At 62.5% G+C, this 54,905-nt stretch carries 56 protein-coding genes (1 of these 56 running past the window's edge); 27 read left to right on the forward strand and 29 right to left on the reverse strand.

Features of this window, described 5'->3' with window-relative positions; genetic code table 11:
* Positions 1-169 precede the first annotated feature (169 nt).
* Positions 170-2,011, reverse strand: a complete 1,842-nt coding sequence (ilvD, locus tag AC07W0_RS09195; protein WP_046381743.1) for a dihydroxy-acid dehydratase — start codon at positions 2,009-2,011, stop codon at positions 170-172.
* 450 nt (positions 2,012-2,461) lie between these two features.
* Here ilvD and AC07W0_RS09200 point away from each other — a divergent pair, with 450 nt between their 5' ends.
* Complete coding sequence (locus tag AC07W0_RS09200; protein ID WP_017845036.1) at positions 2,462-2,920, forward strand: REP-associated tyrosine transposase; 459 nt, start codon at positions 2,462-2,464, stop codon at positions 2,918-2,920.
* Positions 2,921-3,050: 130 nt separating this feature from the next.
* Here the strand turns inward: AC07W0_RS09200 and AC07W0_RS09205 are convergent, their stop codons facing one another.
* Complete coding sequence (locus AC07W0_RS09205; RefSeq protein WP_046381745.1) at positions 3,051-4,247, reverse strand: class I SAM-dependent rRNA methyltransferase; 1,197 nt, start codon at positions 4,245-4,247, stop codon at positions 3,051-3,053.
* 241 nt (positions 4,248-4,488) lie between these two features.
* Here AC07W0_RS09205 and AC07W0_RS09210 point away from each other — a divergent pair, with 241 nt between their 5' ends.
* Positions 4,489-5,301 (forward strand): HDOD domain-containing protein, encoded by an 813-nt coding sequence (locus tag AC07W0_RS09210; RefSeq protein ID WP_173677813.1) that lies wholly within the window; start codon positions 4,489-4,491, stop codon positions 5,299-5,301.
* A gap of 21 nt (positions 5,302-5,322) precedes the next feature.
* Complete coding sequence (gene mutM / locus AC07W0_RS09215; protein WP_017845033.1) at positions 5,323-6,135, forward strand: bifunctional DNA-formamidopyrimidine glycosylase/DNA-(apurinic or apyrimidinic site) lyase; 813 nt, start codon at positions 5,323-5,325, stop codon at positions 6,133-6,135.
* Between the two features lie 70 nt (positions 6,136-6,205).
* Here the strand turns inward: mutM and AC07W0_RS09220 are convergent, their stop codons facing one another.
* The 5 genes from AC07W0_RS09220 to AC07W0_RS09240 all read right to left on the reverse strand — a co-directional run bounded on the left by AC07W0_RS09220 (position 6,206) and on the right by AC07W0_RS09240 (position 10,777).
* Complete coding sequence (locus tag AC07W0_RS09220) at positions 6,206-6,457, reverse strand: YfhL family 4Fe-4S dicluster ferredoxin (RefSeq protein ID WP_010564414.1); 252 nt, start codon at positions 6,455-6,457, stop codon at positions 6,206-6,208.
* A 103-nt stretch (positions 6,458-6,560) separates the two neighbouring features.
* Positions 6,561-7,040, reverse strand: coding sequence for a pantetheine-phosphate adenylyltransferase (coaD, locus tag AC07W0_RS09225; RefSeq protein WP_003176711.1), 480 nt, complete (start codon positions 7,038-7,040; stop codon positions 6,561-6,563).
* A gap of 103 nt (positions 7,041-7,143) precedes the next feature.
* Complete coding sequence (locus tag AC07W0_RS09230; protein ID WP_102617748.1) at positions 7,144-8,739, reverse strand: GMC family oxidoreductase; 1,596 nt, start codon at positions 8,737-8,739, stop codon at positions 7,144-7,146.
* A gap of 36 nt (positions 8,740-8,775) precedes the next feature.
* A complete protein-coding gene (locus AC07W0_RS09235) occupies positions 8,776-9,321 on the reverse strand; it encodes a hypothetical protein (protein WP_017845031.1) in 546 nt (181 codons plus the stop codon).
* 28 nt (positions 9,322-9,349) lie between these two features.
* Positions 9,350-10,777, reverse strand: coding sequence for a coniferyl aldehyde dehydrogenase (locus AC07W0_RS09240; RefSeq protein ID WP_102617747.1), 1,428 nt, complete (start codon positions 10,775-10,777; stop codon positions 9,350-9,352).
* 146 nt (positions 10,778-10,923) lie between these two features.
* Between AC07W0_RS09240 and AC07W0_RS09245 the strand changes: the two genes are divergently transcribed.
* Positions 10,924-11,595, forward strand: coding sequence for a TetR/AcrR family transcriptional regulator (locus AC07W0_RS09245; protein WP_017845029.1), 672 nt, complete (start codon positions 10,924-10,926; stop codon positions 11,593-11,595).
* A 33-nt stretch (positions 11,596-11,628) separates the two neighbouring features.
* Positions 11,629-12,483 (forward strand): sulfurtransferase, encoded by an 855-nt coding sequence (locus AC07W0_RS09250; RefSeq protein WP_102617746.1) that lies wholly within the window; start codon positions 11,629-11,631, stop codon positions 12,481-12,483.
* A 27-nt stretch (positions 12,484-12,510) separates the two neighbouring features.
* On the opposite strand, the gene AC07W0_RS09255 is transcribed toward AC07W0_RS09250, so the two are convergent.
* The 4 genes from AC07W0_RS09255 to AC07W0_RS09270 all read right to left on the reverse strand — a co-directional run bounded on the left by AC07W0_RS09255 (position 12,511) and on the right by AC07W0_RS09270 (position 17,024).
* Entirely contained in the window at positions 12,511-13,506 is a 996-nt protein-coding gene (locus tag AC07W0_RS09255) for a hydrolase (RefSeq protein WP_017845027.1), read from the reverse strand.
* Positions 13,507-13,568: 62 nt separating this feature from the next.
* On the reverse strand, positions 13,569-14,186 hold the full coding sequence (rsmD, locus tag AC07W0_RS09260) for a 16S rRNA (guanine(966)-N(2))-methyltransferase RsmD (protein WP_017845026.1): 618 nt from the start codon (positions 14,184-14,186) through the stop codon (positions 13,569-13,571).
* A complete protein-coding gene (locus AC07W0_RS09265; RefSeq protein WP_017845025.1) occupies positions 14,186-15,676 on the reverse strand; it encodes a M16 family metallopeptidase in 1,491 nt (496 codons plus the stop codon). Before AC07W0_RS09265 ends, rsmD begins: the two co-directional genes overlap by 1 nt.
* On the reverse strand, positions 15,669-17,024 hold the full coding sequence (locus AC07W0_RS09270; RefSeq protein ID WP_102617745.1) for a M16 family metallopeptidase: 1,356 nt from the start codon (positions 17,022-17,024) through the stop codon (positions 15,669-15,671). The genes AC07W0_RS09265 and AC07W0_RS09270 overlap by 8 nt, the downstream gene beginning before the upstream one ends.
* Positions 17,025-17,365: 341 nt before the next feature.
* On the opposite strand from AC07W0_RS09270, the gene ftsY reads away from it, so the two are divergent.
* The 4 genes from ftsY to rpoH all read left to right on the forward strand — a co-directional run bounded on the left by ftsY (position 17,366) and on the right by rpoH (position 21,341).
* Positions 17,366-18,670: a signal recognition particle-docking protein FtsY gene (gene ftsY, locus AC07W0_RS09275; RefSeq protein WP_102617744.1), complete on the forward strand. Its 1,305-nt coding sequence runs from the start codon at positions 17,366-17,368 to the stop codon at positions 18,668-18,670.
* Positions 18,667-19,338 carry a cell division ATP-binding protein FtsE gene (ftsE, locus tag AC07W0_RS09280; RefSeq protein ID WP_017476533.1) on the forward strand — a complete coding sequence of 224 codons (672 nt, stop codon included), beginning with the start codon at positions 18,667-18,669 and terminating at the stop codon, positions 19,336-19,338. The genes ftsY and ftsE overlap by 4 nt, the downstream gene beginning before the upstream one ends.
* Entirely contained in the window at positions 19,335-20,357 is a 1,023-nt protein-coding gene (gene ftsX / locus AC07W0_RS09285; protein ID WP_017845021.1) for a permease-like cell division protein FtsX, read from the forward strand. Before ftsE ends, ftsX begins: the two co-directional genes overlap by 4 nt.
* A gap of 129 nt (positions 20,358-20,486) precedes the next feature.
* Entirely contained in the window at positions 20,487-21,341 is an 855-nt protein-coding gene (gene rpoH / locus AC07W0_RS09290; protein ID WP_017845020.1) for an RNA polymerase sigma factor RpoH, read from the forward strand.
* Positions 21,342-21,464: 123 nt separating this feature from the next.
* Here rpoH and mtgA read toward each other — a convergent pair whose 3' ends face one another.
* The gene (mtgA, locus tag AC07W0_RS09295; RefSeq protein WP_102617743.1) at positions 21,465-22,187 is read right to left on the reverse strand and encodes a monofunctional biosynthetic peptidoglycan transglycosylase; all 723 of its coding nucleotides are present in this window, start codon (positions 22,185-22,187) and stop codon (positions 21,465-21,467) included.
* A 74-nt stretch (positions 22,188-22,261) separates the two neighbouring features.
* Between mtgA and AC07W0_RS09300 the strand changes: the two genes are divergently transcribed.
* From AC07W0_RS09300 to trmB, 4 genes are all read left to right on the forward strand, one after another.
* The gene (locus AC07W0_RS09300; RefSeq protein WP_017845018.1) at positions 22,262-22,642 is read left to right on the forward strand and encodes a DUF423 domain-containing protein; all 381 of its coding nucleotides are present in this window, start codon (positions 22,262-22,264) and stop codon (positions 22,640-22,642) included.
* An 85-nt stretch (positions 22,643-22,727) separates the two neighbouring features.
* Positions 22,728-22,928, forward strand: a complete 201-nt coding sequence (gene thiS / locus AC07W0_RS09305) for a sulfur carrier protein ThiS (RefSeq protein WP_008434168.1) — start codon at positions 22,728-22,730, stop codon at positions 22,926-22,928.
* A gap of 65 nt (positions 22,929-22,993) precedes the next feature.
* Positions 22,994-23,788: a thiazole synthase gene (locus tag AC07W0_RS09310; RefSeq protein ID WP_017845016.1), complete on the forward strand. Its 795-nt coding sequence runs from the start codon at positions 22,994-22,996 to the stop codon at positions 23,786-23,788.
* Between the two features lie 9 nt (positions 23,789-23,797).
* Positions 23,798-24,523: a tRNA (guanosine(46)-N7)-methyltransferase TrmB gene (gene trmB, locus AC07W0_RS09315; protein ID WP_017845015.1), complete on the forward strand. Its 726-nt coding sequence runs from the start codon at positions 23,798-23,800 to the stop codon at positions 24,521-24,523.
* 143 nt (positions 24,524-24,666) lie between these two features.
* On the opposite strand, the gene AC07W0_RS09320 is transcribed toward trmB, so the two are convergent.
* From AC07W0_RS09320 to AC07W0_RS09360, 9 genes are all read right to left on the reverse strand, one after another.
* Positions 24,667-24,990, reverse strand: a complete 324-nt coding sequence (locus AC07W0_RS09320; RefSeq protein WP_003176691.1) for a DUF3392 domain-containing protein — start codon at positions 24,988-24,990, stop codon at positions 24,667-24,669.
* A gap of 19 nt (positions 24,991-25,009) precedes the next feature.
* The gene (gene hemW, locus AC07W0_RS09325) at positions 25,010-26,212 is read right to left on the reverse strand and encodes a radical SAM family heme chaperone HemW (protein ID WP_102617742.1); all 1,203 of its coding nucleotides are present in this window, start codon (positions 26,210-26,212) and stop codon (positions 25,010-25,012) included.
* Positions 26,209-26,805, reverse strand: a complete 597-nt coding sequence (rdgB, locus tag AC07W0_RS09330; protein WP_102617741.1) for an RdgB/HAM1 family non-canonical purine NTP pyrophosphatase — start codon at positions 26,803-26,805, stop codon at positions 26,209-26,211. The genes hemW and rdgB overlap by 4 nt, the downstream gene beginning before the upstream one ends.
* The gene (locus tag AC07W0_RS09335; RefSeq protein WP_046381756.1) at positions 26,802-27,236 is read right to left on the reverse strand and encodes a DUF4426 domain-containing protein; all 435 of its coding nucleotides are present in this window, start codon (positions 27,234-27,236) and stop codon (positions 26,802-26,804) included. The genes rdgB and AC07W0_RS09335 overlap by 4 nt, the downstream gene beginning before the upstream one ends.
* Before the next feature lie 21 nt (positions 27,237-27,257).
* The gene (metW, locus tag AC07W0_RS09340; protein WP_017845011.1) at positions 27,258-27,878 is read right to left on the reverse strand and encodes a methionine biosynthesis protein MetW; all 621 of its coding nucleotides are present in this window, start codon (positions 27,876-27,878) and stop codon (positions 27,258-27,260) included.
* 7 nt (positions 27,879-27,885) lie between these two features.
* Positions 27,886-29,025 carry a homoserine O-succinyltransferase MetX gene (metX, locus tag AC07W0_RS09345; RefSeq protein WP_046381757.1) on the reverse strand — a complete coding sequence of 380 codons (1,140 nt, stop codon included), beginning with the start codon at positions 29,023-29,025 and terminating at the stop codon, positions 27,886-27,888.
* Between the two features lie 104 nt (positions 29,026-29,129).
* Positions 29,130-29,717 carry a YggT family protein gene (locus tag AC07W0_RS09350; RefSeq protein WP_017845009.1) on the reverse strand — a complete coding sequence of 196 codons (588 nt, stop codon included), beginning with the start codon at positions 29,715-29,717 and terminating at the stop codon, positions 29,130-29,132.
* A gap of 39 nt (positions 29,718-29,756) precedes the next feature.
* On the reverse strand, positions 29,757-30,575 hold the full coding sequence (gene proC / locus AC07W0_RS09355; RefSeq protein WP_102617740.1) for a pyrroline-5-carboxylate reductase: 819 nt from the start codon (positions 30,573-30,575) through the stop codon (positions 29,757-29,759).
* A gap of 33 nt (positions 30,576-30,608) precedes the next feature.
* A complete protein-coding gene (locus AC07W0_RS09360) occupies positions 30,609-31,295 on the reverse strand; it encodes a YggS family pyridoxal phosphate-dependent enzyme (protein ID WP_017845007.1) in 687 nt (228 codons plus the stop codon).
* A 57-nt stretch (positions 31,296-31,352) separates the two neighbouring features.
* Between AC07W0_RS09360 and AC07W0_RS09365 the strand changes: the two genes are divergently transcribed.
* Positions 31,353-32,387 carry a type IV pilus twitching motility protein PilT gene (locus tag AC07W0_RS09365; protein WP_102617739.1) on the forward strand — a complete coding sequence of 345 codons (1,035 nt, stop codon included), beginning with the start codon at positions 31,353-31,355 and terminating at the stop codon, positions 32,385-32,387.
* A gap of 74 nt (positions 32,388-32,461) precedes the next feature.
* On the opposite strand, the gene AC07W0_RS09370 is transcribed toward AC07W0_RS09365, so the two are convergent.
* Positions 32,462-33,097, reverse strand: coding sequence for a C40 family peptidase (locus AC07W0_RS09370; protein WP_046487813.1), 636 nt, complete (start codon positions 33,095-33,097; stop codon positions 32,462-32,464).
* A 250-nt stretch (positions 33,098-33,347) separates the two neighbouring features.
* Between AC07W0_RS09370 and AC07W0_RS09375 the strand changes: the two genes are divergently transcribed.
* Positions 33,348-33,776, forward strand: coding sequence for a TM2 domain-containing protein (locus AC07W0_RS09375; protein ID WP_102617738.1), 429 nt, complete (start codon positions 33,348-33,350; stop codon positions 33,774-33,776).
* A gap of 133 nt (positions 33,777-33,909) precedes the next feature.
* Here AC07W0_RS09375 and AC07W0_RS09380 read toward each other — a convergent pair whose 3' ends face one another.
* From AC07W0_RS09380 to gshB, 7 genes are all read right to left on the reverse strand, one after another.
* A complete protein-coding gene (locus tag AC07W0_RS09380) occupies positions 33,910-35,181 on the reverse strand; it encodes a dihydroorotase (protein WP_102617737.1) in 1,272 nt (423 codons plus the stop codon).
* A complete protein-coding gene (locus tag AC07W0_RS09385; RefSeq protein ID WP_017845002.1) occupies positions 35,178-36,182 on the reverse strand; it encodes an aspartate carbamoyltransferase catalytic subunit in 1,005 nt (334 codons plus the stop codon). The genes AC07W0_RS09380 and AC07W0_RS09385 overlap by 4 nt, the downstream gene beginning before the upstream one ends.
* A 24-nt stretch (positions 36,183-36,206) precedes the next feature.
* Positions 36,207-36,713: a bifunctional pyr operon transcriptional regulator/uracil phosphoribosyltransferase PyrR gene (gene pyrR / locus AC07W0_RS09390; RefSeq protein ID WP_017845001.1), complete on the reverse strand. Its 507-nt coding sequence runs from the start codon at positions 36,711-36,713 to the stop codon at positions 36,207-36,209.
* An 84-nt stretch (positions 36,714-36,797) separates the two neighbouring features.
* Complete coding sequence (gene ruvX / locus AC07W0_RS09395; protein ID WP_005792259.1) at positions 36,798-37,235, reverse strand: Holliday junction resolvase RuvX; 438 nt, start codon at positions 37,233-37,235, stop codon at positions 36,798-36,800.
* Entirely contained in the window at positions 37,235-37,804 is a 570-nt protein-coding gene (locus AC07W0_RS09400; RefSeq protein ID WP_017845000.1) for a YqgE/AlgH family protein, read from the reverse strand. Before AC07W0_RS09400 ends, ruvX begins: the two co-directional genes overlap by 1 nt.
* Positions 37,805-38,001: 197 nt before the next feature.
* Positions 38,002-38,907: an energy transducer TonB gene (locus AC07W0_RS09405; protein WP_017844999.1), complete on the reverse strand. Its 906-nt coding sequence runs from the start codon at positions 38,905-38,907 to the stop codon at positions 38,002-38,004.
* A 77-nt stretch (positions 38,908-38,984) separates the two neighbouring features.
* Entirely contained in the window at positions 38,985-39,938 is a 954-nt protein-coding gene (gene gshB, locus AC07W0_RS09410) for a glutathione synthase (protein WP_017844998.1), read from the reverse strand.
* 239 nt (positions 39,939-40,177) lie between these two features.
* Here gshB and pilG point away from each other — a divergent pair, with 239 nt between their 5' ends.
* The 12 genes from pilG to AC07W0_RS09470 form a co-directional block, all read left to right on the forward strand.
* Entirely contained in the window at positions 40,178-40,585 is a 408-nt protein-coding gene (gene pilG / locus AC07W0_RS09415; protein WP_010564379.1) for a twitching motility response regulator PilG, read from the forward strand.
* Positions 40,586-40,631: 46 nt separating this feature from the next.
* Complete coding sequence (gene pilH / locus AC07W0_RS09420; protein ID WP_017844997.1) at positions 40,632-40,997, forward strand: twitching motility response regulator PilH; 366 nt, start codon at positions 40,632-40,634, stop codon at positions 40,995-40,997.
* A gap of 12 nt (positions 40,998-41,009) precedes the next feature.
* Positions 41,010-41,534 carry a chemotaxis protein CheW gene (locus AC07W0_RS09425; protein ID WP_046381763.1) on the forward strand — a complete coding sequence of 175 codons (525 nt, stop codon included), beginning with the start codon at positions 41,010-41,012 and terminating at the stop codon, positions 41,532-41,534.
* Positions 41,531-43,582: a methyl-accepting chemotaxis protein gene (locus AC07W0_RS09430; RefSeq protein WP_017844995.1), complete on the forward strand. Its 2,052-nt coding sequence runs from the start codon at positions 41,531-41,533 to the stop codon at positions 43,580-43,582. The genes AC07W0_RS09425 and AC07W0_RS09430 overlap by 4 nt, the downstream gene beginning before the upstream one ends.
* A gap of 79 nt (positions 43,583-43,661) precedes the next feature.
* The gene (locus tag AC07W0_RS09435) at positions 43,662-49,481 is read left to right on the forward strand and encodes an Hpt domain-containing protein (protein ID WP_102617736.1); all 5,820 of its coding nucleotides are present in this window, start codon (positions 43,662-43,664) and stop codon (positions 49,479-49,481) included.
* Entirely contained in the window at positions 49,474-49,929 is a 456-nt protein-coding gene (locus AC07W0_RS09440) for a chemotaxis protein CheW (protein ID WP_017844993.1), read from the forward strand. Before AC07W0_RS09435 ends, AC07W0_RS09440 begins: the two co-directional genes overlap by 8 nt.
* Positions 49,930-50,311: 382 nt before the next feature.
* Positions 50,312-50,695, forward strand: a complete 384-nt coding sequence (locus AC07W0_RS09445; protein ID WP_079444867.1) for a polymorphic toxin type 44 domain-containing protein — start codon at positions 50,312-50,314, stop codon at positions 50,693-50,695.
* The gene (locus AC07W0_RS09450) at positions 50,673-51,095 is read left to right on the forward strand and encodes a hypothetical protein (RefSeq protein ID WP_102617735.1); all 423 of its coding nucleotides are present in this window, start codon (positions 50,673-50,675) and stop codon (positions 51,093-51,095) included. The genes AC07W0_RS09445 and AC07W0_RS09450 overlap by 23 nt, the downstream gene beginning before the upstream one ends.
* Before the next feature lie 654 nt (positions 51,096-51,749).
* Positions 51,750-52,190: a group II truncated hemoglobin gene (locus AC07W0_RS09455; protein ID WP_046487987.1), complete on the forward strand. Its 441-nt coding sequence runs from the start codon at positions 51,750-51,752 to the stop codon at positions 52,188-52,190.
* Positions 52,191-52,233: 43 nt separating this feature from the next.
* Positions 52,234-52,614 carry a rhodanese-like domain-containing protein gene (locus tag AC07W0_RS09460; RefSeq protein WP_046385155.1) on the forward strand — a complete coding sequence of 127 codons (381 nt, stop codon included), beginning with the start codon at positions 52,234-52,236 and terminating at the stop codon, positions 52,612-52,614.
* A gap of 164 nt (positions 52,615-52,778) precedes the next feature.
* Complete coding sequence (gene mdcA, locus AC07W0_RS09465) at positions 52,779-54,449, forward strand: malonate decarboxylase subunit alpha (RefSeq protein ID WP_102617734.1); 1,671 nt, start codon at positions 52,779-52,781, stop codon at positions 54,447-54,449.
* Positions 54,450-54,905, forward strand: partial view of a triphosphoribosyl-dephospho-CoA synthase gene (locus tag AC07W0_RS09470; RefSeq protein ID WP_102617733.1) — the 5' portion only. Its footprint extends 393 nt past the window's final position; 456 of the gene's 849 nt are visible here — the first part of the coding sequence; the start codon lies at positions 54,450-54,452; the stop codon falls past the right edge of the window.

Below are 54,905 nucleotides of genomic sequence, written 5' to 3' on the forward strand. Positions count from 1 at the left end.
GGGGGGGGGGCCCCCCCCCCGATAGCGGTGGGTCAGCTGTGGATGTATCGACTGACACTCTGCCATCGGGGGGCAAGCCCCCTCCCACATTTGATCCTCATGGTTATTGAGGTTTTCTCCCAGCAAAAAAAATGCCCCGCACCTGGCGGGGCATTTTCATGGGCGGGCCTTACAGACCGTCGAGCATCGCCTTGTTACGCACCGCACCCTTGTCGGCACTGGTCGCCAGCAACGCATAAGCCTTCAACGCAGTAGTCACCTTGCGCGGACGCTTCTCCACCGGCTTCCAGCCCTTCTTGTCCTGCTCGACCCGGCGCGCGGCCAGTTCTTCGTCGCTGATCAACAGGTTGATCGAGCGGTTCGGAATGTCGATCAGTACCTTGTCGCCGTCCTGTACCAGGCCAATCGCGCCGCCGGCAGCGGCTTCAGGCGAAGCATGGCCGATGGACAGGCCCGAGGTGCCGCCGGAGAAACGGCCGTCGGTCAACAGGGCGCAGGCTTTGCCCAGGCCTTTGGATTTCAGGTACGACGTTGGGTAGAGCATCTCCTGCATACCCGGGCCGCCTTTCGGGCCTTCGTAGCGGATGATCACGATGTCGCCTTCCTTGACTTCGTCGGCGAGGATGCCGCGTACCGAGCTGTCCTGGCTTTCGTAGATCTTGGCGCGACCTTCGAAGACATGGATCGACTCGTCCACACCGGCGGTTTTCACCACGCAGCCGTCGAGGGCGATGTTGCCGTACAGCACGGCCAGGCCGCCTTCTTTCGAATAGGCGTGCTCGACACTGCGGATGCAGCCGTTTTCACGGTCGACGTCGAGGGTGTCCCAACGGGTCGACTGGCTGAACGCGGTCTGGGTCGGGATGCCCGCCGGGCCGGCCTTGAAGAAGGTGTGTACGGCTTCGTCGTCAGTCTGGGTGATGTCCCACTTGGCGATGCCTTCGGCGAGGGACTTGCTGTGTACCGTCGGCAGGTCGGTGTGCAGCAGGCCGCCGCGCGCCAGGGAACCTAAGATCGAGAAGATCCCGCCGGCGCGGTGGACGTCTTCCATGTGGTACTTCTGGATGTTCGGCGCGACTTTGCACAGTTGCGGCACGTGGCGGGACAGACGGTCGATGTCGCGCAGGTCGAAATCGATCTCGGCTTCCTGGGCTGCGGCCAGCAAGTGCAGGATGGTGTTGGTGGAACCGCCCATGGCGATGTCCAGGGTCATGGCGTTTTCGAACGCCTTGAAGTTGGCGATGTTGCGCGGCAACACCGACTCATCGTTCTCGCCGTAGTAGCGTTTGCACAGCTCGACGATGGTGCGGCCGGCCTGCAGGAACAGTTGCTCGCGGTCGCTGTGGGTGGCCAGTGTCGAACCGTTGCCCGGCAAGGCCAGGCCCAGGGCTTCGACCAGGCAGTTCATCGAGTTGGCGGTGAACATGCCGGAGCACGAACCGCAGGTCGGGCAGGCGCTGCGCTCGTATTCCGCGACCTTCTCGTCAGAAGCGCTGGAATCGGCGGCGATGACCATGGCATCGACCAGGTCGAGACCGTGGGAGGCAAGTTTGGTCTTGCCGGCTTCCATCGGACCGCCGGAGACGAAGATCACCGGGACGTTCAGGCGCAGGGCGGCCATCAGCATGCCAGGGGTGATCTTGTCGCAGTTCGAGATGCACACGATGGCGTCGGCGCAGTGGGCGTTGACCATGTACTCCACGGAGTCGGCGATGATCTCGCGGCTCGGCAGGGAATACAGCATGCCGTCATGGCCCATGGCGATGCCGTCGTCCACGGCAATGGTGTTGAATTCTTTGGCGACACCGCCGGCGCGTTCGATCTCGCGGGCGACCAGTTGGCCCAGGTCCTTGAGGTGGACGTGGCCGGGGACGAACTGGGTGAACGAGTTGGCAATCGCGATGATCGGCTTCTTGAAGTCGTCATCTTTCATCCCCGTGGCACGCCACAGTGCGCGGGCGCCGGCCATGTTGCGGCCATGGGTGGATGTTTTCGAGCGGTAATCTGGCATTTGAGCCCTCCGGGCGGCTAATCAAAACTAATCAGGTGCTAAGGGGAGTGAGCTTCTATGGACGTCTGGAACACCCGAAAAATGGCCGTGGTGTCCGGACGTTGCCGCAAACGTTACGGGATCGCCGTGCGTTTTGGCCTCGAGCTCATAAACCCGCCGGGGGATGACTGGCGATGAATAGGCCGATTCTACACCGCTGGCGGCTGGAGGGAATGGCGAAAAGCGCCGTGGCGACGCACGCCCGGATCAACCAATCTGATGTAGGAGCGAGCTTGCTCGCGAAAAACGAACAGGCGACACGGGCCTCCTGATAGTACGGCGTTATCGTTGACGCTTTTCGCGAGCAAGCTCGCTCCTACAGGGGGGGACATATTCAGAACCACTGTTTAGAGGCCGGTTGACGTCGCTGCGCCTACCGTTTCTCTTCCACTCACAGAAGAGGACGAAGGAATGTCCACCCAGCAACGTGCACATCGGCTGCGCATCGGGCGCTGTTCGGAGTCGGGCCGGATTTACCTGATCACTGCGGTTACCCATCAACGGCAATCGGTCTTTCAGGACTGGCGCATCGGCCGCCTGCTTGTCAGTGAGTTCAGGCAGGCTCAGGACGAGGGTGAAGCGACTTCGCTGGCCTGGGTGGTCATGCCTGACCATTTCCATTGGCTGGTCGAGTTGCATAACGGCGACTTGCCAAGGCTGATGCGAATCACCAAGTCGCGAAGTGCCCGTGCCATCAACCAGGCCAGGTGTTCGTTCGGGACCCTATGGCAAAAAGGTTACTTCGACCGCGCACTGCGTCGGGAGGAAGATTTGAAAGCAATGGCCCGCTATATCGTGGCCAATCCCTTGCGTGCAGGGCTGGTCGAGCATATCGGCCAGTACCCGCTATGGGACGCCATCTGGTTGTGACCTCTTCCCCTTGTAGGAGCGAGCTTGCTCGCGAAGAACGTCAACGATGACGCAGCGCTATCAGGTAGCCCGCGTCGTCTATGCGTTTTTCGCGAGCAAGCCCGCTCCTACAGGGGGACGGTTTTGGTCTTTAGCTATTTGGCAGCAACCGGCAGGTGATGCTCTTGATGTAGCGCGTCTCAACAATCGCCGGGTGTACCGGATGATCCGGGCCCTGGCCGCCGCGTTCGAGCATCTGGATGTTACGGTCCAGGTGGCGGGCGCTGGTCAGCAGGATGTTCTGCAGGTCGTCTTCCGGCAGGTGCATCGAACACGAGGCGCTGACCAGGATGCCGTCCTTGCTGAGCAGGCGCATGGCTTGCTCGTTGAGGCGGCGGTAGGCGCCTTCGCCGTTTTTCATGTCTTTTTTGCGTTTGATGAAGGCCGGTGGGTCGGCGACGATCACGTCGAAGCGTTCTTCGCTGGCTTTCAGCTCTTTGAGGGCTTCGAAGACGTCGCCTTCGATGCAGGTCATTTTCTCGGCGACGCCGTTCAGCGCGGCGTTGCGCTCGACGCCGTCGAGGGCGAAGGCCGAGGCGTCGACGCAGAACACTTCAGTGGCGCCGAAGGCCGCGGCTTGCACGCCCCAGCCGCCGATGTAGCTGTACAGATCGAGGACGCGCTTGCCTTTGGCATACGGGGCCAGGCGTGCGCGGTTCATGCGGTGGTCATAGAACCAGCCGGTTTTCTGGCCCTGGATCACCGGGGCTTCGAATTTCACGCCGTTTTCTTCCAGCGCGACCCACTCCGGCACCAGGCCGAACACGGTTTCGACGTAGCGGTTGAGGCCTTCGGCGTCGCGCGCGGCGGAGTCATTCTTGAACAGAATGCCGCTCGGCTTGAGCACTTGGGTCAGGGCGGCGATCACGTCTTCTTTATGCGCTTCCATGGTCGCCGAGGCGATCTGCACCACCAGGATGTCGCCGAAACGGTCGACCACCAGGCCCGGCAGCAGGTCGGAATCGCCGTAGACCAGGCGGTAGAACGGCTTGTCGAACAGGCGGTCGCGCAGGGACAGGGCGACGTTCAGGCGGTGTACCAGCAGCGACTTGTCCAAAGGCAACTTGATGTCACGCGACAGCAGGCGCGCGCAGATCAGGTTGTTCGGGCTCATGGCCACGATGCCCAGGGTCTTGCCGCCGGCCGCTTCGAGGATGGCCTGGTCGCCCGCCTGGAAGCCGTGAAGTGGGGTGGCGGCCACGTCGATTTCGTTGCTGTAGACCCACAGGTGGCCGTTGCGCAAACGACGATCGGCGTTGGCTTTGAGACGCAGGCTTGGCAGGGACATGACGTCGCTCCGGAAAAAAGAGCGGGAGTATACCGTGTTGCATTACATTTCGTGGCTTGGCCTGATGGGTTGCAGGGGGGGGCGCGTGCTGTGGCGTCCATTTGATAGGAGCGCCATTTGGTTTTTTGAGGTGTCGGTCAGCTTCCCATCGGGGTTAGAATCCCCCTCTCGCCCAGAGTGTGTACTTATGTCCCAAGAGCTTTCCGCCGAACAGATCCAGCAGGCCCTGCAAGGCATCAGTGTGCCGCCTCAGCCGCAAATCATGGTGGATTTGCAGATGGAACAGTACATGCCCGACCCGGACCTGGAAGTGATCGCGCGGTTGATTTCCCAGGACCCGGGCCTGTCCGGCGCGCTGCTGAAGATCGTCAACTCGTCGTATTACGGCCTGAGCAACAAGATCGCCTCGATCCAGCGCGCCGTTAACCTGCTGGGCAGCCGTTCGATCATCAACCTGATCAACGCCCTGTCGATCAAGGGCGAGATGAGCGACGACACCATCGTCACCCTCAACCGTTTCTGGGACACCGCCCAGGACGTGGCCATGACCTGCCTCACCCTGGCCAAGCGCACCGGCGCCCAGGCGGTGGACGAAGCCTATGCCCTGGGGCTGTTCCACGATTGCGGCGTACCGCTGATGCTCAAGCGCTTCCCCAATTACATGGCGGTGCTCGAAGAGTCCTACGCCAATGCCGGTGCCGACTGCCGAGTGGTCGACACCGAAAACAATGCGTTCAACACCAACCATGCGGTGGTCGGCTATTACACCGCCAAGTCCTGGCGCCTGCCGGAGCATGTGACCGACGCCATTGCCAACCATCACAACGCCCTGGCGATCTTCAGCGATGAGTCGCCGCGCAATCCGCAGCTCAAGAACCTGCTGGCGATCCTGAAAATGGCCGAGCACATCTGCTCGTCGTACCGGGTGTTGGGCAACCAGCCGGTCGACTATGAGTGGGACGCGATTGGCCATCTGGTGCTGGACTACGTGGGCCTGTCGGACTACGACTTCGAAAGCATGAAGTTGTCGATCCGCGAACTGGGCGCGCACTGACCCTTACCTCACGAGGCACACATGCCCGAGTTACCAGAAGTCGAAACCACTCGGCGCGGGATTGCGCCGCACCTGGAAGGCCAGCGGGTCAGCCGCGTCGTGGTGCGCGAGCGACGCCTGCGCTGGCCGATCCCGGAAGACCTCGATGTACGCCTGTCCGGGCAGCGCATCGTGCTGGTGGAGCGGCGGGCCAAGTACCTGTTGATCAACGCCGAAGTGGGCACCCTGATCAGTCACCTGGGCATGTCGGGCAACCTGCGCCTGGTGGAAGTCGGCCTGCCGGCGGCCAAGCATGAGCATGTGGACATCGAGCTGGAGTCGGGCCTGGCCCTGCGCTACACCGACCCTCGGCGTTTTGGTGCGATGCTCTGGAGCCAGGACCCGCATAACCACGAACTGCTGATCCGCCTGGGGCCGGAGCCGTTGACCGACCTGTTCGATGGCGAGCGCCTGTTCAAACTGTCCCGTGGGCGTTCGATGGCGGTCAAACCGTTCATCATGGACAACGCGGTGGTGGTGGGCGTGGGCAATATCTACGCGACCGAAGCGCTGTTCGCGGCGGGGATCGATCCGCGCCGCGAGGCCGGTGGCATTTCACGCGGGCGCTATTTGAAGCTGGCGATCGAGATCAAACGCATTCTGGCGGCCGCCATCGAGCGTGGCGGCACCACCTTGCGCGACTTTATCGGCGGCGATGGGCAGCCGGGGTATTTCCAGCAGGAGTTGTTTGTCTACGGCCGGGGTGGCGAGGCGTGCAAGGTCTGCGGGAGCGAGTTGCGCAATGTGGTGCTGGGGCAGCGGGCGAGTGTGTTTTGCCCTAAGTGCCAGAGCTGACTGTTGTGTGAAGGCTGATATCGCCATCGGGGGCTTGCCCCCGATGAGGCCTTCACAGACGCCACCAGGCTCAAGCCTTACCGGTAATCTTCCGGTACTTCTCCATCAACTGCGCTTCAGTCTCCGGGTGGGCTTCATCCAGTGGAATGCAATCCACCGGGCACACCTGCTGGCACTGCGGTTCGTCGTAGTGGCCGACGCACTGGGTGCAGAGGTTGGGGTCGATCACGTAGATCTCTTCGCCTTGGGAAATCGCGGCGTTCGGGCACTCGGGTTCGCAGACGTCGCAGTTGATGCAATCGTCGGTGATGATCAAGGACATGGAAACTCCTGCCAGGGCAGTCAGCCAAGGCATCTGGAAAACTAATGCGCGCAATTGTGCCGCATTGGCGCCCGCAGTGCGAGCGGGCGCCGAGTGAGCGGTCTTACTTCTTGAAGCGCAGGGTCAGCGCATCAGCCACGGCCGGATGCACGAACTTGGTGATATCCCCGCCCAGGGCCGCGATTTCACGGACCAACGTCGAGGAAATGAACGAATAACGCTCCGACGGCGTGAGGAACAGGCTTTCCACGTCCGGCGCCAGTTGGCGGTTCATGTTGGCCAACTGGAATTCGTATTCGAAGTCCGATACCGCGCGCAGGCCGCGCAGGAACACATTGGCGTTCTGCTCTTTGGCGAAATGTGCCAGCAGCGTCGAGAAACCCACCACTTCGACGTTGGGCAGGTGCTTGGTGACCTCGCGCGCCAGCTCCACGCGCTGTTCCAGGGGAAACAGCGGGTTTTTCTTGGGGCTGGCAGCGACCGCGATGATCACATGGTCGAACAAGCGCGAGGCGCGTTCGACCAGATCGCCATGGCCTTTGGTAATCGGGTCGAAGGTACCTGGGTACAACACTCGGTTCATCGCGTCGTCCTGGCGGAGTCCGTTGGGGAACCGGATGGTATCGCAGCCGTCCCGGTCGGCCAAGTCGACTTATGCAGATAGACCCGCGAAATACCCTGTTTTTTCATGCCGTTTTCAGACGTTCGGCCAATGCGCTCGCCAGTTGCGCGGTCAATCCGTACACCGACAACTGCGGGTTGGCGCCAATGCTGGTGGGGAACAGCGAACCATCGTGGATCGACAGGTTGCGCAACTGGTGATGGCGACCGAGGCTGTCGGCCACCGCATTTTTCGGCTCTTCGCCCATGGCGCAGCCGCCCATCACGTGGGCGCTGCCCAGGCAGGTGCGGTGCAATTCCAGGTTGAGGCCGTCGATCAGGCTGCGTGCTTCGGTCAGGGTCTTCACGTAGCGCGCGTCGTGATGCAGCGGCTTGACCGACTTGGCGCCCGCCGCGAACTGGATCTCGGCCATGCTGTGGAACGCGCGGCGCAGGCCGTCCCAGGCGTAAGGCGACACCTGGTAATCGAGCACCGGTGTGCCGTCGCCGCGCAGTTCCACGCTGCCGCCGGGGCTGTCGGGGTGGAAGCCATCGCGCAGCAGGGCGAGCATTGCGTGGGTATGTGGCAATTGGCTCATGTCCAGAGCGTTCTGGGTGCCGTAGCCGCCGAGCAGCGTACTGGCCAGCGCCGGGTGCAGCGGCGGCGCTTCGAGCTTGTACGACATTCTGCCGGTGGTGCCGTCCAGCCATTGGAAGTGATCGGAATAGATCGACTGCGGCGCGCCATAGAACGGGTTGATCACCTCGTCGAACAGCGCCGCGGAGAAGTTCACCAAATGCAAAAAGGTGCGCTTGCCCAGCCGCGAATGCGGGTCGGGGGCGGCTGAGCGCATCAGCAGCGCCGGGCTGTTGATGCCGCCGCCGGCCAGCACGTAATGCCTGGCCTTGACCGTGATCTTGCGTCCAGTCGGCGCCACGCAGCGTTCGTCCATGGCCACGCATTCCAGGCTATTGATGCGGTCGCCGCTGTAGACCAGGCGTTCGGCGCGGGCCAGGTACAGCAGCTCGCCGCCCTTCTCCAGGGTGGAGGGGATGGTGGTCACCAGCATCGACTGCTTGGCGTTGACCGGGCAACCCATGCCGCAATAACCCAGGTTGAAGCAGCCGCGCACGTTGCGCGGGATCACATGCCAGCTGTAGCCCAGCTGTTCGCAGCCTTTGCGGATCACGTCGTTGTTGGCGTTGGGCGGCATGGCCCAGGGAGCGATGCCCAGGCGCTGTTCCATTTTTTCGAACCATGGCGCCATGTCCGCGCTGCTGTGGCCCTTGACCGCATATTCGCTGGCCCAGTGGCTGAGGGTGGCGTCCGGGGTGCGGAAGCTGGAGGTCCAGTTGATCAGCGTGGTGCCGCCCACGGCCCGGCCTTGCAGGATGGTGATGGCGCCGTCCTTGCTCATGCGGCCGATGCCTTCTTGATACAGGCTGGCGTAGGCCTCGTCTTCGAGCAGCTTGAAATCGCTGCTGGTCTTGAGCGGGCCTTCTTCGATCAGCAGCACTTTGTAGCCGGCGGCGCTGAGGATTTCGGCAGAGGTGCCGCCGCCGGCACCGCTGCCGATGATCGCTACGTCGGCTTCCAGCGTCAGGTCGCGGTCGAGGGCGGCGCCATTGTGGGTTTTCCAGCCGCGGGCCAGGCCGTCGCGGAACAGATCGGGTACAGGCATCGGGGTCGTCTCTTGTTTTTATTGGGGGGATGCGAATCAGATCTTCGGCGGCCCGGGGTAGCCGCAATGGGCCCAGGACGCCGGCCGGAAGTACCAGGCCATGATCACCAGCTTGAGCAACGAACCCTGGCCCATGCGCAGCAGGTTCAGGTAGCTGTTTTCCCAGCGGTGCAGGAAGTTGCGGATCTGTTCGCCACTGGCGTTTTCCCAACTGCCCCAGATCCCGGTCAGTGGGCCGCGGGTGATGCCCATGCCCAGCACGTCGAACAGTTGCTGGGTCAGCTTGAACATCTCCGGCGACAGGTGCTGCAGGCTGTAGTCGAGTTTTTTCAGGGTGTCTTCAATCCCGCTGGCGACTTCCTGGGCGCTGGCCACGCCTTCCAGCAGCACCGGGATCACCGCGCGCAGAAACGGCAAGTCGCTGCTGCGCAACAGGGCAAAGCCGCTGGCCGGAGTGCTGCTGGAGCAACCGCTGAGGCTCGCGCCCAGCCCGGCGGTAGCCAGGAAGGCGCTGGCGCACAGGCCGATTTTCAGGACGCCGCGCCGCGACAGCGCGGGTGAATCAGTCAGGCTTGGGTTCATTGTTATGGTTATCCCGAGGGTGGCGGTATCAGCGGATAAACAGCTTCTGGATCAGCTTCTGGACCGATTTGCCGTAGGGCGGGTAGATCAACTTCGCGGCGTTCAGGCGCTGCTTGACCAGCACGCTCTTGGCCTTGCTGAACGTGAGGAACCCTTCATGGCCGTGGTAGTGGCCCATGCCCGACGGGCCGATGCCGCCGAAAGGCATGTCGTCCTGAGCCACATGCAGCAGCGTGTCGTTCAGGCATACGCCGCCGGAGTGGGTTTCGTGGAGTACGCGGTTCTGTTCGCGCTTGTTGTAGCCGAAGTAGTACAGGGCCAGTGGGCGAGGCCGCTGATTGATGTAGGCAAAGGCTTGGTCGATGCCGCGATAAGGCACGATCGGCAGCACCGGGCCGAAGATTTCGTCCTGCATCACCGTCATTTCATCGCTGACATTCAACAGCAGGCTGTGGGCCATGCGCCGTGCCTGGCCCTGGTCGTACAGAGGGATCAGGGTGGCGCCTTTGTCGGTGGCGTCCTTCACGTAGGCGTTGAGCCGGGCCAGTTGCCGTTCGTTGATGATGGCGGTGTAGTCCGGGTTGTTGGCCAGTGTCGGGTAAAAACCACGAAGCGCCTTGCTGTAGGCCTCGACGAAACCCTCGACGCGATCTTCCGGCACCAGCACGTAGTCCGGCGCCACGCAGGTTTGCCCGGCGTTCAGGGCCTTGCCGAAGGCGATGCGTTCGGCGGCGTCCTTGAGGGGCACATCGGCGGAAACGATCGCCGGCGATTTGCCGCCCAGTTCCAGCGTGACCGGAGTCAGATGCTCGGCCGCCGCGCGCATCACATGTTTACCGATGCTGGTGGCGCCGGTGAACAGCAGATGATCGAAGCGCAGCCTGGAAAACGCCATGCCGACGTCGGCCTCGCCCAGCACCACGCACACCAGATCTTCGGGGAAGACCTTCGCCAGCAGGGTCTTGAGCAGTTCGCCGGTGGCCGGGGTCGATTCGCTGAGTTTGAGCATCACCCGATTGCCCGCGGCCAACGCACCGACCAATGGCCCGATGGCCAGGTACAGCGGGTAGTTCCAGGGCACGATCACCCCGACCACGCCCAGCGGTTGGTAGATGACTTTGGCCGAGGCGGGCTGGAAGGCAATGCCTACAGCACGGCGGGAAGGTTTCATCCAGCCACTGAGGTGTTTGCTCGCATAGTGAATGCCATGCAGGCTGGGCATCAGTTCGGCGAACAGGGTTTCGTCGGCGCTGCGATGGCTGAAGTCCTGGCTGATCGCGTCGATCAGCGCCTGGCGTTCGTCGCTGAGCACCTCGCGCAAGGCCTTGAGCCATTGCTGGCGTTGCGCGGCCGGCGGCATCGGGTTGGCGGCATAGGCGCGGCGTTGGGCGTCGAACAGGCCCTGGAGTTGATCCAGTGTCTGGGAATCTTGCGGGTAGGCAACGTTGGCAGACATGGTGCAGTCCCGGATTGTTATTGGTCTGCCTGGATTTTTAGAGTTATTGCTCTAAATTGTCAAATGGCATTGCAGCCACAACTGGATTTATCCCGGCAAGGTTAGGCCGTAAGATGGTCGATCACGTGTACAGAAGCTGATCCCCTATGGCACCACGAGTAAAGACCAGCGAGCGCATTGTGCAAACCAGCCTGGAGCTTTTTAACCAGCAGGGCGAGCGCAGTGTCAGCACCAACCATATCGCCGCCCATATGGAAATTTCGCCGGGCAACCTGTACTACCACTTCCCCAACAAGCAGGCGATCATCGCCGTGCTGTTTCGCGAATACGAAGCCTTGGTCGACAGTTTCCTGCGCCCGCCCCAGGGTCGCACCATGGTGGTGGAGGACAAGCGCTTCTACCTGCAGGCGGTCCTGGCCGGCATGTGGCGCTACCGTTTCCTGCACCGTGACCTCGAACACCTGCTGGAGAGCGACCCGGAACTGGCCACCGGCTACCGGCGCTTTTCCCAGCGTTGCCTGATTCAGGGTGGCGCCATTTACCGGGGGTTTGTCGATGCCGGCATTCTCAATATGGACCCGGTGCAAACCGAGGCGCTGACCCTCAACGCCTGGATCATCCTTACCTCCTGGGTGCGGTTTTTGTGTACCACCAATGAAAAATCCACACATTTGAGCGCCGAAGCGATCAAGCGTGGGGTGTATCAGGTGCTAGTGCTGGAAGCGGGGTTTGTCACGCCGCAGGCCAAAGCGGCGGTGGATGCACTGTTCAAAGAGTTTTACGTGCCGTTGAACCAGGCACTGGAAGAAGTGAAGTAGGATCTTTCCCGAATTTGTTCACAGGAGTCTGTCATGCCACTTGCCCAACTGATCAGCCCCCAGCAACTGGCCGAGCGCCAACAGCGCGGCGCTCTGGTGATACTTGACTGCCGCTTTGCCCTGGAAGACCCGGACTACGGAATGTGCAGCTACGCCGAAGGGCATATCGAAGGCGCGCAATATGCTGACCTGGAGCGCCATCTCAGTGGGCCGGTGACCAAGGGCGTGACCGGGCGTCACCCGTTGCCGCAGGCGCAGACGCTCGCCGAGCAACTGCGTGCCTGGGGCATCAATGCCGATACCGATGTGGTGCTCTACGACGACGGCCCGGGTGTTTATGCCGCTCGCACCTGGTGGTCGCTGGCGTGGCTGGGCAAGCGTGATGGCGTGTTTATCCTGGACGGTGGCTTGAAGGCTTGGCACGCGGCCGGCTTCCCGTTAAGCCTGGATGCGCCGGTGATCGAGCGCGGCACCTTTGTCGGCACGCCGGACAATCGCCTGCTACTGGATGCCAAGCAGCTGCAAAAACGCCTGGGCCAACCGGGCCTGACCCTGCTCGACGCCCGCGCCCAGCCGCGCTTTCGCGGCGATGTCGAGCCTATCGACCCGATTGCCGGGCACATTCCCGGCGCGCAATGTGCGGTGTTCACCGAAAACCTGGACAGCGATGGGCGTTTCCTGCCGGCCGAGCAGCTCAAGCAGCGCTTCGCCGCCCAGTTGCAAGGCCGTTCGCCGGATGAACTGGTGGCGTATTGCGGTTCGGGCGTGACGGCGTGCCATAACCTGTTCGCCCTGAGCCTGGCGGGTTACCCGTTGGGCAAGTTGTATGCGGGATCGTGGAGCGAGTGGATTACCGATCCGACGCGGGAAATCGCGACGGGCGACTGAGTTGTCCTGCGTGTAAACCCACCTTGTTTAACGGGGTTGTGTCAGCAGCCATTGCGGAATCCGCCGCTCCAGGTAGTAACCGGGGCGCTTCAGCGAACCGTCGACAAACCCCACATGCCCACCCTTGGCCAGCAATTCGAACTCGGTGCAATCCGACAACTCGCTGGCTTCGGGCAGGCTATGGGCGAAGACAAACGGGTCATCGGCCGCCTGGATGATCAGGGTTGGCGTGCGGATATCGCCCAGGTAGTAACGGCTCGACGCGCGGCGGTAATAGTCTTCGGCACTGAGAAAACCATGCAGCGGCGCGGTGACCCGGCCGTCGAAGTCCCAGAACGTGTGCATCTTCTCCAGAGACCCGAGTGCCTCCAGGGCCTTGAGCCCTTCAGCACGACCATCCTGTAAAAAGCGGCTTTGCTTGACGCGGATATACGCCACCATCTCGCGCATGAAGTGCTTTTGGTACACCCGCGAAAAGCCCAGGCCGATGCGATCGGCGCACTGATCCAGACGAAACGGCACCGACACCGCCGCCGCGCCTTGCAGCCCCGAATTCGCGCCGGTTTCGCCCAAATGCTTGAGCAGCACGTTGCCCCCCAGGGAATAACCCACCGCATACAACGGCGCCAACGGCCGCTTGGCGCGCAGATGGGCAATCGCTGCCGCCAGGTCTTCGCTGGCGCCCGAGTGGTAGCTGCGCGCCAACAGGTTCGGCTCGCCCGAGCATCCGCGCCAGTTCAAGGCCGCACTGGCCCAGCCCAGGGCGGCGAGGGCTTTTTGCAGGCCGGCCACGTAAGGCGAGTTGGACGAGCCGGTCAGCCCATGCAGTACCAGCACCAACGGCGCTTGCGCGTCATGGGGGCCATGCCAGTCGAGGTCAAGAAAGTCGCCGTCGTCCAGCCACAGGCGTTCGCGTGGGCGTTCGAGGTGCGTGGTCGGGCGCCACAGCGGCCCCCACAACGTTTGCAGATGAGGGTTGCCGAGGCCGAAGGCGGGTTTGAACAGGTCTGAAGAGGGGGTCATGACACTCTCTGTGGCACGCGGACTCACTGTGGCGAGCGAGCTTGCTCGCCACAAAAGCCCGTTCAGGCCGAGGGCTGTACCGAACGTTGCCACAATGCGTAATACACCCGCCCGGATTTCTGTTCCCGGTGCAGGCGCCAGCTGCCGGGCAGGCCCAGGCTGGATGGCGCGCTTTCGCTTTCAGTGTAGATCCACGAGTCCGGCGCCAGCCATTGGCGCTCTTCCAGCAACGCGCACACGGTCGGCAGCAGGTTCTGGTTGAACGGCGGGTCGAGGAACACCACGTCGTATTCGCTGGCGGCCTGGGTTTCCAGGTAGCGCAACGCGTCGGCGGTCTGCACCTGGCCGTTGGTGCAACGCAGGGTGCCCAGGTGTTCCTTGAGGCTGGACACCGCCACATTGCTGGCATCCAGCGCCTGTGCCTGGGCCGCGCCACGGGACAGCGCCTCGAGGAACAGCGCGCCGCTGCCGGCAAACGGGTCGAGTACCTTGGCCCCGGCGATGTAGGGTGCCAGCCAGTTGAACAGGGTTTCACGCACGCGATCCGGCGTTGGGCGCAGGCCCACGACGTCGGGGAAGCTGAGCTTGCGGCTGCCCCATTCACCACCAATGATGCGCAGTTGGCCCACACCGTTATGCACGTTGTGGACAGGTTTTTTCGGGCGAGATGAACTGGCCATTAATGCTCCGGAACCCCGAGCGGCTGCTCGGCAGGTTTATCAGTGGGGGGCGGTAGTGGCTTTTGCGCAGTCGTCGGGCCGGCGGTCACGATGACCATCTTGTCGGCGCTCAGGTGTTTGTTCAAAGCCGCTTTGACCTGTTCTACGGTCAGGGCCTGGGATTGTTTCATGAAATCTTCCAGATAGCTCAGCGGCAGGTTGTAGAAACCCATGGCGCCCAGCTGCCCGACGATATCGGCGTTGCTCGCGGTGGACAGCGGGAAGCTGCCGCTCAGCTCGCGCTTGGCGTCATCCAGCTCCTTTTGCGTCGGACCGGTCTTGAGGTAGTCGGCCAGCACGTCTTCCACCAGGCGCAGGGTGCCGCCGCTCATTTCCGCGCGGGTCTGCAGGTTGATCATGAACGGGCCGCGCACTTGCATCGGCGAGAAACCGGAGTAGACGCCGTAGGTCAGGCCGCGCTTCTCGCGCACTTCACTCATCAAGCGGGTGCCGAAGCCCCCGCCGCCGAGGATCTGGTTGCCCAGGGACAGGGCGGCGTAGTCCGGGTCGGCGCGATCGATGCCCAGTTGCGCGAACAACAGGTGCGTCTGTTTGGACGGGAACTCGATATGGCTCAAACCGGCCTTGGGCTCGGTCGGCTGGGCGATCTTCGCCAGGGCCGGGCCTTTGGGCAGCGAGGCCGAGACCTTGGCGGTCATGGCTTCGGCCTCGGCGCGGGTCAGGTCGCCCACCACGGCAATCACAGCGTTACCCGCGGCATACGCCTTGGCGTGGAATGCCTGCAACTGTGCCTGGGTGATTTTCGGAACGCTCTCGGCCGTGCCTTCGCTCGGGTGAGCATACGGGTGGTCGCCGTACAGGCGCTTGAACAGCTCCAGGCTCGCCAGTTTGCCGGGGTTCTGCTTCTGATACTCAAAGCCGGCGAGGATCTGGTTCTTGATGCGCGCCAGGGAGTCGGCGGGGAAGGTCGGTTTGCCGATCACCTGGTCAAACAGCGCCAGGGCGGCGTCGCGCTTGTCGCTGTCGCTCAGGCCGCGCAGGGACACCAGCGCCATGTCGCGGTAAGCGCCATTGCCGAAGTCCGCGCCGAGGCCTTCAAAGCCGCTGGCGATCTGGCTCACATTCTTGCCCGGCACGCCTTCGTTGAGCATGGCGTTGGTCATCAGCGCCACGCCGGGGACGTTGCCGTCCTGGCTGCTGCCGGCGGCGAACAGGATACGCATGTCGAACATCGGCAGTTCGTGGGCTTCGACGAACAGCACCTTGGCGCCTTCGGCGGTGTTCCAGGTCTGCACGTCGAGCTTGCGGTTGGTCGGCGCCTTGCCGTCCAGTTCCGCCAGGGATTGCAGTGTGTGGGTCGACTGGGCTTTTTCCAGCGCCGGGCTGGCGACGGATTCGCTTGGGCGCAGGAAATACACCGCGCTCGCCGCGATCAGGGTGACGGCGATCAGGCCGGGCAGGATCAGGCGGCTGCTTTTGCGATCACTCATGAGCGGTCTCCTCAGGCAGGACATGGGCGACGCTGAGACGTTCGCGGGTGAAATAGGTACGTGCGGCCTTCTGGATATCGTCCGGGGTCACGCTTTGCAGGTCGGCCAGTTCGGTGTCCATCAGTTTCCAGGACAGGCCGACGGTTTCCAGGGAACCGATGGCGGTCGCCTGGCTGGTGATCGAGTCGCGCTGGTAGACCAGGCCGGCAATGACCTGGGCGCGGATACGCTCCAGTTCCTCGGCGGTCGGCGGCTTGGCTTTGAGTTCTTCCAGCAGGCGCCACAGGCCGGCTTCGGCTTGTGCGATGGTCTTTTTCTTCTGCTGGTTCGGTGTGGCGCTCAGGGTGAACAGGCTGTCACCGCGGGTGTAGGCGTCGTAGTTGGTGGAGGCGGAGGAGACCAGCTCTTCACCGCGTTCGAGCCGTTCCGAAATGCGCGCGCTGTAGCCGCCGTCGAGCAGGGCCGAGATCAGGCGCAGGGCTTGTACCGAGCGTTTGTCTGGCGCGGTGGCCAGGCCGGGCACGTTGAAGCCCAGGATCACGCTCGGCAGTTGGGTCTGCACATGCATCGTCAGCAGGCGCTCGCCGGGCTCGGCCAGTTCCAGCGGGATCTTCGCCGGAGGCACGTCACGCTTGGGGATCGGACCAAAATAGCGCTGGGCCAGATTCTTCACCTCGTCCGGGGTCACGTCGCCGACCACCACCAGGGTGGCGTTGTTCGGCACGTACCAGGACTGGTACCAGTGGCGCAGTTCTTCGACCTTCATGCGGTCGAGGTCGGCCATCCAGCCGATGGTCGGCGTGTGGTAGCCGCTGGCCGGGAAGGCCATGGCCTTGAAGCGCTCGAAGGCCTTGGACATCGGGTTGTCGTCGGTGCGCAGGCGGCGTTCTTCCTTGATGACTTCGATTTCGCGGCTGAACTCGTCGGCCGGCAGGCGCAGACTGGCCATGCGGTCGGCTTCCAGCTCAAAGGCGACACCCAGGCGGTCACGCGCCAGCACTTGGTAGTAGGCGGTGTAGTCGTCGCTGGTGAAGGCGTTCTCTTCGGCGCCCAGGTCGCGCAGGATCAGCGAGGCTTCGCCGGGGCCGACCTTGGAGCTGCCCTTGAACATCATGTGTTCCAGGGCGTGGGACAAACCGGTCTGGCTCGGGGTTTCGTAGCTCGAACCGACTTTGTACCAGACCTGGGAAACCACCACCGGCGCGCGATGGTCTTCGCGCACGACCACTTTGAGGCCGTTATCCAGGGTGAATTCATGGGTGGGTTGTGGGTCGGCAGCCAAGGCTGAGAGGGGCAGACAAACTGTGCTGAGCAGCAGGCCTGCGGCGCGGCGGGCTAGAGCATTCATTCGTTTTTAAACCTGTTGGGCTGCCCGCTTGGTCTTAGCGTCGGCGGGCGAGGAGGTGCTAGGATACTGATCCGATTTGGGGACGGCCACTGCGGCAGTCATCTTGTTCCGGACCCAGTCGTAGGAATATTGAAGTAGAGGGTGATTTTCCCCGACAATCTTCATCTTTTCGCCGATGTTATCGCTTCAATTCCATATTGAATCGATTTGTTGAGGCCTTTATTTACGCCTTACAAAATGTTGCGCATGAACGAGCGAGCGTTAAAGCAGTCTGTTCTGCATCGAATTTTTATTTACCGAGGCGCCCTTGGCGCGTCGCTACCTTGAGATAGCCGTCCTCCATGTTTGGTTCCAACGACGACAAGAAGAGCCCAGCTGCGGCTGGCGAGAAAAAAGGCCTGTTCGGATGGCTGCGCAAAAAGCCGCAGGAAACCGTCGTCGAACAGCCGCAGGTTCAATATGAGCCGATCCCTGAGCCCTTGGTAGGTGCCGAACCGACCGCGCCGTTGGCGCAAGCCGAGCCTGAGCACAAACCGTGGCTGGCACTGCCGGTGGCCGAAGAGCCCGTGGCACTGGTCGAAGATGTGCAGGCCGAGCATGTGACGCCGCCGATTCCGCAGGTTGAGCCGGTGGCGGTCGAGCCGACTCCCGCACCTGTTGTGGCCGCGGCGCCCGCCGTGATCGCGCCGTCGCCCGTGGTTGCCGCCGAACCGAGCAAAACCGGGTTCTTCGCCCGTCTCAAGCAAGGCCTGAGCAAAACCAGCGCGACCATCGGCGAAGGCATGGCCAGCCTGTTCCTGGGCCGGAAGACCATCGATGACGAACTGCTGGATGACATCGAAACCCGTCTGCTGACCGCCGACGTGGGCGTCGAAGCCACCGCCGTGATCATCCAGAGCCTGACCCAGAAGGTCGCGCGCAAGCAGTTGACCGACGCCGATGCGCTGTACAAATCCCTGCAGGCCGAGCTGGCCGCGATGCTCAAGCCGGTCGAAGCGCCGTTGGTGATTACTCCGAAGAAGCCGTTCGTGATCCTGGTAGTCGGCGTCAACGGCGCCGGCAAGACCACCACCATCGGCAAACTGGCCAAGAAGCTGCAGTTGGAAGGCAAGAAAGTCATGCTCGCCGCCGGCGACACCTTCCGCGCCGCGGCCGTCGAGCAACTGCAGGTCTGGGGCGAGCGCAACAAGATCCCGGTCATCGCCCAGCACACCGGCGCCGATTCCGCTTCGGTGATCTTCGATGCCGTGCAAGCCGCCAAGGCCCGCAACATTGATGTGCTGATCGCCGATACCGCCGGTCGCCTGCACACCAAAGACAACCTGATGGAAGAGCTGAAGAAAGTGCGCCGCGTGATCGGTAAGCTCGACGGCGAGGCTCCGCACGAGGTGCTGCTGGTGCTTGACGCCGGTACTGGCCAGAACGCCATCAGCCAGGCCAAACAATTCCACCAGACGGTGCAACTGACCGGCCTGGCATTGACTAAGCTCGACGGCACGGCCAAGGGCGGCGTGATCTTCGCCCTGGCCAAGCAGTTCGGGTTGCCGATTCGGTATATCGGCGTCGGTGAAGGTATCGACGACCTGCGCACCTTTGAAGCCGAACCCTTTGTCCAGGCACTGTTTGCCGAGCGGGAGCGTTCATGATTCGATTCGAACAGGTCGGTAAACGCTATGCCAATGGGCATGTCGGCTTGCATGAGCTGAGTTTTCGAGTGCGTCGCGGCGAATTCTTGTTTGTCACCGGCCATTCGGGTGCCGGCAAAAGTACCCTGTTGCGCCTGCTGCTGGCCATGGAACGTCCGACCACCGGCAAGCTGTTGCTGGCCGGCCAGGATCTGGCCACCATCAGCAATGCGCAGATCCCGTTCCTGCGCCGCCAGATCGGCGTGGTGTTCCAGAACCACCAGTTGCTGTTCGATCGCACGGTGTTCAATAACATTGCGTTGCCGTTGCAGATCCTTGGGCTGTCCAAGGCCGAAATCATCAAGCGCGTGGACTCGGCGCTGGAGCGCGTGGCGTTGTCGGACAAGACCGACCTCTACCCCGGCGACCTGTCCACCGGCCAGCAACAGCGCGTCGGCATCGCCCGCGCCATCGTCCACCGCCCGGCCTTGCTGCTGGCGGACGAACCCACCGGTAACCTCGACCCGCGCCTGGCGGCCGAGATCATGGGCGTGTTCGAAGACATCAACCGCCTGGGCACCAGCGTGCTGATCGCCAGTCACGACCTGGCACTGATCGCGCGCATGCGCCATCGCATGCTGACCCTGCAACGCGGTCGCCTGATCGGCGACGGGGAGGCTGGCGTATGAGTGCGACACGCAGCCCCAAGGTTTCCGAGCGCGTGGCGCCGAAACCGGCCGACCCGCAACCGAAAAAGAAAAAACACGACGAAGACGACGGCCCGGATTTCGCCACGCTGCTGCGTGCCTGGATCGAAAGCCATCGTGCCAGCCTGCTCGACAGCCTGCGTCGCCTGGGCAAGCAACCGATCGGCAGCTTTTTCACCTGCCTGGTGATGGCCGTGGCCTTGAGCCTGCCCATGGGCTTGTCGCTGCTGCTTAATAATGTGGAGCGCCTGGGCGGTTCCTGGCAGCGCGCCGCGCAGATTTCGCTGTACCTGAACCTGGATGCCAGCGCCAAAGACGGCGAGGCCCTGCGCGAAGAGATCAAGAACCTGCCGGGCGTGGCGGATGCCGAGTACATCAGCCGCGATCAGGCCCTCGAGGAGTTCCAGCAACAGTCCGGCCTGGGCGAGGCGCTCAAGGAGCTGCCGCAGAACCCGCTGCCGGGGGTGGTGCTGGTGACGCCGAATGAAGTCGACAAACCGGCCCTGGAGGCCCTGCGACAAAAACTCGCAGAGATGCCCAAGGTGCAACAGGCGCAACTTGATCTAGTCTGGGTAGAGCGCCTGGCGGCGATCCTCAAGCTGGGCGACCGCTTTGTGTTCGGCCTGACGGTGTTGTTGGTGTCTGCATTACTTTTGGTGATAGGTAATACCATTCGTCTTCATATTGAAAACCGTCGCACCGAGATAGAAGTGATTAAACTGGTCGGCGGCACGGACAGCTATGTGCGTCGTCCTTTTCTGTACATGGGCGCGCTTTATGGCTTCGGTGCGGGGATTTTGTCCTGGGGCTTGTTGGCGTTCGGCCTGGACTGGCTGAACGACGCGGTCATCGGGCTGGCCGGCTTGTACGGCAGTGATTTCGCCCTGGCCGGGGTGCCGGTCGCCGATGGTCTGTCGCTCTTGCTTGGCGCGGTCTTGTTGGGGTATATCGGTGCGTGGATTGCGGTCGCACGGCATTTACGTGAGCTGGCACCGAAGTAGTTAATGTCAGATTAATGTGGTTTCGTTTGTATTGACCGTATCAGTGGTTTAGGGAACTTGTCCTACGGTTCCCGGTCAATTTTCGCAGTGCTGAACTGCACGAGTTATGTGAGTCGGAGGTTTTTTCGTATGACCACTTCTTTGCAACCTGTTTATGCCTTGGTCCCGGGTGCGAACCTGGAGGCCTATGTGCACACGGTCAACAGCATTCCATTGCTGACACCGGAGCAGGAGCGTGAACTGGCCGAGAGTCTCTACTATGAGCAGGATTTGGGGGCGGCTCGGCAGATGGTGCTCGCCCACCTGCGTTTTGTCGTACATATCGCCCGTAGCTATAGCGGCTACGGCCTGGCCCAGGCTGACCTGATCCAGGAAGGCAACGTCGGCCTGATGAAGGCAGTGAAGCGCTTCAACCCGGAAATGGGTGTGCGCCTGGTGTCGTTCGCCGTTCACTGGATCAAGGCGGAAATCCACGAGTTCATCCTGCGCAACTGGCGCATCGTGAAAGTCGCGACCACCAAGGCCCAGCGCAAGCTGTTCTTCAACCTGCGCAGCCAGAAAAAACGCCTGGCGTGGCTGAACAACGAAGAAGTCCACCGCGTGGCCGAAAGCCTCGGTGTGGAGCCGCGTGAAGTGCGCGAGATGGAAAGCCGCCTGACCGGCCATGACATGGCCTTCGACCCGGCCGCCGAGGCGGACGACGACAGCGCCTTCCAATCGCCGGCCAACTACCTGGAAGACCACCGGTACGACCCGGCGCGTCAACTGGAAGACGCCGACTGGAGCGACAACTCCAACCACAACCTGCACGAAGCGCTGGAAGTGCTGGACGACCGCAGCCGTGACATCCTCTACCAGCGCTGGCTGGCCGAAGAAAAAGCCACGCTGCACGACCTGGCGCAGAAGTACAACGTGTCGGCTGAGCGGATTCGTCAGCTTGAGAAAAGCGCGATGAACAAGCTGAAGCTGTCGATCGCCGCTTAAACTGTGGGAGGGGCGGTGCGACGATTCGACTTGCCCCCGATAGCTGAGTGTCAGTCGACATCAAGGTGACTGATCCATTGCTATCGGGGGCAAGCCCCCTCCCACATTTATTTCTGTGTTGTGTCAGTCGGACCAAGGCGCCTTGCGCGAATTGTTCAACTCAACCAGATAGCCATTCCCACCCAGCTGGCTCATCTGCTGGCGAATCCATGCCGCCCGCCGTGCCACATAGGCCGTTGGATGGCTGGCGCTCCATACCCGAGGATTGGGTAACACCGCCGCCAGATAGCTGGCCTGCTGCCGAGAAAGCGCCTTGGCACTCACCCCGAAGTGATGCTGCGCCGCCGCTTGCGCACCGAACACCCCTTCATCCCATTCCACGCTGTTGAGGTACACCTCAAGGATCCGCTGCTTGGGCCACAGCACCTCGATCAGCCCGGTAAACCAGGCCTCCAGGCCCTTGCGCAGATAACTGCGGCCGGACCACAGGAACAGGTTCTTCGATACCTGCTGGCTCAGCGTACTGGCGCCGCGGATCGAGCCGCCGCGCTCGTTGTGCAGGAGCGCCGCCTGGATCGCGCCGAAATCGAAGCCCCAATGTTGTGGGAAACGCTGGTCTTCACCCGCCATCACCGCCACTTTGAGGTCGTTGGAGATCTCATCCCACGGCACCCAGGTGCGCTGCAGGTCAATCGGTTCGCCGTCAAACCAGGATTCGATCTTGCGCTCCACCATCAGCGCCGTGAACGGCGGCGGTACGACACGAAACAGCAGCACCAGCAACACGCTGCCGATGGCAAACCATTTCACGGCTTTGAGAAAACGATTGAAGAGGACATGCAGCATAGAGATGGCTTGGCCGAACCCGTTGAGCGGGCCATTATACAGACCCTGCCCAATGAGTCTGACTGGAGTTCCTCATGCTGCGTGGCTTTCTGATGCTGGCTGCTTTTTTCGGCTTCACCGGTGTCGCCCTCGGTGCGTTCGCCGCCCACGGCTTGAAAAACCGCCTGAGCGCCGAGTACCTGGCGATTTTCCATACCGGCGTGACCTACCAACTGGTCCACACCCTGGCGCTGTTCGGCGTGGCGTTGCTCGCGGCGCACCTGCCTGGCCGCCTGGTCACGTGGGCGGGCGTGTCGTTCGTCGTCGGCATCCTGCTGTTCTCCGGCAGCCTGTACGTGCTGACGATGACTGGCATCAGCAAGCTCGGCATCATCACGCCGTTCGGTGGCCTGGCGTTTCTGCTCGGTTGGTTCCTCCTGGGGCTGGCGGCGTGGCGCTTGCAGCAGGCGGCCTGAAGCGCGCTGCTGATCAAAGGGTCTTGGGCCAGCTACGCCAATCGGGCTAGAATGCTTGCCCCTAAAAACGATGGCGGCCCATGGCATGCGCATTCAGTTGAACGGCGAACCTTTTGAACTGCCCGACGGCGAAACCGTTGCGGCCCTGCTGACCCGTCTGGACCTGACCGGGCGTCGCGTCGCAGTGGAGCTCAACCAGGATATCGTCCCGCGTAGCCAACACGTCGAGACTGCGCTCACCGAAGGTGACCAGGTCGAAGTGGTCCACGCCATCGGCGGCGGCTAGTCGTCCGGCGCCCAGGCACGCCACCCCGGATTCTGCAGAACCTCACCCCACTTCGAGGATTTCCCATGAGCATCGTTCGTAGCGACAAGCCCTTCGTCCTGGCCGGTCGTACCTACCAGTCCCGTCTGCTGGTAGGCACCGGCAAGTATCGCGATATGGAAGAAACCCGCCTGGCCATCGAAGCCTCGGGCGCCGAGATCGTGACCGTGGCCGTGCGCCGCACCAACATCGGCCAGAACCCGGGCGAACCGAACCTGCTGGATATCCTGCCGCCGGACCGCTACACCATCCTGCCGAACACCGCCGGCTGCTACGACGCCATCGAAGCTGTGCGTACCTGCCGCCTGGCCCGTGAGCTGCTCGACGGCCACAACCTGGTGAAGCTGGAAGTGCTGGCCGACCAGAAAACCCTGTTCCCCAACGTGATCGAAACCCTCAAGGCCGCCGAAACCCTGGTCAAGGAAGGCTTCGACGTGATGGTCTACACCAGCGATGACCCGATCATCGCCCGCCAACTGGCCGAAATCGGCTGCATCGCCGTGATGCCGCTGGCCGGCCTGATCGGCACCGGCCTTGGGATCTGCAACCCGTACAACCTGCAGATCATCCTCGAAGAAGCCAAGATCCCGGTGCTGGTGGATGCGGGCGTGGGCACTGCCTCCGACGCGACCATCGCCATGGAGCTGGGCTGCGAAGCGGTGCTGATGAATTCGGCCATCGCCAATGCCCAACAGCCGATCATGATGGCCGAAGCCATGAAACACGCCATCGTCGCGGGCCGCCTGGCCTACCTCGCCGGGCGCATGCCGAAAAAACTCTACGCCAGCGCCTCCTCGCCGCTGGATGGTCTGATCAAGTAAGAGCCATTGATGACTGAATCAAACGAAACGCCGAACACCGTGGAACAGGGCGACGAGTCCAAGCACCGCCGCATCAAGAGCTTTGTGATGCGCGCCGGTCGCATGACCGAAGGCCAGCAAAAGGGCCTGGAGCAAGGCACGCCGCTGTTCGTCCTGCCCCTGGCCGACGCGCCGGTGGACTATGACCAAGTGTTCGGCCGTTCGGCCCCGCGCTCCCTGGAAATCGGCTTCGGTATGGGCCACTCCCTGCTGGAAATGGCCGCCGCCGCGCCGGAACAGGATTTCATCGGTGTGGAAGTCCATCGCCCAGGTGTCGGCGCGCTGCTCAATGGCGTGCTGACCCAGGGTTTGACCAACCTGCGGGTGTACGACTGCGACGCGATTGAAGTGCTCAACCGCTGCATCGCCGACAACAGCCTCGATCGCCTGATGCTGTTCTTCCCCGACCCATGGCACAAAAGCCGTCACCACAAGCGCCGCATCGTCCAGGCGTCCTTCGCGGAACTGGTACGCAGCAAGCTGAAAGTCGGCGGTATCTTGCACATGGCCACCGACTGGGAACCCTATGCGGAATACATGCTGGAAGTGATGAACGTCGCCCCTGGCTACCGCAACCTGGCCGAAGACGGCAAATGCGTGCCACGCCCGGCCGAGCGCCCGATCACCAAGTTCGAACGCCGCGGCGAGCGGTTGGGGCATGGGGTGTGGGATTTGAAGTTCGAGAAAGTCGACTGATCAGCCAGTAACTTGGAATGCGGTCAAAAAATGTGGGAGGGGGCTTGCCCCCGATAGCGGTGGGTCAGTCATAGAGTGGTTGACTGACACTCTGCTATCGGGGGCAAGCCCCCTCCCACATTGGTTTTGTGTTGGGTTTGGGATCAGCGGCGGTCGGCGACGACGCCGATCAATACCAGCACCACCACCAATACCGGCGCCAGGCTGTAGTTATTGAACTGGCTCAGCCCCCGCACAATCCACGGCGTGGCGTAGATCAGCGCCGCGCCGCTGCCGATCATGCACAGCAGGGCCATCAACGGTACGCGCAAGGCGCCGGCGATGCTGCCCAGGCGGGCTTCGACCCAGCCTTTGATGTCGGCGCCGAACAGCACCAACAGGCAGCCGACCAGGGCCAGGGAGATTTCCGACAGGTTGCTGCGGCTCCAGCGGGATACGGTGGCGAGCAGGTCGAGTACCAAATCCATTCGATTTCCTTAAGAGCGATCAGCTCAAAAACTTCTGCAACAGGTCATTGAGAAAGAGTTGCCCGCGGTCAGTCGCCGCCAGGCGTGACGGTTCGACCTGCATTAAGCCACTTTGTTCTGCCTCGGTGCGGCCTTGCGCGAGGCTTGCCAGCGCCAGACCGGTGCGTTCGGCGTAGAGCTTGGCGTCGACGCCTTCGGTGAGGCGCAGGGCGTTCATCAGGAACTCGAACGGCAGCTCTTCGTTGGTCAGCGCGTTCGTGCCGGCCAGGAAGCTTTTGGCCGGGTTGAGGTAGTCCTTCGGTGCGCGGCTCTTCCAGGTGCGGACGATGCGCCCGTCCGGGTGGCTGAGCTTGCCATGGGCGCCAGCACCGATGCCGATGAAGTCGCCGAAGCTCCAGTAGTTGAGGTTATGTCGCGCCGCTCGCCCCGGTTGCGCATAGGCCGATACTTCATATTGCGCGTAACCGTGTTCGGCCAGCAGCGCCTGGCCAGCTTCCTGGATATCCCACAGGGTGTCGTCTTCCGGCAGCGTCGGCGGCTGGTTCCAGAATACGGTGTTGGGCTCCAGGGTCAGTTGGTACCACGACAAATGGGTCGGTTTGAGCGCGATGGCCTGGCGCAGGTCGCTCAGGGCGTCGTCCAGGGACTGATCGGGCAAGCCATGCATCAGGTCCAGGTTGAAGTTGTCGAACCCGGCCTGGCGCGCCATGCCGGCGGCGCGCACGGCTTCATCGCCGTTGTGGATACGGCCCAGGGCCGCGAGTTTTTCCTGCTGGAAGCTCTGGATGCCGATGGACAGGCGATTGATCCCCAGCTTGCGGTACGCCACGAACTTCTCTTGCTCGAACGTTCCCGGGTTGGCTTCCAGGGTGATCTCGATGTCGTCGGCAAACGGGATGCGTGCTTCCACGCCCTTGAGCAGGCGGCCCAGCGCGGCGGCACTGAACAGGCTCGGCGTGCCGCCACCGAAGAAGATCGAACTCAGTTCCCTGCCATAAACTGCGTGCAGGTCCTGATCGAGGTCGGCCAGCAGCGCATCGACGTACTCTTCTTCCGGCAACACAGGGCTGGCGGTGTGAGAGTTGAAGTCGCAATAAGGGCATTTGCGCACGCACCACGGGATGTGGATGTACAGCGCCAGGGGCGGCAGATGGGGCAGGGCCGCCCGTGGTGTTTGCGCACCGCCGTGGATCAGCGGCTGCGCGGAGGTGTTCTGGGTCATTTCAAGCCCAGGCGCTGGCGCAGCAAAGCCATGGCGCGGGCGCGGTGGCTGATCTGGTTTTTGTCGGCCGGGCTCAGTTCGGCGCTGGAGACATCGCGCTCCGGCACCCAGAACAGCGGGTCGTAGCCAAACCCATGCGCGCCGTTGGCCGCATGCAGGATGCGCCCGTGCCACAGGCCTTCGCAGAGGATCGGCAACGGATCGTCGGCATGTCGCACCAGGGCCAGCACGCAGACGAACTGCGCGCCACGCTCGGCATCCGGCACGTCCTTGAGCACATCGAGCAGCTTGGCGTTGTTCGCCGCGTCGCCTTTGCCGTCGGCATAGCGCGCCGAATAGATACCGGGGGCGCCGCCGAGGAAGTCCACCGCCAGGCCCGAGTCGTCCGCCAGCGCCGGCAGGCCGGACAGGCGCGCGGCATTGCGCGCCTTGAGGATGGCGTTCTCGACGAACGACAGGCCCGTTTCTTCGGGCTCGACCTGGCTGAACTCGCCGATCGAGCGCAGTTGCACGGACTCGCCGAGCATGGCCTGGAGTTCTTTGAGTTTGCCGGCGTTATGGCTGGCCAGCACGAGTTGAGTCAGGTTCATCAGTCCGCCGGAAACAGTTCCTGGTTGAATTGGAAACCATGGGCCTTGCCGCCGGTTTCAACGTTGATGGTGAAAACCCGCACTTCCTGTTGCGGCACGTTGTAGGGCGCGAGGTAATAGATCGCACCTTTTTCGGTAATCTGCTTGAACGTCAGGATTTCGCTCCTGCCGCTCAGGTCTTTGATCGTGCCGGTCACTTGCGCGGCTACGGGCGTCACGCCCTTGATCACGGTCACGTTGATCAAGCCCTTGTTCTTGCTGCGTACCACGCCGACAGCCTGGGCCGTATCGGGTTGCAGGAAGCTGGAGGTGAAGGTGTTGTAGTGTACGGTGATATCGCCAAATTCCTTCTGGCGCTTACTGTCGATGGCATCGGCGGCCATGGCGCTGACGCCCAGGCACGCGGTGAGTAGAAATACAGCCAGGCGTCTCATATTCGTCTTCCTCGAAAATAGTTAGACGGCGATCTTGTGGTCTGTCAGGCCCGGGCTGCTGACCCGGTAAATCCCGATTTCACCCAACAGGTTGGGCCATAGTTTACTCGCCCAGCCGTGGCGGTGCTGTTGATCGACGGCAAGGCGGTTGATCACCTTGGCTTCCCGCTCGCCACACAGGGCTTCGAAGTCTTCGAAGGTGCAAAAGTGGATGTTCGGCGTGTTGTACCACGTGTACGGCAGGAAATCCGACACCGGCATGCGGCCCTTGGTGGCCAGGTACCAGCGGCAGCGCCAGTGACCGAAGTTGGGGAAGGTGATGATGCACTGGCGGCCGACGCGCAGCATTTCGTCGAGGATGCGGTCCGGGTAATGCACCGCCTGCAGGGCCTGGGTCATCACCACGACGTCGAAGCTGTTGCTGGCAAAGTTGCCCAGGCCCTTGTCCAGGTCCTGCTCGATCACGTTGATGCCCTTGGCCACGCACTCGGCGATGTTGTCCGGGTCGTTTTCCAGGCCATAGCCGGTGACTTGCTTGTTGTCGCGCAGCCAGCTCAGCAGTTCGCCATTGCCGCAGCCAAGGTCGAGCACGCGGCTGCCGGCGGGTATCCAGTCTTGGATGATTTCCAGGTCGGCTCTCATGGCGTTCTCACAGAGTTATGCGGTTCATGTAGTTACTGAACGCCTGCAGATAACGAGGAATCGGGATCAGGAAGGCGTCGTGGCCTTGCGGAGCATCGATTTCCAGGTAGCAGACGTCTTTCTTCGCCGCCATCAAGGCATCCACCAGTTCCCGCGAGCGGGCCGGCGAGAAGCGCCAGTCGGTGGTGAACGACATCACGCAGAACTTGGCCGACGCGCCCTCGAAGGTTTTCGCCAGGTCGTCGTCGAAGTTGGCGGCCGGGTCGAAGTAGTCCAGGGCCTTGGTCATCAGCAGGTAGGTGTTGGCGTCAAACCGCCCGGAGAACTCTTCGCCCTGATAGCGCAGGTAGCTTTCCACCTGGAACTCGACGCTGTGGAAGTCGTAGTTGAGCTTCTCGCTCTTGAGGCCGCGGCCGAATTTCTCGCCCATGGAATCGTCGGACAGGTAGGTGATATGCCCAACCATCCGCGCCAGCATCAAGCCGCGCTTGGGGATCACGCCGGCTTCCTGGAACGAACCGCCGTGGAAGTCCGGGTCGGTCAGGATCGCCTGGCGCGCCACTTCGTTGAAGGCGATGTTCTGCGCCGACAACTTGGGGGCCGAGGCGATGGCCAGGCAATGGCGCACGCGATCGGGGTAAGTGATGGTCCACTGCAGGGCCTGCATGCCGCCGAGGCTGCCGCCGATCACGGCGGCCCATTGCTGGATGCCCAGCCGGTCGGCCAGACGCGCCTGGCTGTGGACCCAGTCTTCCACGGTCAGCACCGGGAAGTCGGCGCCGAAGGGCTTGCCGGTTTCCGGGTTGAGGCTGCTGGGGCCGGTCGAGCCGTTGCAGCCGCCGAGGTTGTTCAGGCTGACCACAAAGAACTTGTTGGTATCGATGGGCTTGCCGGGGCCGATGCAGCTGTCCCACCAGCCGGGCTTGCGCTCGTCGACGCTGTGGAAGCCCGCGGCGTGATGATGGCCGGACAAGGCGTGGCAGATCAGCACGGCGTTGCTCGCCGTGGCGTTCAACTGGCCGTAGGTTTCATAGATCAGGTCGTAGGCTGGCAGCGAACGTCCGCAGGCCAGGGCCAGCGGTTCGCTGAAGTGCGCCATTTGGGGCACGACCAGTCCAACAGAATCGGGGGGGAAGGCAGCTGGCATCGACCCTGCTCTCGTTTAAATGAGGCGTAAGTCTAAAGACCGCTGCCCCTAGCGGCAAGCAAAGGCCGGAGGTTATCCGGCCCTGACACGCAAGCGGGGCCGAATCAGATCAACCCGAACAGCTCTTTGGGCATGAACGCATAGAACGCCAGGCGCGGGATCACCCAGCTTTGCAGGAGCTGGATCGCGATAAACGCGAAGATCGGCGAGATGTCCAGACCGCCCAGGTTGGGGATCAACCGGCGGAACGGCGCCAGCACCGGTTCGGTGATCTGCGCGACCAGCTCGGCTCCAGGGCTGCGGCTGCCGGGTGCGACCCACGAGAGGATCACGCTGATGATCATCGACCAGAAGAGGATCTTCAAAAACAGCGAGAAAACCCCGATCAGCGCCCATGGCAGCAGCAGCAGGGTCAAGGCCTGGTAGCCGTTGAGCATCAGGATCACCGCGAACAGCAGGATCTGCAGCAGCAGCGCCAGCACCAGCGAGGACATGTCCAGCCCGAACAGGCTCGGGATCACCCGGCGCAGGGGCTTGAGCAGCGGCTGGGTGGCCTTCACCACGAACTGGCACAGCGGGTTGTAGAAGTTCGCCCGCACCAGTTGCAGGATAAAGCGCATCAGCACGATCAGCAGGTACAGGCTGCCCAGGGTCTGGATGATGAAAATGGCAGCGTCATTGATTCCGAGCATGTTCGATTCCTATCTAGTCCAGTTGCAGGTTGGGGACGACTATTTGCCCAGTTGCTCGGCCATCTCGGCCGAACGATGTGCCGCGGCACCCAGTGCTTTTTCCACCAGGGCTTCGAAGCCCCCGGCCTGGAACGATTCAATGGCGGCTTGCGTGGTGCCGCCGGGGGAAGTCACGCGGCGGCGCAGTTCGGCGGCATCCACGTCGCTGGTCACGGCCATCTGCGCGGCGCCCAGGGCGGTTTGCGCGGCCAGTTGCTCGGCGATGTCCCGGCTCAGGCCCAGTTTCACGCCGGCGGCGGTCATGGCTTCGATCAGCAGGAAGAAGTAGGCCGGGCCGCTGCCGGAGACGGCGGTCACCGCGTCCAGTTGCTCTTCCTGTTCCAGCCACAGGGCGATGCCCACGGCGGACAGCAGTTCCTGGGCCTGGTCGCGCTGTTCGGCGCTCACCTGGGCGGTGGCATACAAACCGCTCACGCCTTTGCGCAGCAGCGCCGGGGTGTTGGGCATGCAGCGCACGATGGGCTGGGCGCCGAGCCAGCGGTTCATGCTGGCGCAGGTGATGCCGGCGGCGATGGACACCACCAACTGGCGCGGCTGCAGGCTCGGGCGCAGGCTTTCGCACACGGCTTTCATGGCTTGCGGCTTGACCGCCAGCACGATCACGTCGACGCCCTGGATGGCCTCGGCGTTGTCGGCGAAGGTGTCGATACCGTGTTCGGCGCTGACGCGGGCGCGGGTTTCGGCGCCCGGATCGCTGGCGCGGATCTGTTGGGCTTGCAGGCCCTTGGCCCGCAGGCCGCCGATCAGGCTGGCCGCCATGTTGCCGGCGCCGATAAAGGCAATACGCGTGTTGCTCATGACAGGTCCTTATTCAGTGGGAAGTCGGCCATTTCACGGCTGACCGTAGTCGCGGGCGCCAAACAGGGCGGTACCGATCCGCACCCAGGTGGCGCCTTGGGCGATGGCCGACTCGAGGTCGTGGCTCATGCCCATGGAAAGTGTGTCGAGCGGCAGGTTCAAACTGGCCTGCAGGTCGCGGACGGCGGCGAACGCTGCATCCTGTGCGGCGCGGTCTTCGGTCGGTTCAGGGATCGCCATCAAACCGCGCAACTTCAAGCGCGGCAGGGCGCTGATCGCGTTGGCCAGCGCCGGCAGGTCGGCGGGCGTGCAGCCGGACTTGCTGGCTTCGCCACTGACGTTGACCTGGATGCAGATGTTCAGCGGGGCCAGGTCGGCCGGGCGTTGTTCGGACAGGCGTTGTGCGATTTTCAGGCGGTCCACGGAATGCACCCAAGCGAAGTTCTCGGCGATCGCGCGAGTCTTGTTCGATTGAATGGGGCCGATGAAGTGCCAACTCAAGGGCAGGTCGGTTAATTCGGCCTGTTTGCCCAAGGCTTCCTGCAGGTAGTTTTCGCCGAAATCGCACATCCCGGCGGCATAGGCTTCGCGCACGGCTTGCGCGGGCTTGGTCTTGCTCACGGCCAGCAGGTGGATGCTGTTTGCGTCACGTTGCACGGCGTCGGCTGCGGCGCGGATGCGCTGGCGAACCTGGCCAATGTTGTCTGCTATCGTCGACATTCAAGATGCGCCCGTGGATATGGAGTCCGCGGCATTCTACTGGAAATGGAAAGCCCTATGGATATCACTGAATTACTCACGCACAGCGTGCGCCGGGGCGCCTCCGACCTGCACCTGTCGGCCGGCCTCGCACCGATGCTGCGGATGGATGGCGAGGTCTGGTCCCTGGATGGGCCAGTGTTGTCACCCACGCACGTGGCGGATTTGCTCAGCCCTTTGCTCAACCGCTACCAACAAAAGGATTTCGAAACATCTCTTGAAACGGATTTCGCCTTCGAACTGCCCGGTGTCGGGCGATTCCGGGTGAATGTGTTCCAGCAGGCGCGTGGCATGGGCGCGGTGTTTCGCAACATCCCCGCCCAGGTCCAGAGCCTGGAAAGCCTCGGGTTGGGCGCGGTGTTCCAACGTATCGCCCAACTGCCGCGCGGCCTGGTGCTGGTGACCGGGCCCACCGGCTCGGGCAAGTCGACCACCCTGGCGGCGCTGATCGATCACCTCAACCAGCACCGGCGCCAGCACATCCTCACCTTGGAAGACCCCATCGAATTCATCCACCAGCCCTGCCGGGCCCTGATCAACCAGCGCCAGGTGCATCGCGACACCCACAGTTTTTCGGCGGCCTTGCGTTCGGCACTGCGGCAAGACCCGGATGTGATCCTGGTGGGTGAACTGCGTGACCTGGAAACCATCCGCCTGGCGCTGACGGCGGCTGAGACCGGACATCTGGTCTTCGGCACCCTGCACACCGCGTCGGCGGCCAAGACCGTGGATCGCCTGGTGGACGTGTTTCCGGCGGGAGAAAAGCCGATGGTCCGCTCGATGCTCTCGGAGTCGCTGCAGGCAGTGGTGTCCCAGGTGTTGGTCAAGAAGATCGGCGGCGGGCGCGTGGCGGCCCATGAAATCATGCTGTGTACGCCCGCCATTCGCAATTTGATCCGCGAAGACAAGGTGGCGCAGATCGTATCGGCGATTCAGACCGGTGGCGCATCGGGGATGCAGACGTTGGATATGCGCTTGAAGGCCTTGGTCACGCAGGGCGTGATCAGCCGGGAGGCGGCGCGGGAGAAGGCGAGGGTGCCGACAGACATATGAGATCTTGTGGGCAATGAAATCAAATGTGGGAGGGGCAAGCCCCTCCCACATGGGTACTGTATTCCAGCTTCAGATCAGCGTTGGACGATCCGCAGGTTGTTCTGTTCTTTCGGCAGAACCCGCTTGGCGATCACGTAGTTCTTGTCCCAGAACGGCTTCTTCAGGGTATCGATGCTGACCGACTTGCCGCGACGCGGTGCGTGGATAAAGCGGTCGTTGCCCAGGTAGATGGCAACGTGGTTAACCCGGCGGCTCTTCAATTTGAAGAACAGCAGGTCGCCCGGCTTCAAGTCCTTGCGGTCAACCTTCTGCCCGTGGCCGGCGGCCATGGCGTTGGAGGTGCGTGGCAAATCCACCGCGGCAACGTCGTTGAATGCATATTTTACCAGGCCGCTGCAGTCGAACCCTTTACTTGGGCTGCTGCCGCCCCAACGATAAGGTGTACCGAGCACATTCACGGCGCGGCTGAGGACGGTGCTGCTTTGCTTGGTGTTACCCGCCATCAGGCCGGGTGTTGCCTTACCGTGGGCCTTGCTCAGTTTAGTCGGGCGGCTGACGGTGGGCTTTACGGATTTGGCCGTGCTGGGTGTGCTGTGGACTTTAGGGGTGAAGCCGTTGACGTTAGGAAGTCGTTGCTCACGATTGGTGGCGTGGGCGGCCAGTGGCATTAATAGGCAAATGGTTAGCCATGTCTTGAAAAATGGTCGCATTAGGCGTGGCTCTTATGGGTTTGCGCGCAACTTTATAACAGCTTTTTGTGTCGTTCTCAGGCCGTTTGTCGACTGAACCTTGGGGTCAAACTCAGGAAATACGCGACGAATCGCCGCAATTGTCCTACACAAGTCAGGTGGCATCAGGCTTTCAGGGGAGCGAAGATACCATCGGCCATACGTCGGGCGCATGTAAAAAAGTCACAAAGAAAGTGAAAAAATTTATCTATCGCAGCAAAAGAGGTACGCCATGAACACCTATCGACAGGATGTTTCGCAGCAAGACACCCACAGCAAGGTGATCGGTTACCTGCTCTGGATTTTTGGTTTTACCGGGGCGCATCGCTTCTATTACGGCAAACCCGTCACCGGGACGATCTGGTTTTTCACGTTGGGCTTGCTGGGGATCGGCTGGCTGATCGACTTGTTCCTGATTCCGGCGATGGACCGTGAAGCCGACCTGCGTTTTACCGCCGGCCCGATCGAATACAACGTGGCCTGGATTCTGTTGGCGTTTCTCGGCGTGTTCGGTGTACACCGGATGTACCAGGGCAAATGGGTCACCGGCCTGCTGTACCTGCTGACCGGCGGCCTGTTCCTGGTGGGGGTGTTGTATGACTTCTGGACGTTGAATACGCAGATATCGATCCGTAACGCCGAGTTAAGAGGCGGGCGCTGATCTCTCAAGCTCTATAGAGAACCCAATGTGGGAGGGGGCTTGCCCCCGATGGCGGTGGACCAGTCAGCTTATCTGTAGCTGACCCACTGCTATCGGGGGCAAGCCCCCTCCCACATTTTTTACCGAGCCCGCTTTAGGCCTGGTAGCTGATGCGTCCGTCCACCAGGGTGTAGCGCACGCTCGCCGGCAGGCTATGGCCGATGAACGGGCAGTTTTCGCCCTTGGACAGCCAGTGCTCGCCGGCAATCGTCGAGCTGGCCGGATCGAACAGCACCAGGTCCGCCGCCGCCCCCACCGCCAACTTGCCCGCTGGCAGGCGCAAGGCTTCGGCAGGGCCTGCACTCAGGCGCGCCAGCAGCGTCGGCAGGTCGAGCAAGCCATCCTCCACCAGCGTCATCGCCAGCGGCAGCAACAGCTCGACGCTGCTGATACCCGGCTCGGTCGCGCCGAACGGTGCCAGCTTGGCATCGCGCTCGTGGGGCTGGTGATGGCTGGAAATCGCCGACACCACACCGGACTTCACCGCCGCACGCAAACCCTCGCGGTCGGCACGGGTGCGCAGCGGTGGTTGTACGTGATACAGGCTGGAGAAGTCGATCAGCGCCTCGTCCGTCAGGATCAACTGATACAGCGCCACGTCTGCCGTCACTGGCAACCCACGGGCCTGGGCCTGGGCGATCAGGTCTACGCCGCGGGCGCTGGTCAGTTGGCTGAAGTGCGCACGCACGCCGCTTTGTTCCACCAGCAGCAGATCGCGGGCCAGGGCCACGGTTTCCGCGGTCTCCGGGATGCCCGGCAGGCCGAGGAAGCTGGCCACGGCGCCTTCATGGGCCAGGCCGCCTTCGGCCAGGTCGCGGTCCTGGGAGTGGAAGATCACAGTCAGGTCGAAGGTGGCCGCGTATTCCAGGGCACGGCACAGCGTGCGGGTGCTGCGGAAACTCTCCAGGCCGTTGCCGAAGGCCACGCAACCGGCATCGCGCAGCGCGATCAGTTCGGCCAGTTGCTCGCCTTCCAGGCCTTTGCTCAGGGCGCCGATGGGGAACACTTTGCAATTGCCGGCTTCGCGGGCGCGGTCGAGGATCAGCTCGGCCACGGCCGAGGTGTCCAGCACCGGTTTGGTGTGCGGCGGGCAGCACAGGCTGGTGACGCCACCGGCGGCGGCGGCGCGGGTTTCGCTGGTGATGTTGCCTTTGCGGCTGTAACCCGGCTCGCGCAGGGCGACGTTCAGGTCGACCAGGCCAGGCGCGGCCACCAGGCCCTTGGCGTCGAGGGTCTCACTGGCGCTGAAGCCAGCGGGCGCAGCGCCGATGGCGATGATCTTGCCGGCTTCCAGATGAAGATCGGTGACTTGATCCAGGCCACTGGCCGGATCAATGACGCGGGCGCCGAGAATGCTGAGCTTCACTGGGCCTTCTCCTGCTCGAATTGACGTTGCGCGGTTTGCCCGCTCATGGCCATGGACAGCACCGCCATGCGTATGGCGATGCCGTAGGTCACCTGGTTGAGAATCACCGACTGGTTGCCGTCGGCCACCGCCGATTCGATCTCCACCCCTCGGTTGATCGGCCCCGGGTGCATCACGATGGCATCCGGCTTGGCTCCGGCCAGGCGCGTGGTGGTCAGGCCGAACAGGCGGTAGAACTCGCCTTCGCTCGGCAACAGGCCACCGGACATGCGTTCGCGTTGCAGGCGCAGCATGATCACCACGTCCACATCCTTGAGGCCTTCGGTCATGTCGGTGTAGACCTTCACGCCGTATTGCTCGATGCCGATCGGCAGCAGGGTTTTCGGCGCGATCACGCGGATATCCGGGCAACCCAGGGTTTTCAGGGCCAGCATGTTCGAGCGCGCTACCCGCGAGTGCAGGATGTCGCCGACGATGGCCACCGAAAGGTTTTCAAAGCTGCCTTTGTGCCGACGGATGGTGAGCATGTCGAGCATGCCCTGGGTCGGGTGGGCGTGACGGCCGTCGCCGCCGTTAATGATCGCCACCTGCGGGCAGACGTGCTCGGCGATGAAGTGCGCGGCGCCGGAGTCGCCGTGGCGCACCACGAACATGTCGGCGGCCATCGCTTCAAGGTTGCGCAGGGTGTCGAGCAGGGTCTCGCCCTTGCTCGCCGACGAGGTCGACACGTTCAGTGTGATCACGTCGGCCGACAGGCGCTGGGCCGCCAGTTCGAAGGTGGTGCGGGTGCGCGTGGAGTTCTCGAAGAACACATTGCAGATGGTCTTGCCGCGCAGCAGCGGGACCTTCTTCACCGCGCGGCCACCGACTTCGAGGAACGAGTCGGCGGTGTCGAGGATTTCGGTGAGCAGTTCGCGGGGCAAACCGTCGAGGGACAAGAAGTGTTGCAACTGGCCCTGAGCATTGAGCTGCAGCGGGCGCTTGGCATCTAGAGGCGTCATCGCGGGGACTCTTTACAAGGCGGTTTAAAGGGCAAGGTCTTGCAGTTCGAGTACGAGCGGCGTGGGACCGGACAATTTTACCCGCTGCTGGGCTGAAAGCGACAGGGTCGCGCCGACCACATCCGGGCTGATCGGCAACTCGCCGGCGTCCAGGTCCAGCAGGCAGACCAGCGTCACGCTGGCGGGGCGGCCGTAGTCGAACAGCTCGTTCAGCGCGGCGCGGACGGTGCGGCCGCTCATCAGCACGTCATCGATCAGCACCAGGTGCTGGCCTTCGATCTCGAACGGCAGGGCCGACGGGCGCACTTGCGGGTGCAGGCCGTTCTGGCTGAAGTCGTCGCGGTAGAAGGACACATCCAGCGTACCCAGCGGCGAATCGTTGCCCAGCTCTTGCAGCAGCGCCTGAGCCACCCACACGCCACCCGTGCGAATGCCGATGAAGCGCGGCTCGCTGATGCCACGGTGTTTCAGATGGGCCTTGAGGCGAATCGCCATCTGGCTGATCAGTTCGGCGGGGTTTGGCAGGCTCATGGTCGCTCCTTCAAGGCCTTGCGCGGCAGGGGTTGCCAGCAAGGACCGGGCTCAAACGTAAAAAGACGCGGCAAGCCGCGTCAGTCAGGATTCAAATAACGCGGTGTTTTCATCCAGCCAACCCTGCAACAGCAAGGCCGCGGCGATGGCGTCCACCGGGTTGTCGCGGTAGCTGCCTTTCTGCCCGCCACGGTCGCGGCGCTCACCCTTGGCTTCGAAGGTCGTCAGGCGCTCATCGTGGGTATAAAAGGGCAGGTTGTAGCGGCCGTTGAGGCGGCGCGCGAACTTTTCGGCGCGCAGGCACATGTCGCTGGGGGTGCCGTCCATGTTCAAGGGCAGGCCGACCACCACCGCGTCGGGCTTCCACTCCTTGATCAGGGCTTCGACCTGGTTCCAGTCCGGTATGCCGTTCTGGGCTTTCAAGGTACACAGCTCGCGGGCCTGGCCGGTGATGACCTGGCCGACAGCGACGCCGATCTGTTTGGTGCCGTAGTCAAAACCGAGGATCAGACGCAAGGCCATCAGGCGTGCCCCGCCTGGCTGGTCAGCAGGCTGAGGTTGACCCGCAGCTTGGCCGCGGCCGCGTCCAGGCGCAGTTCGGCGGCAGTGTTGAACAGAATGTCGGCATCGTAGGGGCAGGTCAGCCAGGCGTTACTGGCCAGCTCGGCCTCCAGTTGCCCGGCTTCCCAGCCAGCGTAGCCGAGGGTGATCACACTCTGTTCGGGGCCGACGCCGTCGGCAATGGCGAACAACACGTCCTGGGATGTGGACAGCGACACGCCGTCGAGGTCCACCGTGGCCTGGAACTTCGGCCCGGTCGGGTGCAGCACAAAGCCGCGATCGGTCTGCACCGGCCCGCCGATATAGATCGGCACGCCCTGGCAGCGGGCTGGCGGGTCGATCTCCGGGCGCAGTTGCTCGAGGATATCGGCCAGGTTCAGCTCCTGCGGGCGGTTCACCACCAACCCCATGGCACCATTGGCCGTGTGCTCGACAATGTAGGTCAAGGTCTGCGCAAAGTTCGGGTCGGCCATATGGGGCATGGCGATCAGGAATTGGTGCTTGAGGTAGGTCGGGCTGACATTTTTCATGTCCGCTAGTGTGGCGTTGGAGGGGCGAACTGACAAGCTGGGAGTGATCCGAATACAGCGCCGTCGCCTTTTCTGTAGGAGCGAGCTTGCTCGCGAAAAACGCCAACGATAACGAAGTGCTCCAGGTAGAACCGCGTCGCTCTCAAGTTTTTCGCGAGCAAGCTCGCTCCTACAGTGATTGGTGTTGATTGGGGTTATCAGTTGCTGGACAGGCGGTCGCCCTTGGCAAACCGCCAGGTGCGGATGATTTCCAGGCGGTCCACGTCATTCAGGTCGCCGCTGAACGGCGCAAAAGGCGCGGCCAGGCGCACGATGCGCTGGGCGGCCTGGTCCAGCAGCGGCTGGCCGGACGATTCGAGTACCTGCACTTCATATAACGTGCCGTCGCGGTTGATCGACACCAGCAAGCGCAAATTGCCATAAATCTGCTGGCGGCGCGCTTCATCCGGGTAGTTGAGGTTGCCGATGCGTTCGACCTTCTTGCGCCACTCGTCCTTATACCAGGCGCCTTTGTCGCGCATGGTGGACGCCGCGTTCAGGCGGTAGATGCGCGGGCGCTTGGCGTACAGCTGTTGCTCATTGGCCAGTTCGGCTTCGAGGCTGGAGATCTGGTCGGAGAGCTGCGAGCTGTCGAAGGTCGGCGCCGGCTTGACGGGCTCGGGTCGCGGTTCGGTCTTGGTTTTCTCGCGCTGGGTCGCGGCTTTTTGCGGTTTCGGCGCGACGGTGGTCACCACAGGCTTGGGCGCGGCCTGGGGGACCTCGGGCTTGGGCGTCGGCGGCGGGGAGACTTTATTTACCTTGTTGTCCTGGAACGGCGCCACTTCGGTGGTCTTGGGCACGGCTTTCTTGTCCAGCGTGCCGCTGCCCTGCTGATTGTCCTGGGCGAGAAAATCGGCCTTCTCGGGCTTCTTTTCGCTCTTGAACGTGGCGAGGGTGATTTCCAGGGTCTTGGTGATTTGCTTGGGTTCGACCATGGTGAAACCCACGCCGAGGATCAGCGCCAGGTGGATCAATGCCGCGAGAAACAGGGTAAATCCGAGCCGATCAGCCGGGCGCACGCCGCTGGGGGAGGGTTCGAAGGGCAGATCGGACGGGAGTGTCATGACAAGAAAACCAACATCGCGTGTTTCACAGGTGGCGCATGATAACGCAATGTTGGCGGGTGTCCGGCTGTTCTATGTCACTTGGCTTGTAGCTTGCGCTCAATCGCGGCCATCAGCATTTCGCCGATGTTCGTGCCAAATGCATTGTCGATCTCGCGAATACAGGTCGGGCTGGTGACGTTGATTTCGGTGAGGTGTTCACCAATTACGTCGAGGCCTACGAACAGCAAACCTTTTTCCCGCAGGGTCGGGCCGACCTGGGAAGCAATCCAGCGGTCCTTGTCCGACAAAGGCCGGGCTTCGCCACGACCGCCGGCCGCCAGGTTGCCGCGGGTCTCGCCGGCTGCCGGGATGCGCGCCAGGCAATAATCCACCGGTTCGCCGTCGATCATCAGGATGCGCTTGTCGCCGTCCTTGATCGCCGGCAGATAAGCCTGGCCCATGATCTGCTGGGTGCCCAGGGCGGTCAGGGTTTCGAGGATCACCGACAGGTTCGGGTCGCCGGCGCGGTGGCGGAAGATCGAGGTGCCGCCCATGCCGTCCAGCGGTTTGAGGATCACATCGCCGTGCTTGGCGGCGAATTCGCGCAGCACATCGGCGCGGCGGCTGACCACGGTCGGCGGCGTGCAGTGCGGGAACAGCGTGGCGAACAGCTTCTCATTGCAGTCACGCAGGCTCTGCGGCTTGTTGACGATCAGCACGCCGGCGCGCTCGGCCTGCTCCAGCAGGTAGGTGGAGTAGACGAATTCCATGTCGAACGGCGGGTCCTTGCGCATCAGGATCACGTCCAGGTCGCTCAGGGGGCTGTCGATTTCGTCTTGCAGTTCGAACCACTTTTCAGGGTTGGCGAACACCTCGAGCGGACGCATCCGCGCACGCGCCTCGCCGTCGCCCTGGTAAAGGTCGCGCTGTTCCATATAGAACAGGCTCCAGCCGCGGGCCTGGGCGGCCAGGAGCATGGCCAGCGAGCTGTCCTTTTTATAGGAAATGCTGGCGATAGGGTCCATGACAATGCCGACGCGAACGCTCATGGGGGATTTCCTCTAGCAAATTAGGGCGCATAAAAGTGGCGTCAGAGTGGCGCTGCGACTGTTGTGGGTCAAGGAAAAACCACCTGGCGGGTCGCTCGATAGATTGCTCCACGAGACTGTGCTAAAAAGACTGCCACGGCGCAGCAGCCCCTGAATTCCAAGGCTTGTGACGCTCATCCTGGGCAGTATCAGGCCGTACACACCGAAAACCGATTCGCTGTGGCGATGGTAGAGCAGATATGGAACAGCATTCCAACGCCTTGAGAGTGATGGTGATCGACGATTCGAAAACGATCCGCCGCACCGCCGAAACCCTGTTGAAGAACGTGGGCTGCGATGTCATCACGGCCATCGATGGTTTCGATGCCCTGGCCCGGATTGTGGATCATCACCCGCACATTATCTTTGTCGACATCATGATGCCGCGCCTGGATGGCTATCAGACGTGCGCCTTGGTGAAGAACAACCCGGCGTTCAAGTCGATCCCGGTGATCATGCTGTCTTCCAAGGACGGCCTGTTCGACAAGGCCAAGGGGCGTATCGTCGGTGTCGATCAGTTTTTGACCAAGCCTTTCAGCAAGGAAGAACTGCTGGGCGCGATCAAGGCCTACGTGCCGGGTTTCGCCGCAGTAGAACAAGCACACTGACGCAACCTCACAAGGGCGTGCGTCTTCCAATGTAGTGGGGAAAACCATGGCACGTGTTCTGATCGTCGACGATTCGCCGACCGAAATGTACAAACTGACCGGCATGCTGGAAAAGCACGGTCATCAGGTCTTGAAAGCGGAAAACGGTGCCGACGGCGTGGCCCTGGCCCGCCAGGAAAAGCCCGACGCGGTCTTGATGGACATCGTGATGCCGGGCCTCAATGGCTTCCAGGCCACCCGCCAGCTGTCCAAGGAGCGGGAAACCAATGGCATCCCGATCATCATCATCACCACCAAGGACCAGGAAACCGACAAAATCTGGGGCGCGCGCCAGGGCGCCAAGGATTACCTGACCAAGCCGGTGGACGAAGCCACGCTGATCGCCACCCTGAACAAGGTCTTGGCCCGCTGACGGCACGCCATCATGACCGAGTCGCTAACCGCCTTCGAGCTGCTGCTGGACATCGACCGCCGCTGTCGCCTGCTGGCCGCTGACCTGCCGTCCCAGGAAACCCGCCTGCAAGGCTGGAGCGGGATCGGCTTTCGCGTGGGCGAACAGTGGTTTGTCGCGCCCATGCGCGAAGTCGCCGAAGTGCTGCATGAGCCGCGCTGCACTTTAATGCCCGGGGTCAAGACCTGGATCAGAGGAGTCGCTAACCTGCGTGGGCGCCTGCTGCCGGTGATGGATCTCGGCGGGTTCCTCGGCCATGCGCTGTCCAAGGCAGACAAGCAGCGGCGGGTATTGGTCGTGGAATACCAGGACATATTTATCGGGCTGCTGGTGGACGAGGTGGTGGGTATGCAGCATTTCGCACAAGACGCCTTGTTGCCCAGCGCCACCCCCGGCGTACCCTTTATCAGTGGCCGGTTCGACGCTGATCAGCAATGGCAGGTCTTCAGCCCCTTCGCTCTGGCCCAGGCCCCTGGCTTCATGGATGTTGCCGCATGACCACCGCTACCACGCCCAAACCCCAGGCAGGCTCACGCAGCCGCTCGCAGATCATCGTGCTGTTTATTGCGCTGATCGTGTTCATCATGTTGCTGTTCGCCAACTTCGCGTACCTCAACACCCAGTCCACCTACGACAAGCAGTACATCGGCCACGCCGGTGAGTTGCGGGTGCTGTCCCAGCGTATCGCCAAGAACGCCACCGAAGCCGCCGCCGGCAAGGCCGCGGCGTTCAAGTTGCTGGCGGAGGCGCGCAATGACTTTGCCCGCCGCTGGGGTTACCTGAAAAAGGGCGACCCGGCCACCGGCCTGCCCGCCGCGCCCAGTGCGGTACGTGCAGAGATGCGGGCGGTGCAGACCGACTGGGAAGCGCTGCTGAAAAACACCGACGCGATCCTCGCCAGCGAACAGACCGTGCTGTCGTTGCATCAAGTTGCCGCGACCCTGGCCGAAACCGTGCCGCAACTGCAGATGGAATCGGAAAAGGTCGTGGATATCCTGCTGCAACGCGGCGCCCCGGCCAGCCAGGTGGCCTTGGCCCAGCGCCAGTCGCTGCTGGCCGAACGGATCCTGGGGGCGGTCAACACCGTGCTGGCCGGTGACGAAACCGCCGCGCAGGCCGCCGATGCCTTTGGCCGCGATGCCAACCGCTTCGGCCAGGTGCTCACCGGCATGCTCCAGGGCAACCCCGGGCTGCGCATCACCCAGGTCGAGGACCACGACGCACGGGCGCGCCTGGCGGAAATCGCCGAGCTGTTCGAGTTTGTCTCCGGCTCCGTGGACGAGATCCTCGAAACCTCGCCGCAACTGTTCCAGGTCCGGGCCTCGGCGAGCAATATTTTCAACCTCTCGCAAACCCTGCTCGATGAAGCCTCGCTCCTGGCCACCGGCTTTGAAAACCTCGCCGGCGGGCGCAGCTTCGACACGATCGGTGGCTATGTGCTGGGCTTGCTGGCGCTGGCCTCGATCATCCTGATCGGCCTGGTGATGGTCCGCGCCACCAACCAGCAACTGCGGGAGACCGCCGAGAAGAACGAGCGCAACCAGAACGCGATCATGCGCCTGCTGGATGAAATCGAAGACCTGGCCGACGGCGACCTCACCGTGACGGCCTCGGTGACCGAAGACTTCACCGGCACCATCGCCGACTCCATCAACTATTCCGTGGACCAACTGCGCGACCTTGTCGCTACCATCAACCTCACCGCCGGCCAGGTCGCCGGCGCGGTGCAGGACACCCAGGCCACCGCCATGCACCTGGCGCAGGCCTCGGAGCATCAGGCCCAGCAAATCGCCGAGGCTTCCACCGCGATCAAGCAGATGGCCCAGTCGATCGATCAGGTGTCGGCGAACGCGGCTGAATCCTCGGCGGTGGCCGAGCGCTCGGTGGAAATCGCCAACAAGGGCAATGAAGTGGTACACAACACCATCCACGGCATGGACAACATTCGCGAGCAGATCCAGGACACCGCCAAGCGCATCAAGCGCCTGGGCGAGTCGTCCCAGGAGATCGGCGACATTGTCAGCCTGATCGATGACATCGCCGACCAGACCAACATCCTTGCGCTCAACGCCGCGATCCAGGCAAGCATGGCCGGGGATGCCGGGCGCGGCTTCGCGGTGGTTGCCGATGAAGTGCAACGCCTGGCCGAACGCTCCTCGGCGGCCACGCGGCAGATCGAAACCCTGGTGCGGGCGATCCAGGCCGACACCAACGAAGCCGTCATCTCGATGGAGCAGACCACCACTGAAGTGGTGCGCGGCGCACGGCTGGCCCAGGACGCCGGGGTGGCGCTGGAAGAGATCGAAGGCGTGTCGAAAACCCTGGCGGCGCTGATCCAGAGTATTTCCAACGCGGCGCAGCAACAGACGTCGTCGGCGGGGCAGATCTCGCTGACCATGAACGTCATCCAGCAGATCACCAGCCAGACCTCATCGGGCTCGACCGCCACCGCCGAGAGCATCGGCAACCTGGCGAAAATGGCCAGCCAGCTGCGCCGCTCAGTATCGGGCTTCACCCTCCCGGCTGCTAAGCAGGCTGATGATTGAAATGCAATCCAAATGTGGGAGGGAGCTTGCTCTTTGTTTCAAGAACACCAGCAACTCATGAATTCTAAGCGGAGCAGTTATGGTTGATCGGCACGACTACGTGGCCCTCGAATGGGTCAAGGGCGACATTGCCGAAACCCTGAAACAGGCCCGTTCGGCGCTGGACGCGTTTGTCGAAACCACCGACAACGACACCCTCGGCGACTGCCTGGCGTGCATCCATCAAGTGCATGGCGCCTTGCAAATGGTCGAGTTCTACGGCGCGGCGCTGCTCGCCGAAGAAATCGAAGCCCTGGCTCTGGCCCTGCAGGCCGGGCGCGTCAGCCAGCGCGATGAAAGCATCCGCCTGCTACAACAAGCCCTCGGTCAATTGCCGCTGTACCTGGACCGCATCCACAGCGCGCGTCGCGACTTGCCGCTGGTGGTGTTGCCGCTGCTCAACGACCTGCGCAGTGCGCGCGGCGAAAGCCTGTTGTCCGAAACCAGCCTGTTCAGCCCGCAACTGCTGTCGATTGCTCCGTTGTCCGAAGAAACGCTGGCGCAACGCGCGCCGCCCGACCTGAACGAGCAAGTGCGCCAGTGGCACCTGCTGCTGCAACAAGCCCTGGCCGGGTTGCTGCGCGAAGATCACGGCCCGAGCAACCTGGAAGACATGGCGCGAGTCTTCGCCCGCCTCGAAGCGCTGTGCCAGGGCGCGCCGCTGTTGCCGCTGTGGCAAGTCACCTCGGCGCTGGTCGAGGGCATGTTGACCGGCGTGATCGCCAACAGCCCGGCGCTGCGCAGCCTACTCAAGGCCAGCGACAAGCAACTCAAGCGCCTGCTCGTCCAGGGCATTGGCGGCATCAACCAGCCGGCGCCGGATGAACTGCTCAAGAGCCTGCTGTTCTACGTCGCCAAAGTCACCCGGCCAACGCCGCGCATGCAAAGCCTGAAAGAACGCTACGGCCTCGATGAAGCCTTGCCCGACAGCGCCGTGGTTGATGCCGAACGGGCGCGCCTGGCCGGGCCGGACCGCAATGCGATGGGCTCGGTGCTCGGCGCGTTGTGCGAGGAGCTGGTGCGGGTCAAGGAACGCCTCGACCTGTTCGTGCGCAGCGACCGTCAACACACCAGCGACCTCGATGCGCTGTTGGCGCCGCTGCGGCAAATCGCCGATACCCTCGCGGTGCTGGGCTTTGGCCAGCCGCGCAAAGTTATCATCGACCAGCTTGCGGTGGTGTTGAGCCTGGCCCAGGGCCAGCGCGAACCCAACGATGCGGTGCTGATGGATGTCGCCGGCGCCTTGCTCTACGTCGAAGCCACGCTGGCCGGGATGGCGGGCACGGTCGAGCCGGAAAACCGCGAAGAAAGCCGCCTGCCCACCACCGACCTGACGCAGATTCATCAGTTGGTGATCCGCGAGTCCTGCCAGTGCCTCAAGCAAGCCAAAGAGCTGGTGATCGACTGCATCGACGCTCAGTGGGAGCGCCAGCGCCTGGAGTCCCTGCCGGAGCTGTTGAGCCAGGTGCGCGGCGCCCTGGCGATGATTCCACTGCCACGCGCAGCGAGCCTGATGCGCGGTTGCACTGATTACGTCGATGAACAACTGATGATCAACGACGCAGTGCCGTCCGCAGAGCAGCTGGAGCATTTCGCCGACGTGATCAGCGGCCTGGAGTACTACCTGGAGCGCATGCTCCAAGACCCCGACGCCGCTGGCGAACGGGTGCTGGAGCTGGCCACCCGGGGCCTGGCCGCGCTGGGTTATCTGCCTGCCGAAAAGCCCTGGCGCCAGGCGCTGGTGGCGCCGGATGGTGCGCTGTCGAGCGAGAGCACGCCGAGCCAGTCCCAGTTCGACGCGCTGGCCAATCCCGCTTCGCGCTTGAACCCGCCCGCCCTGCAACGCCCCGGCAGCCTGCTGCCGCCGCCGGCCGGTGAAGAGCCGATCGACGACGAACTGCGTGAAGTGTTCCTCGAAGAGACCGCCGAAGTCCTCGAGGTGCTGCACCACCATCTGCCGAGCGGCGTCGATAAAACCGCCCTCGGCGAAATGCGCCGTGCCTTCCACACCCTCAAAGGCAGCGGCCGCATGGTGCGGGCCCTGGTGCTGGCGGAACTGGCCTGGGCCGTGGAGAACCTGCTCAACCGCGTGCTGGAGCGCAGCGTGGCCGCCGGCCCCGAGGTGCAACAGGTGCTGGATGAAGCAGTGGCCCTGCTGCCGGAACTGATCGCCGACTTCGCCGCCGGTGCCCAGCGCCAGCGGGACGCGGTCGACGCCCTGGCCGCGCGCGCCCACGCGTTGGCCAGCGGCACTGCCGTGGCGGCTGCCGAACCCCATGACCCGATGCTGCTGGAGATCTTCCGCAACGAAGTCCAGAGCCACCTCGACAGCCTCAACCATTTCCTGCGCCAGGCCGCCGAGCATGTGCCGCTGCAAGTCAGCGATGAGCTGCAACGCGCCTTGCACACCCTCAAAGGCAGCGCCTACATGGCCGGCGTGCTGCCGATCGCCGAACTGGCGCGCCCGCTCGATCACCTGACCCGCGAGTACAAGGCCCACCGCCTGCCGTTGGACCTGGATGAAGTGGAACTGCTGCTGGAGGCCGAGGGCCTGTTCCAACGGGGCTTGCGCCAGTTGAACGGCGACCCGCTGATGCCGATCCAAGGGGCCGCCGACCTGATCGGTCGCACCCAAAGCCTGCTCGATCAGCAGCTTCAAGCCCAGCTCGAAGCGCCGAGCACCGGGCTGCGGATCAAGCGTGATCCGCAACTGATCAACAACTTCCTGGCCCAGGGCATGGACATCCTGCTCGATGCCGAAAGCCTGCTGCGCCGCTGGCAACAACACCCCGGCGAACGCCAGGAACTGACCGCGCTGCTGGACGAATTGACCACCCTGGGGCAGGGCGCGCACCTCGCCGACCTGCACGCCATCGACGAACTGTGCGAAGCCCTGCTCGACCTTTACGGCGCCGTGGAAGAAAGCAGCCTGGCGGTCAGCGAGCGGTTTTTCCAGGAGGCCGAACAGGCCCACGAAGCGCTGATCAACATGCTCGACCAACTGGCCGCCGGCCAGGAAATCAGCCCGGCCCCGGCGCGCATGCAAGCCTTGCGCGAGCTGCTGGATGGCGCCCTCGACCCGTCCGCCACCGGCCTGATCAAAAGCGACGGCAGCCGTGCGCTGAGCATCTCCGAACTGGGCGCCGCGACGGCCCGGCTGGATCGGCACGCGGTGGTAGATGATGAGATCGTCGAGATCTTCCTCGAAGAAGCTGTGGATATCCTCGACAGCGCCGGGCAATCCCTCAAGCGCTGGTTGCTGGAACCCGAGGGCGTAGCACCGTTGACCTCGTTGCAGCGCGATATGCACACCCTCAAGGGCGGCGCGCGCATGGCCGAAATCGGGCCGGTCGGCGACCTTGCCTACGAGCTGGAAGGCCTTTACGAAGGTCTGGCGGACCGCCGCTACAGCTATTCCGGCGAGCTGTCCCAGGTACTGATGTCCAGTCATGAGCACTTGGCGTTGCAGTTGGATCAGCTACAAGAGCATCAGGCGCTGAGCGATTCCAGTGAGTTGATCGCCAAAGTCCGGGCGTTGCGCCACAGCGGTTCGCCCACGGCGCCGGTCGCGGCCGCGCATACCTTGGGCATCGACCCTGAATTGCTGGATATCTTCCTCGAAGAAGCTGCCGACATTCTCGACAGCTCGGGCGCGGCGTTGCTGCGCTGGCAGGCTGAGCCCCATAACCGCCAGGAAGTCGAAACCCTGCTGCGCGACCTGCACACCCTCAAGGGCGGTGCGCGCATGGTCGAGATCGGCCCGATCGGCGACTTGGCCCATGAGCTGGAGTTTCTCTACGAAGGCTTGTCCTCCGGTTTGCTCGTGGCGTCCTCTGAGTTGTTCGCCTTGCTGCAAGGTTGTCACGACCGCCTGGCGCAGATGATCGATGCGGTGGCGGCGGGCTTGCCGGTGGGCTCGGTGGACAAACTCATCGAGCGCATCAAGAGCCTGGTCCACCCCAGCGATGAGCCGGTGGCGGCGGTGGCGTTGGTGACGGGCAAGGCCGAAGCGGCTGTCGAACCGACGGCCGACATGGTGAAAATCTCCGCCGACCTGCTGGACGACCTGGTCAACCTGGCCGGTGAAACTTCGATCTTCCGTGGCCGAATCGAACAGCAGGTCAACGACGCGCAGGTTGCCCTCAATGAGGTGGAAACCACCCTCGAGCGCATGCGCGACCAACTGCGTCGGCTCGACAGCGAAACCCAGGGCCGCCTCTTCAGCCGTCAGCAGGCCGAAGCCGAGCGCTTGGACTATGACGAATTCGACCCGCTGGAAATGGACCGTCATTCACAGTTGCAGCAACTGTCCCGGGCGTTGTTCGAGTCTGCCTCCGACTTGCTCGACCTCAAGGAAACCCTCGAACGCCGCAACCAGGATGCCCACGACCTGTTGCAGCAACAGGCGCGCATCAACACCGAATTGCAAGAAGGCCTGATGCGAACGCGCATGGTGCCCTTTGAACGCATGCTGCCGCGCCTCAAGCGCATCGTGCGCCAGGTCGCGCAGGAGTTGGGCAAGGACGTGGAATTCGTGGTCGGCAATGCCGAGGGCGAGATGGACCGCAACGTGCTGGAACGCATGGTCGCGCCGCTGGAACATATGCTGCGCAACGCCGTCGATCACGGCCTGGAATCCCGCGAGGCGCGGCTGCTGGCCGGCAAGCCCGAGAAGGGCCGCGTCACCCTGGACCTGACCCACGAAGGCGGCGATATCCTCTTCGACCTGCGCGACGACGGTGCCGGCGTGTCTCTCGATGCGGTACGGCGCAAGGCGATCAAGCGCGGCCTGCTCGCCGCTGATCAAGAGATCAGCGACCATGACGTGTTGCAGTTCATCCTGCAGCCGGGGTTCTCCACCGCGGAAAAGATCACCCAGATTTCCGGGCGTGGCGTGGGCATGGACGTGGTGCATGAAGAAGTGCGCCAGCTTGGCGGCTCGATGTTTATCGATTCGATACCGGGGGCGGGCGTGCATTTTCGTATTCGCCTGCCGTTCACCGTGTCGGTCAACCGTGCGCTGATGGTGCAGTGCGCGGACGATCAATACGCGATGCCGCTCAACACCATCGAAGGCCTGGTGCGTGTGCTGCCCCATGAGCTGGAAGGGCACTATCAACTGGACCCGCCGCGTTATGAATACGCTGGCCAGCGCTATGAGCTGTTTTACCTCGGTGACCTGTTGCACACGGTCGCCCGCCCGAAACTGCTGGGCCAGTACCAACCGTTGCCGGTGCTGTTGGTGCAGTACAACGAACGGCACGTGGCGGTGCAGGTAGACAGCATGGCGGGGAGCCGGGAAATCGTGGTCAAGGGCCTGGGGCCGCAGTTTGCCGGGGTGAAGGGGCTCTCCGGGGCGACCATTCTCGGCGATGGCCGCGTGGTCTTGATCATCGACCTGCTCGCCCACATCCGCGCCCGGCAACCGGCCTTGCCGGCCCAGGTGGTGGACGTCCCGCTGCTGCTCAACGCGCCGCTGAAAAAGCGCCCGCTGCTGGTGCTGGTGGTGGACGACTCGGTCACCGTGCGCAAAGTCACCAGCCGCCTGCTCGAGCGCAACGGCATGAACGTCCTCACCGCCAAGGACGGCATCGACGCCATGGCCGTGCTGGAAGAACACACCCCGGACCTGATGCTGCTGGACATCGAAATGCCGCGCATGGACGGTTTCGAAGTGGCCATCCAGGTGCGCAACGACCCACGGCTGATGCGCTTGCCGATCATCATGATCACCTCCCGTACCGGCCAGAAGCACCGCGACCGCGCCATGGCCATCGGCGTCAACGACTACCTCGGCAAGCCGTATCAGGAGTCGGTGCTGCTGGAAAGCATCGCCTATTGGAGTAAGTCCCATGCTTGACCACCGCACCAGCCAACTCACCGGCCTGCTCCTGCCCCTCGCCGACCGCCACCTGGTGCTGCCCAACGTCGCCATCGCTGAACTGATCGACTTCCAGCGCGGCGAACCGGCCAGCGACGCACCGCCCTGGTACCTGCGGCAAGTGACCTGGCGCGACCGGCAATTGCCGCTGATCAGCTTCGAAGCGGCCTGCGGTGAAGCCAGCGTGACCGGCGAGCGCTCGCGCATCGTCGTGCTGAACGCCCTGGGCGGGCGGCCGTCATTGAAGTTCATTGCGATGGTGATCCAGGGGATTCCCCGCTCCTACAAACTCGATAGCCAGTTGAGCTACGTGGATGTGCCGCTGTGCCCGCTGGAACTGGCGGCGGTGCAGGTGGGGGAGCATGTGGCGAAAGTGCCGGATTTGATGGGGTTAGAAGCCCTGCTGGTTGAATCCGGCCTGGCCTGAACATAAGCCTTGCGATGATCCCGATGTGGGAGGGGGCTTGCTCCCACACAGGTTGGCGTTGAGCGCACTGATGTCAGAATTGAATGTTGTTTATGTAGGCAAGTTCTTTGCCTGGATTGGACAGGTTTTCTGGCCTGAATGGGACTCCCTTTTGGGGACCGCTATTTAAAAGACACCGCCGAACAAATGTGGGAGGGGGCTTGCCCCCGATGGCGGTGTGTCAGTCTCAGTATCTGTAACTGAGCCACTGCCATCGGGGGCGAGCCTCTGTCGGAATGGGATGTTGTTTATGTAGGCAATTTCTTTACTTTGATTGGGCAGGTTTTCTGGCCTGAGTGGGATGCTAATTTCAGCACCCCTCACTGCCAACAAGGACCGGCACATGGCTGTACCGTTAATGCCGCCTGGTGTTTCACTTCTAGAAAATATGGCAATAGCCAAATGCAAGCGTGTTCATCTCCAGTCAGGCTCGGCGTTCGCCTACTCCTGGTTTTATTCTCAGGTCAGAGCTGCCGGGCCATGGAACTACAAGAAGCGAGGGCGCCAATACGAGGCTTTTGGTAACTTCAATTACGGTGCAACTGGTACGGTGTTGGGCATTCCTGAGCACGTGTTGCTGCGCGCCGCTGGTGTTGCTCAGACCATCGCAAAAACCACCCATCCGGATTTTGGATCATGGTGGGGAGGTGATCCTTTTGGTGATGACCCGCGAGATCAATATTGGATAAGGAGAGGTATTGAGTATGCGATTTCTCAAGGCCACTGAAGGCTTCATACCGATCCTGCGTAACTGCCTGTTAGTGGTCTGCCTGATTTATATCGCGGGCAGTTGGGTCATGTCGCCCGGGACACCGGATCTGGATGAGGTGGTGTTGAAACATTCCTTGGGCAACGGCACCTCAATCTACGGCGCGCGGGATGGGCAGGGTGGTGCGACGGTGGGCTTTTCCTACAGGTACTACGTTCATAAGGACCTGGGGAGTGATCAGGAAATACTCACAGGGTTGGTGTCGGCTCATCCATTTCTGAAAACCAAAGAACCCGATGTGCAAGTAAGTGAGCATGAGGGCGTGCTTCGGTTGGATATTCAGGGGGGCGTGTATGAGTACAACAGCTACGCCCTCGAAGGTCTTGGAGCGGTCAAGGTGGTGATGGAGTTGTTATGAGTCAGCGTTCGGATTCTTCCTGCAATATTTTGCGCCCTGCATGAACGTGTCGCTCGCAGCGCGCAATCATGCTCGGAATCCAGCAAATGGCGGCTTTGGGGTAGTTGCTGGTCGACAGAGCGCGGGATCAAGTCAGCCCTTCTCCAGCATCTTGAAACGTTCCCAAACAGCGACTGATCACTCCCTTTTGGGGACCGCTATTTAAAAGACACCACCGAACAAATGTGGAAGGGGGCTTGCCCCCGATGGCGGTGTGTCAGTCTCAGTATCTGTAACTGAGCCACTGCCATCGGGGGCGAGCCCCCTCCCACACAGGTTAGCGCTCGTCTTCAGAGCTCAATCAATCCGCTGCTCCCAATGCTCGGCCTGCCACACGTCGTAGGCGCTCGCCCGCACCCTGACTGCCAACCACTGCCGTCATAGCCGATTGGCAGAAGATGTGACTGCCAACGCATCTGCCATCTTCGAGCTCGAATAGTTAAGTATTTGTTATCAATCAATAAAAAACACATTTCCGCTCTTGGCATGGCGCGTGCTAACTGCCTGGTCATGGCCCGTTGCGATAAACGACGGCGGCGTCATCTGCCAATGGCAGTGCTGTGTGACACATGCGCTTGCCCGCGGGATAAAGTTCCAACATTGAGTGCTGACGATATGACTGAACTATTGAGTACCGTGCATAAGAACAACACCAGTACTTATCTCCAGTTAGGGGGAGAGGCGGGTATCCATAAACTGGTCGACCGCTTTTACGAATTGATGGAGGTGCTGTGCGAGGCGCGAAGAGTGCGCCAGATGCACCCGCCGAGTCTTGCCGGCAGCGCCGACAGTCTATTCAAGTTCCTGAGTGGCTGGCTTGGCGGTCCGCCACTGTTTCAACAGGAACGTGGCCACCCGCGTTTGCGCATGCGACATGCGCCCTTTGCAGTCAGTATTGTCGAGCGCGACGAATGGATGCTGTGCATGTGTCAGGCAATCAACGAGCAGGTGGATGACGCAGTCCTGAATGCGAAGCTGCAACGTATGTTTTCCGAAATGGCCGACCACATGATTAATACCGATGGCAGCCGCGCAGGTGTTGCGGCGCCGCTTTGAACGTCGGCTAACTCTCCCAACTGGACGCTTCCCAAATACCATGATTAAAACTGCCCACGATCTTGTAGTAGACGCTAAAGCCCGTATCGAAGAAGTTGCCATCGAAGACGTTGACCTGGCTATCCAGAATGCGGATGTACTTATTGATGTACGTGAAGCCGACGAGTATGCCGCAGGTCATATCTTGGGCGCTGTGCATGCCTCGCGCGGAATGCTGGAATTTAAACTGTCCAACGATACCGCACTCAGTTCGCGGGACCTTAAGGTCGTGCTGTACTGCAAAACGGGTGGTCGTGCAGCACTCGCGGCTGTATCGCTGCTTGATATGGGCTACCTGCACGTAACATCGATCACCGGAGGGTTCGACGCATGGGTGAGTGCGCAAAAGCCGACGGTGGTTCCGCATTTACCTCGCTTCGAGTAGCGCCGTGGGCTGCTTTGGGGGGCATGTTGCTCCCCATTAGGCTTAACCCCGTGTCTGTCGTCGATTCATTACTCCAGCCGTAACGATCCGCCGCCCAGCTTGATTGATGCCCCTTTGAATCACTCCTAAGGTACAGCCCACGACAGCAAACCCGTGGAGCGACCATGACAACAATAATTACCCCCGACTCGCGCTGGACGCGGCGGCGCGACGAGAAGCAGCGGCGGCTCGGGCTGGTCAAGCAGTATGCGGATGGGGCCGTGCTGCCCAGCGACAAAATCGTCGAGGCCCTCGAAGCCCTGATCCTCCCCGGCGACCGCGTGGTGCTGGAGGGCAATAACCAGAAGCAGGCGGATTTCCTCTCGCGCTCCCTGGCCAAGGCCGATCCGGCCAAGCTCCACGACTTGCACATGATCATGCCCAGTGTCGGCCGGTCCGAGCACCTGGACCTGTTTGAAAAGGGCATCGCGCGCAAGCTCGACTTCTCTTTCGCCGGCACCCAATCCCTGCGCATCAGCCAGTTGCTGGAAGACGGCCTGCTGGAAATCGGCGCGATCCACACCTACATCGAACTCTACGCCCGGCTGGTGGTGGACCTGATCCCCAATGTGGTGCTCTCGGCCGGCTTCATGGCCGACCGCGCCGGTAATATCTACACCGGCGCGAGTACCGAAGACACCCCGGCGCTGATCGAGCCGGCAGCGTTCAGCGATGGCATTGTCATCGTGCAGGTCAATCAGTTGGTGGATGATGTCACCGACTTGCCCCGCGTCGACATCCCGGCCAGTTGGGTCGACTTCGTGGTGGTGGCCGACAAGCCGTTCTACATCGAACCGCTGTTCACCCGTGACCCGCGCCACATCAAGCCGGTGCATGTGCTGATGGCGATGATGGCGATCCGCGGCATCTACGAAAAACACAACGTGCAGTCGCTCAACCACGGCATCGGCTTCAATACCGCCGCCATCGAATTGATCCTGCCCACCTACGGCGAATCCCTGGGCCTTAAGGGCAAGATCTGCCGCAACTGGACCCTCAACCCACACCCCACGCTGATCCCCGCCATCGAAAGCGGCTGGGTCGAAAGCGTGCATTGCTTCGGCACTGAACTGGGCATGGAGCACTACATCGCCGCCCGCCCGGATGTGTTCTTCACCGGCCGCGACGGTTCCATGCGCTCCAACCGCATGTTTTGCCAACTGGCCGGCCAATACGCGGTGGACCTGTTTATCGGCGCCACCCTGCAAGTCGATGGCGACGGGCATTCCTCCACGGTCACCCGCGGGCGCCTCGCCGGTTTCGGCGGTGCGCCGAACATGGGCCACGACCCGCGCGGCCGCCGCCATGGCACCCCGGCCTGGCTCGACATGCGTCACGAGGATGCTCCCGAAGCACTCTTGGAGCGCGGCAAAAAGCTCGTGGTGCAAATGGTCGAGACGTTCCAGGAAGGCGGCAAACCGACCTTCGTCAGCACCCTCGACGCGGTGGAGGTGGCGCGCAAAAGCGGCATGCCCCTGGCACCGATCATGATCTACGGTGACGACGTCACCCACTTGCTCACCGAAGAAGGCATCGCCTACCTGTACAAGGCGCGCTCCCTGGAAGAGCGCCAGGCGATGATCGCCGCCGTCGCCGGGGTGACCGCCATCGGCATGCGCCATAACCCCAAGGACACCGCGCGCATGCGTCGTGAGGGCCTGATCGCCTGGCCCGAAGACCTCGGCATCCGCCGCACCGACGCCACCCGCGAGTTGTTGGCCGCCAAGAGCGTGGCCGACCTGGTGGAGTGGTCCGGCGGTTTGTACAACCCTCCCGCCAAGTTCAGGAGCTGGTAAATGCGCGCCCTCAAACTGCACCCACTCAGCGTTGCCGAACGCCTGGCGGACCTGGCCGTCGACGCGCTGATCGACGAAGCCGACCTGTCGCCCAAACCGGCCCTGGTGGACCGTCGTGGCAACGGTGCCCACCGCGATTTGCACCTGGGTCTGATGCATGCCTCGGCGCTGTCGCTGTGGCCGATGTTCCTGGCAATGGCCGAAGCCGCCCGCGACATCGGTGAAGTCGGCTTGCCCCTGCGCGAAGCCCTCGGCCGCATCGGTCGTGAGGGTGAACAGGCGATGCTTGTCACCACCCTCGGCGTGAACACCCATCGCGGTGCGATCTGGGCCCTCGGCTTACTCACTGCGGCAGCAGCATTGGAACCCCAATCCCGTCACCCGAATGCCGTAACCCTGACAGCGGCAAAACTGGCCCTGCTCGACGATCGCCATGCCCCGCAACCCATGAGCCAC

Source organism: Pseudomonas sp. GW704-F2 (genome assembly GCF_059423025.1).

Excerpts from the sequence above, each read along its gene's own strand:
- pyrR (WP_017845001.1), bottom strand. The coding sequence starts at position 36,713 with ATGAGCCTGCCAAACCCCGCCGAACTGATCAGCCAGATGGCGATTCGC.
- AC07W0_RS09335 (WP_046381756.1), bottom strand. The coding sequence starts at position 27,236 with ATGAGACGCCTGGCTGTATTTCTACTCACCGCGTGCCTGGGCGTCAGC.
- AC07W0_RS09375 (WP_102617738.1), top strand. The coding sequence starts at position 33,348 with ATGAACACCTATCGACAGGATGTTTCGCAGCAAGACACCCACAGCAAG.
- AC07W0_RS09370 (WP_046487813.1), bottom strand. The coding sequence starts at position 33,097 with ATGCGACCATTTTTCAAGACATGGCTAACCATTTGCCTATTAATGCCA.
- AC07W0_RS09430 (WP_017844995.1), top strand. The coding sequence starts at position 41,531 with ATGACCACCGCTACCACGCCCAAACCCCAGGCAGGCTCACGCAGCCGC.
- ftsX (WP_017845021.1), top strand. The coding sequence starts at position 19,335 with ATGAGTGCGACACGCAGCCCCAAGGTTTCCGAGCGCGTGGCGCCGAAA.
- AC07W0_RS09425 (WP_046381763.1), top strand. The coding sequence starts at position 41,010 with ATGACCGAGTCGCTAACCGCCTTCGAGCTGCTGCTGGACATCGACCGC.
- AC07W0_RS09435 (WP_102617736.1), top strand. The coding sequence starts at position 43,662 with ATGGTTGATCGGCACGACTACGTGGCCCTCGAATGGGTCAAGGGCGAC.
- AC07W0_RS09450 (WP_102617735.1), top strand. The coding sequence starts at position 50,673 with ATGCGATTTCTCAAGGCCACTGAAGGCTTCATACCGATCCTGCGTAAC.
- metW (WP_017845011.1), bottom strand. The coding sequence starts at position 27,878 with ATGAGAGCCGACCTGGAAATCATCCAAGACTGGATACCCGCCGGCAGC.
- AC07W0_RS09310 (WP_017845016.1), top strand. The coding sequence starts at position 22,994 with ATGAGCATCGTTCGTAGCGACAAGCCCTTCGTCCTGGCCGGTCGTACC.
- mtgA (WP_102617743.1), bottom strand. The coding sequence starts at position 22,187 with ATGCTGCATGTCCTCTTCAATCGTTTTCTCAAAGCCGTGAAATGGTTT.
- AC07W0_RS09405 (WP_017844999.1), bottom strand. The coding sequence starts at position 38,907 with ATGACACTCCCGTCCGATCTGCCCTTCGAACCCTCCCCCAGCGGCGTG.
- ftsE (WP_017476533.1), top strand. The coding sequence starts at position 18,667 with ATGATTCGATTCGAACAGGTCGGTAAACGCTATGCCAATGGGCATGTC.
- mutM (WP_017845033.1), top strand. The coding sequence starts at position 5,323 with ATGCCCGAGTTACCAGAAGTCGAAACCACTCGGCGCGGGATTGCGCCG.
- AC07W0_RS09265 (WP_017845025.1), bottom strand. The coding sequence starts at position 15,676 with ATGAGTGATCGCAAAAGCAGCCGCCTGATCCTGCCCGGCCTGATCGCC.
- AC07W0_RS09245 (WP_017845029.1), top strand. The coding sequence starts at position 10,924 with ATGGCACCACGAGTAAAGACCAGCGAGCGCATTGTGCAAACCAGCCTG.
- AC07W0_RS09385 (WP_017845002.1), bottom strand. The coding sequence starts at position 36,182 with ATGACGCCTCTAGATGCCAAGCGCCCGCTGCAGCTCAATGCTCAGGGC.
- proC (WP_102617740.1), bottom strand. The coding sequence starts at position 30,575 with ATGAGCAACACGCGTATTGCCTTTATCGGCGCCGGCAACATGGCGGCC.
- mdcA (WP_102617734.1), top strand. The coding sequence starts at position 52,779 with ATGACAACAATAATTACCCCCGACTCGCGCTGGACGCGGCGGCGCGAC.
- AC07W0_RS09240 (WP_102617747.1), bottom strand. The coding sequence starts at position 10,777 with ATGTCTGCCAACGTTGCCTACCCGCAAGATTCCCAGACACTGGATCAA.
- AC07W0_RS09270 (WP_102617745.1), bottom strand. The coding sequence starts at position 17,024 with ATGAATGCTCTAGCCCGCCGCGCCGCAGGCCTGCTGCTCAGCACAGTT.
- coaD (WP_003176711.1), bottom strand. The coding sequence starts at position 7,040 with ATGAACCGAGTGTTGTACCCAGGTACCTTCGACCCGATTACCAAAGGC.
- AC07W0_RS09200 (WP_017845036.1), top strand. The coding sequence starts at position 2,462 with ATGTCCACCCAGCAACGTGCACATCGGCTGCGCATCGGGCGCTGTTCG.
- AC07W0_RS09350 (WP_017845009.1), bottom strand. The coding sequence starts at position 29,717 with ATGCTCGGAATCAATGACGCTGCCATTTTCATCATCCAGACCCTGGGC.
- rpoH (WP_017845020.1), top strand. The coding sequence starts at position 20,487 with ATGACCACTTCTTTGCAACCTGTTTATGCCTTGGTCCCGGGTGCGAAC.
- AC07W0_RS09255 (WP_017845027.1), bottom strand. The coding sequence starts at position 13,506 with ATGACCCCCTCTTCAGACCTGTTCAAACCCGCCTTCGGCCTCGGCAAC.
- pilH (WP_017844997.1), top strand. The coding sequence starts at position 40,632 with ATGGCACGTGTTCTGATCGTCGACGATTCGCCGACCGAAATGTACAAA.
- trmB (WP_017845015.1), top strand. The coding sequence starts at position 23,798 with ATGACTGAATCAAACGAAACGCCGAACACCGTGGAACAGGGCGACGAG.
- AC07W0_RS09455 (WP_046487987.1), top strand. The coding sequence starts at position 51,750 with ATGACTGAACTATTGAGTACCGTGCATAAGAACAACACCAGTACTTAT.
- ilvD (WP_046381743.1), bottom strand. The coding sequence starts at position 2,011 with ATGCCAGATTACCGCTCGAAAACATCCACCCATGGCCGCAACATGGCC.
- ftsY (WP_102617744.1), top strand. The coding sequence starts at position 17,366 with ATGTTTGGTTCCAACGACGACAAGAAGAGCCCAGCTGCGGCTGGCGAG.
- AC07W0_RS09400 (WP_017845000.1), bottom strand. The coding sequence starts at position 37,804 with ATGAAAAATGTCAGCCCGACCTACCTCAAGCACCAATTCCTGATCGCC.
- pilG (WP_010564379.1), top strand. The coding sequence starts at position 40,178 with ATGGAACAGCATTCCAACGCCTTGAGAGTGATGGTGATCGACGATTCG.
- AC07W0_RS09300 (WP_017845018.1), top strand. The coding sequence starts at position 22,262 with ATGCTGCGTGGCTTTCTGATGCTGGCTGCTTTTTTCGGCTTCACCGGT.
- AC07W0_RS09220 (WP_010564414.1), bottom strand. The coding sequence starts at position 6,457 with ATGTCCTTGATCATCACCGACGATTGCATCAACTGCGACGTCTGCGAA.
- AC07W0_RS09365 (WP_102617739.1), top strand. The coding sequence starts at position 31,353 with ATGGATATCACTGAATTACTCACGCACAGCGTGCGCCGGGGCGCCTCC.
- ruvX (WP_005792259.1), bottom strand. The coding sequence starts at position 37,235 with ATGGCCTTGCGTCTGATCCTCGGTTTTGACTACGGCACCAAACAGATC.
- thiS (WP_008434168.1), top strand. The coding sequence starts at position 22,728 with ATGCGCATTCAGTTGAACGGCGAACCTTTTGAACTGCCCGACGGCGAA.
- AC07W0_RS09440 (WP_017844993.1), top strand. The coding sequence starts at position 49,474 with ATGCTTGACCACCGCACCAGCCAACTCACCGGCCTGCTCCTGCCCCTC.
- AC07W0_RS09360 (WP_017845007.1), bottom strand. The coding sequence starts at position 31,295 with ATGTCGACGATAGCAGACAACATTGGCCAGGTTCGCCAGCGCATCCGC.
- hemW (WP_102617742.1), bottom strand. The coding sequence starts at position 26,212 with ATGACCCAGAACACCTCCGCGCAGCCGCTGATCCACGGCGGTGCGCAA.
- gshB (WP_017844998.1), bottom strand. The coding sequence starts at position 39,938 with ATGAGCGTTCGCGTCGGCATTGTCATGGACCCTATCGCCAGCATTTCC.
- AC07W0_RS09230 (WP_102617748.1), bottom strand. The coding sequence starts at position 8,739 with ATGCCTGTACCCGATCTGTTCCGCGACGGCCTGGCCCGCGGCTGGAAA.
- AC07W0_RS09320 (WP_003176691.1), bottom strand. The coding sequence starts at position 24,990 with ATGGATTTGGTACTCGACCTGCTCGCCACCGTATCCCGCTGGAGCCGC.
- AC07W0_RS09205 (WP_046381745.1), bottom strand. The coding sequence starts at position 4,247 with ATGTCCCTGCCAAGCCTGCGTCTCAAAGCCAACGCCGATCGTCGTTTG.
- AC07W0_RS09250 (WP_102617746.1), top strand. The coding sequence starts at position 11,629 with ATGCCACTTGCCCAACTGATCAGCCCCCAGCAACTGGCCGAGCGCCAA.
- AC07W0_RS09235 (WP_017845031.1), bottom strand. The coding sequence starts at position 9,321 with ATGAACCCAAGCCTGACTGATTCACCCGCGCTGTCGCGGCGCGGCGTC.
- rsmD (WP_017845026.1), bottom strand. The coding sequence starts at position 14,186 with ATGGCCAGTTCATCTCGCCCGAAAAAACCTGTCCACAACGTGCATAAC.
- metX (WP_046381757.1), bottom strand. The coding sequence starts at position 29,025 with ATGCCAGCTGCCTTCCCCCCCGATTCTGTTGGACTGGTCGTGCCCCAA.
- AC07W0_RS09445 (WP_079444867.1), top strand. The coding sequence starts at position 50,312 with ATGGCTGTACCGTTAATGCCGCCTGGTGTTTCACTTCTAGAAAATATG.